The following is a 55,251-nucleotide window of genomic DNA, read 5'->3' as shown; positions in this document are numbered from 1 at the left end:
GTCTGATCTCGCCGGCTGAGTTCACTCTTGCCTGAGCTTCCCGAAGTCGAAGTCGTTCGCCGCGGCCTACAGTCTCATGCTGTAGGTGCGGCGATCGAGGCCGTCGAGGTCCTCCATCCCCGCGCGATCAGGCGCCACATTCTCGGTTCCGAGGACTTGATCGGCCAACTCACCGGGCAGACCATCGCTTCGGCAGAGCGTCGCGGCAAGTATCTGTGGCTGGTTCTCGAGCCTGCCGGTGTCGGACTGGTGGTTCATCTCGGGATGAGCGGACAGATGTTGGTCCAACCCCCGACAGTCGACTGGGAAAAGCACCTACGCATTCGGTTGGCCCTCGATTCCGGGGCTGATCTTCGATTCGTCGACCAGCGGACCTTCGGTGGCTGGTCGATTTCACCTCTCGTCGAGGTCGACGGAACGATGCTGCCCGAGTCGGTGGCGCACATCGCTCGCGATCCCATGGATGCTGCGTTCGATCTCGAATCCGTCGTGAAAGTCCTGCGGGGCAAGCACACCGAGATCAAGCGGGCGATTCTCGACCAGACAGTGGTCTCCGGAATCGGAAACATCTATGCCGACGAATCATTGTGGCGTGCAAAGATTCACGGCAACCGAATCGCCGAATCGCTCACCAGGCCCAAACTTCGAGAACTGTTGACCGCGGCGCACTCGGTGATGGGCGAGGCGCTCGATCAGGGCGGTACGTCCTTCGACGCGCTGTACGTGAACGTCAACGGGGAATCGGGCTACTTCGACCGGTCGCTGTCGGCGTACGGGCAGGAGAATCTTCCGTGCCCGCGATGCGGCGCGCCGATCAAGCGTGAGAAGTTCATGAATCGATCGTCGTTCAGTTGCCCGCGGTGTCAGCCGACCCCGAGGGCACGGCGAATCGCCTAGGTCTCCGCCCCTTCGGTTCGGCGGAGTGGCAAGATTGCGTCATGGCTGAACAGACTCCAGACAACACTGCAACCGCCCCAGCTCACACGGAGCTTTGGGTGGAACGCACAGGAACCCGCCTCTACACCGGCAAGAGTTCGCGTGGCGCAGAGGTTCTCATCGGCTCCGAATCGGTGCCAGGAGTCTTCACGCCCGGCGAACTCCTCAAAATTGCACTGGCTGCATGCACCGGGATGAGCTCAGACTTCCCGATCTCTCGCCGCCTCGGTGACAACTACGACGCGACGGTTCGAGTGTCCGGTGCCGCCGATCGTGAAAACGAGGTCTACCCGCAGCTCGACGAGGTTCTCGAACTCGACCTCAGTGAGTTGGATGCCGAAGCGCAGCAGCGCCTCATCACTCTCGTCGAGCGTTCCGTCGACAAGGTGTGCACGGTGGGGCGCACTCTCAAGGCCGGAACCAAGGTCACGCTGTCGTTCGACACGGAAGCCTGATGTCCCGCGCCGGCAGTGTTGTCGCTGCGATCGCACTGGGTTCCGTTGTGGCGGTGAGTGCTCCGGCACAGGCATCGGTCCCGGCCGACGGCTCGGACGGTGGTTGCGGCAAATGGACGTCGAGCGTCGTGACGACTGGTGCCGGAATGCTCGAGAATCTCGAATTCGACGGCAGCGGATCGATGGTGTTGTCGCAGTCGGCTCTGATCGGGCCGGGTGCACTGCTGAAAGTGGCGCCGGACGGAACACGGACAACTTTGGTCGGTGATGTCACCGGACCTGGAGGGCTGGTCGCGCGTGACGGTTCCGTGTACTTCACCACGGGCAACTCGACTGTCTCGGGTCTGTTCGGAATCGCCGACGGCAGCCTTCGTAAGGTCGACGTCGCAGACGGATCGGTGACAACGATTGCCGACGGTCTGGTGATGCCGAACGGGCTTGTGCCGCTGGACGGTAACCGTTTCCTCACAGCTCGCACCCTGACCCGGCCGGGGCTCACGGTCATCGACAGTGACGGAACCAGTTCGATCGTTCGTGAGGATCTCGGCACCGTCGACGGCCTCGCACGCTCCGGTTCGACGATCTACGTGACGACCACTTTCGACATGGTGACCGCGGTCCACGTCCTCGACGCACACGATCTGGGCGGGCCGGTGCGAACGATCACGCTCCCCGGGTTCGGTCCGGCAAACATGGCGGACGATCTGACCGTCGGACCGGACGGCGCGTTGTACGTCGCATTCAATGTCGGCGGCAAAGTTGTTCGCGTCGATCCGGATTCGGGATCTTCGTGTGAGATCGCCTCGGGTCTGCCGTTCACATCCGCGGTGAAGTTCGGTGCCGGCCCGGGCTGGGACCCCAACTCGCTCTACACCACCGGTTTCCTCGGCGACGTCCACCGTCTCGAACGTGTGGCGGGCTGAACGTCATGACTGAGACACCGCCTGTGCGGTTGACGGCGTGGGTTCACGGATATGTTCAGGGCGTCGGGTTCCGGTGGTGGACCAGGGCCCGCGCCCTCGAACTCGGGTTGATCGGATATGCGTCGAATCAGCGTGACGGTCGAGTGCTCGTCGTGGCGGAAGGCGAACGCACGCAGCTCGAGAAATTGTTGGAGTTGCTTCGCTCGGGAACAACACCGGGCACGGTGGATCTCGTGGTCGACAGCTGGGACCCCGCCAGGGGCGACCTGACAGGGTTCGTCGAACGCTGACCGGTTTGGCGGTAAAGTTTCCCCCCATGCACCTCAAGAGTCTGACACTCAAGGGATTCAAATCCTTTGCGTCGGCAACGACTCTTCGGTTCGAGCCGGGGATCACCTGTGTCGTCGGGCCGAACGGCTCGGGTAAATCCAACGTCGTCGATGCGTWGACCTGGGTGATGGGCGAGCAGGGCGCCAAGGCTCTGCGCGGCGGCAAGATGGAAGACGTCATCTTTGCCGGCACCTCCGGCCGCGCGCCGCTGGGCCGCGCCGAGGTGACCTTGACCATCGACAACGCCGACGGCGCGCTCCCGATCGAGTACTCCGAGGTGTCGATCACGCGCCGGATGTTCCGCGACGGCGCGGGGGAGTACGAGATCAACGGCTCGTCCTGCCGTCTGATGGACGTCCAGGAACTGCTCAGCGACTCCGGTATCGGCCGCGAAATGCATGTCATCGTCGGGCAGGGACGGCTCGCCGCGATCCTCGAATCCCGCCCCGAGGATCGACGCGCCTTCATCGAAGAAGCCGCGGGAGTCCTCAAACATCGCCGCCGCAAGGAAAAAGCGGTACGCAAGCTCGATTCCATGCAGGCCAATCTCGCTCGACTCAGTGACCTCACCGCGGAACTGCGTCGGCAACTCAAACCGCTGGGACGCCAGGCCGAGGTTGCTCGGCGAGCACAGACGGTCCAGGCTGACCTGCGTGATGCCAAGATGCGGCTGGCCGCTGACGACCTGGTGACCCGTCGAACCCAACTGAACGACCAGGCGCAGGACGAGAAAGCGGCCCGCGAACAGCACAACGAGGTGGCGTCCGCGCTCGACGAGGCCAACCTCGAACTCGGGCGCCAGGAGCAAGCTCTCGCTCGTCTGACTCCGGGATCGGAAGCGGCAGCGCAGAGTTGGTTCCAGCTCTCCGCGCTTGCCGAACGAGTCAACGCCACCGTGCGCATCGCCCGCGAGCGTGCACGACATCTCGACTCCGAACCCGTCGGCAACCGCGGCCAGGACCCGGACGAGATGGAAGCGCGCGCCGAACGTCTTGCGGCCGAGGAGGCCGAACTCCTCGAAGGCGTCGAAATCGCGCGAGCGGCGTCGGAAGCTGCTCGGGACCAGCTGGCAGCCACCGAAGATGCTGCAGCAGAAGCGGAACGGGCGCACATGGCGGAAGTTCGTGCCGTCGCCGACCGCCGTGAAGGTCTTGCTCGACTCTCCGGTCAGGTCGACACTTTGCGTACCCGCGTCGAATCCGTCGACGCGGAAGTTTCGCGACTGACCGAGGCCATCGACGAGGCTCGTCTGCGTGGGGATGCCGCACAAGCCGAGTTCGACACGGTGCAGGAAAGCATCGGGGACCTCGACGCCGGTGAAGTAGGCCTCGACACCAATCATGAACGCGCCGTCGAAGCTCTCGAGATGATCGACGCACGTGTCGAAGAACTTCGTGAGGAAGAAAAGACGAGCGGGCAACGCATAGCTTCGCTCCGTGCGCGCGTCGAGGCGCTGTCGATGGGCTTGCAGCGCAAGGACGGTGGCGGCTGGCTGCTCGAACATCGGCGCGACGACGGCATCACCTCGCTGGTCGGATTGATTCACGTCGAACCCGGCTACGAAGCTGCCATCGCTGCCGCGATGGGGCCGGCGGCGGACGCCGTCGTGGCGCAGTCGCTGGACTCTGCTCGCTCCGCTGTTGCAGCGCTGGCCGATCAGGACGGTGGGCGTGCGTCGCTGATCGTGAGCGGTGAACCGGTGATCAAACGCGAGGCCGAGATCGCACCGGGCAGTCGTCCTGCCGTCGACGTCATCGACTGCCCTGACGAGTTGCGTGCGGGGTTGACCGCAATACTCGATGGCGTTGTCCTGGTCGAGACCCTCGAGGACGCGATTCGAGTTGTTGCTGACCACAAGGGAATTCGTGCAGTGACCCGTTCCGGCGATCTGCACGGTTCGGGGTGGATGATCGGTGGCTCGGATCGGCAACCCAGCACGCTGGAGGTACAGGCGGCGATCGACGCGTCAGCAGCGGAACTGGCGGCAACGGAGAGCCGATCCGAGGAACTCGACGCGGCGCTGTCCGGCGCTCTGGCCGAACAGGCCGCTCGACGCGAGACCGCGGAGCAGACTTTGGCGGCGCTCAACGAGTCGGACGCCGCCATGTCCGCCATTTACGAGCAGTTGGGCAGATTGGGGCAGGCAGCACGAGTCGCCCACGCGGAATCCGAGGGGTTGACCGCCCAGCGAGTGCGTGCCGAGGAGGGCCGCGGTGAGTCGCTGACAAAGCTGGCGGACCTGGAAGAACGTCTGCGTGTGGCCGAAACCGACGGCAGTGCACCGGGACACGGTGCGGAATCGACCGCTGCCGATCGCGAAATGGCCGCAGCAGCGCTGGCCGAAGTGCGCATAGTCGAAATGGATGCTCGCCTTGCCGTGCGCACCGCCGAAGAACGTGCGGAATCCGTACGCGGAAAGGCTGATTCGCTTCGCCGCGCCGCTGCTGCCGAACGAGAGGCACGAATTCGCGCCGAGCGGGCTCTGCGCGCCAGAGCGCACGCTGCGGAGGTTGCAGCTGCCGTCGCCGAGTCGGGGCAGCGCGTGGCGGCCGAACTCGAGGCCGTCGTCGCTGCAGCTCTTGCTCATCGCGACGAGTTGGCTCGGGCCCGCTCCGAGTGCACGGCCAAGCTGGATCAGGTCCGCGAGATCGTCCGGGCACTGGCCGGACAGCTCGCTTCACTCACCGACGCTGTCCATCGCGACGAGGTTGCGAAGGCTCAGGCAGCGCTGCGCATCGAACAACTCGAGGAGTCGATCCTCGATCAGTACGGTATCGGCCTCGATGATCTGATCGCCGAGTACGGACCCGACGTCGAACTGCCGCCGACCGCTCTCGAAATCGAGGAGTACGAGCAGGCCAAGGAGCGCGGCGAGCAGGTAACCGCCCCCGCTCCGCTTCCGTACGATCGTGCGACTCAGGAACGGCGCGCGAAGCGGGCGGAGAAAGACCTCGCCACCCTCGGCAAGGTCAATCCGCTGGCGCTCGAGGAATTCGCAGCTCTCGAGGAGCGGTATACCTTCCTCTCCACTCAGCTCGAAGACGTCAAGACCGCACGCAAGGACCTTCTTGCTGTGGTCGCAGACGTGGACGCACGAATTCTGCAGGTGTTCACCGAGGCCTATGCCGACGTCGAGCGTGAGTTCGTGGGCGTGTTCGAGAAATTGTTCCCCGGGGGAGAAGGACGACTGGTTCTCACCGATCCGTCGGACATGCTGACCACAGGCATCGAAGTCGAGGCGCGTCCGCCCGGTAAGAAGGTCAAGCGGTTGTCGTTGCTGTCAGGCGGCGAGAAGTCCTTGACCGCGGTGGCCATGCTGGTCGCGATCTTCCGGRCACGCCCGTCCCCGTTCTACGTGATGGACGAGGTCGAGGCGGCGTTGGACGACACCAACCTGCGGCGGCTGATCGGACTCTTCGAACAATTGCGGGAGAAGTCGCAGTTGATCGTGATCACTCACCAGAAACCGACGATGGAAATCGCCGACGCGTTGTACGGAGTCAGCATGCGCGGCGACGGCATCACCACCGTGATTTCGCAGCGACTTCGCGGTCAAGACATGGCCTCGACGTAAGCCCTGCTCACTTTCCGGGTCGGAGCCTGAAACAATGGGCCGGTGACTACCCAGGCTTGGATCATCATCGCGGCTGTAGCGGCCGTACTACTCGTCGTTCTCGTTGCCGGATTCCTGCGCTACCGCAAGGGGCAGGTGTCGCTGAAGGCGCCCGAGACGAAGCCGGAGCTCGGCACCCCCGAGAAGGACAAGTCAGGCGGCTACAAGGCCGGCGGCGGGTTCAACTTCAGTCAAGGCTCGACGGCAACGGCGCCACCTCCGGTGGTTCCGACGCCGCCGGTCGCGGAGAAGCCGCCTGTCGTCGAAAAACCGGTCGTCGAAGAACCTGTTGCGGAGAAGCCGGCCGTCGTCGAGGAGCCGGTTGTCGATGAACCCGCTGTTGTCGAGGAACCGGTTGTCGAAGAGCCGGTAATCGAAAAGCCGGTCGTAGAAGAACCACCGGTAGCAGAACCTGTTGTCGAAGAACCTGTCGTTCCCGAACCTGTAGTCGTACCCGAGCCCGTCGTAGTTCCCGAACCTGTCGTAGTTCCCGAACCCGTCGAGCCTGCACCGCGCGTGCTGGACGAGATCGACCCGACCGAGGGTCGGTTGGACCGACTGCGCGGGCGCCTCTCCCGCTCGCAGTCAGCGGTCGGCAAGAGCTTGCTCGGTCTGCTCGGTGGCGGCGATCTGGACGAGGACTCGTGGGAAGAAGTCGAGGACACCCTTCTCATCGCAGACCTCGGCTCCGCGACCACGGAAAAGGTCGTCACGAAGCTTCGTGAGCAGATGGCGGCCCGCAGCGTCCGGACCGAGGCTGCCGCCCGCGCGCTCCTGCGTGAGGTGTTGATCGCCGAGCTGCGTCCCGAACTGGACCGCTCCATCCGCGCGTTGCCGCACGATGATCACCCGGCTGTTCTGCTCGTCGTCGGCGTCAACGGAACCGGCAAGACCACCACCACCGGCAAGCTGGCTCGCGTGCTCGTCGCCGACGGTCGTCGCGTCGTGCTCGGCGCCGCGGACACGTTCCGCGCGGCCGCTGCCGATCAGCTCCAGACGTGGGCCGAGCGTGTCGGCGCTGAAGTTGTTCGTGGCAAGGAGGGTGGCGATCCCGCTGCGATTGCCTTCGACGCGGTCTCTCGCGGCATCGCGGACGGCGTCGACGTGGTCCTCATCGACACCGCCGGCCGTTTGCACACCAAGACCGGTCTGATGGACGAGCTCGGCAAGGTCAAGCGGGTCATCGAGAAGAAGGCGTCGGTCGACGACGTTCTGCTGGTTCTCGATGCGACGGTCGGCCAGAACGGACTGGCGCAGGCTCGAGTGTTCGCGGAGGTCGTGGACATCACCGGCGTCGTACTGACCAAGCTGGACGGAACCGCCAAGGGCGGAATCGTCTTCCAGGTTCAGCATGAACTGGGTGTGCCGGTGAAGTTGGTCGGTCTCGGTGAAGGTGCCGACGACCTGGCGCCCTTCGAGCCGGGTGCGTTCGTCGACGCCCTGCTGGGCTGACGCCCCCGTGCGCCTTTTTGGTAGCGCGAACTACCGAAAAGGCGCACAGGGTCGGTAGAACCCCCTGGCGAAACCTGTTTGCAACAAAGTTGGGCAATTGGTTCACGTCTGCGAAACGCGACAGCGCCATGGACGAAACACCAGCCCAGCACTCTTCTCCTTAACGACGTGCTGCCCGGCACGTGCGACTAGGAGGTAGTAAGTGAGTACCGACGATTTGTTGGCGAACTCCGGTAACGCCGCATGGATGCTGATGGCTGCATCTCTGGTCTTGCTGATGACACCCGGCCTCGCTTTCTTCTACGGCGGGATGTCTCGGTCCAAGTCCGTCCTGAACATGATGATGATGTCCTTCGGGGCCATGGCCGTCATCGGCGTCATTTACGTTCTGTGGGGATGGTCGATGTCCTACGGCACCGAGAACATCGGGGGCATTTTTGCCAACCCGTTCGAGTTCTTCGGCCTCAAGAACAGCATCACCGATGCTGACGGCAACTTCATCGCCGGCGCGTGGGGCTACCCCAACGTCATCGACATCGCGTTCCAGGTGACATTCGCGATCATCACCACCGCCCTTATCAGTGGTGCCCTGGCCGAGCGGGTCAAGTTCGGCACCTGGCTCCTGTTCTCGGGTATCTGGGTCACCGTCGTCTACTTCCCCCTCGCACACATGGTGTGGGGCGGCGGACTCCTCTCGGGCTCCGAGGACGGCATCGCGGCAAAGCTCTTCGGCACCACGGTCAACGACGACGGAGTCACCGTCGCCAACGTCGCTCCGATCGACTTCGCCGGTGGCACAGTCGTTCACATCAACGCGGGTATGGCCGGTCTGGTCCTCGCCCTCATCGTCGGCAAGCGTCTCGGCTTCGGCAAGACCGCCTTCCGTCCGCACAACCTGCCCTTCGTGATGCTCGGCGCCGCACTTCTCTGGTTCGGTTGGTTCGGCTTCAACGCCGGTTCGGCATTCGCCGCCGACGGTAACGCCGGTCTCGCCTGGGTCAACACGACCACCGCGACGTGTGCCGCAGTCCTGGCCTGGCTCGCCACCGAGCGTATTCGTGACGGTCACGCCACCAGCCTCGGCGCAGCTTCCGGTGCGGTCGCCGGTCTGGTCGCCATCACCCCTGCTGCCGGTGCGCTCAACCCCGTCGGTTCCATCTTCCTCGGCGCCGTAGCCGGCATCCTGTCCGCTCTCGCAGTCGGCCTGAAGTTCCGCTTCGGCTTCGACGACTCGCTCGACGTCGTCGGTGTTCACCTTGTCTCCGGCCTGTGGGGCACGATCGGTATCGGATTCTTCGGCACCGCAACCGGCCTCTTCTACGGCGGCGACTACAAGCAACTGGTGGTTCAGATCGTGATCGCACTCGCAGCACTCGTCTTCACCGGCGTTCTGACGACGATCATCGGCTTCGCACTCAAGCCCCTGGGCTGGCGAATCTCGGCCGAGGACGAGGCACGCGGCATCGATGAGACCGAACACGCAGAGACCGCATACGACCTCGCGTGATCAGCACGTGATTAAAGTGAATTCAGGCACTTCAGAGTTTGGAAAGGGATGAGCACATGAAGCTGATCACAGCAATCGTCAAGCCGTTCACGCTCGAGGACGTCAAGACCGGACTCGAGCAGGCCGGAGTGCTGGGTATGACAGTCAGCGAAGTTCAGGGCTACGGCCGACAGAAGGGTCACACCGAGGTGTACCGAGGCGCGGAGTACTCCGTGGACTTCGTACCCAAGGTCCGGGTCGAGGTCGTCGTCGACGACGCGGCCGTGGACAAGGTGGTCGAGGTGATCGTCGAGGCCGCTCGCACCGGCAAGATCGGTGACGGCAAGGTGTGGGTCTCGCCAGTCGAGTCGGTCATCCGGGTTCGCACCGGGGAACGCGGTGGCGATGCACTCTGACCCGAAAGGGTCCGAGAACCTCGGCCCTGGTTCCGTCGCGAAAGCGACGGGGCCAGGGCCGGTCTCGTCAGGGGGATCCGACGAAGCTGCGGACCTGGCCCGCGCACGCAAGGCCCTACTCACCGGAGGCGTCAAGAACAGGAGGCTCGACGCCCCTTCTCTGCGACATGCACTGGTCGATCTGCACGAGTTCTGGTTGACCACCAAGGGGACCGAACTGGGCATCAAACCGGATTGTGGGTTTGCCATCGTCGCCGTGGGTGGTCTTGGCCGACGCGAACTGTTGCCGTATTCCGATCTCGATCTGATTCTGCTGCACGACGACATGGACCCAGCAGTCGTGGCCCAGGTTGCGGACAGCCTGTGGTACCCGCTGTGGGACGCGCACATCAAACTCGACCACAGCGTGCGGACGCTTCCGCAGGCGCTTCAGGTTGCGGCCACCGACATGACGGCGGCACTCGGAATGCTCGAAGCACGCCACATTGCCGGCGATGTGGAGCTGAGCAACCTGTTGATCAGTGGTGTCCGTCGACAGTGGCGCATGGACATCCGCAGCCGATTCGACGAATTGATCACCCAGACCCGTACGAGGTGGGAGCGCAGCGGCGAGATCGCCCATCGCGCCGAACCGGATCTCAAGAGCGGCCGTGGCGGGCTGCGTGACGTCCAACTGCTCAACGCCCTGTCCATCGCGCAATTGACCGACGGGATGCCAGGGCTGGGACCCAACTCGCCCGGCGGCGGTCTGGCACTCGCGCACAGGCGGTTGCTCGACGTGCGCACCGAACTTCACCGCGTTGCCGGTCGCGCCCGCGATCAACTGCGAGCGCAGGACGCCGACGAAATCGGTGCGGCGCTGCGGATCGGTGATCGATTCGATCTGGCCCGCCTTCTCAGTGAATCGGCGCGCACCATCAGCTATTCGGTGGACGTCGGTATCCGTACCGCCGGAAACTCCTTGCCCCGGCGTGGTTTGTCGCGGCTGCGTCGCGCGCCGGTGCGGCGACCACTGGACGAGGGTGTCGTCGAGCATGCCGGCGAAGTTGTCCTGGCGCGCGATGCGAGGCCGAAGAAGGATCCCGGTCTGGTGATGCGGGTCGCGGCAGCGGCGGCCACCAACGGCATGCCGATCTCCGCGTCGACGCTCAATCGACTGGCCGACAATGCCCCGGAACTGCGCGAGCCGTGGCCGAAAAATGCGGTCAACGATCTCTTGGTCGTGCTCGGTTCGGGATCGCGTGCCGTTCCGGTGATCGAGGCGATGGACCGGACCGGGCTCTGGGGTCGACTCCTGCCGGAGTGGGGGACCATTCGCGATCTTCCGCCGCGCGACGCCGTCCATACGTGGACGGTGGATCGCCACCTGGTCGAAACCGCCGCGTATGCAAGCGGATTCACCACTCGCGTCGCTCGGCCGGATCTGCTCATGCTCGGTGCGTTGATCCACGACATCGGGAAGGGGCGAGGGGGAGACCACAGCGTCGTCGGTGCCGAATTGGCCACCGCGATCGGAAATCGCTTGGGGCTCTGGCCTTCCGACGTCGCGACGTTGACGGCGATGGTGCGCTATCACTTGCTGCTGCCGGAAACGGCGACCCGTCGCGACCTCGACGATCCGGCAACGGTGCAGCGAGTGGTCGACGCACTCGAAGGGGACGGGACGCTTCTCGATCTCCTGCATTCGTTGGCGGAGGCGGATTCGCTGGCCACCGGGCCTGGCGTCTGGGGCGACTGGAAGTCGTCTCTGATCGGTGAGCTCGTGCGTCGTTGCCGTTTGCTGATGGCGGGGGAGGAACTCCCACAACCCGATCCACTCGCTCCCGAGCAGTTGGCCATTGCCGAGGATGGCGGGGTTCACGTCTCGCTCGTTCCGGCCGAGAATCCGCACACCTACGTCGTGACCGTCATCGCGCCCGACGCGCCCGGGTTGCTGTCTCGGGCTGCCGGAGTTCTGGCGCTGCAGTCGTTGCGGGTGCATTCCGCTTCGCTGGGGTCGCATGCGGGTTCGGCGGTCAATTCGTTTGTCGTCACACCGAGGTTCGGCACACCGCCGCAGGCGGTGCTGCTCAGGCAGGAATTGATCCGCGCTTCGGCCGGTGAACTGAATCTGCTCGAACTTCTCGACGCCAAGGACGAGGAGGCACGGGCAGAGCAGTGGGACGACCCGATCCAGACAAACAAGGATTCGGCGGTTCCGGTGCTCTATTCGCAGGCACCGCCGCGGGTCATCTGGTTCGACGCGCCCGGTGACGGTCACGCGATCCTCGAATTGCGTACCGAAGACCGCGTCGGCCTGCTTTGCCGACTGGCCGCAGCACTCGAACACAGTGGTGCCGACATCCGGTGGGCGAAGGTCGCCACGTTGGGTTCCTCGGTGGTCGACGCGTTCTGCCTCGACTTCGGTGAGGCCGATACCCGCGCGGCGCGAGAGCGCGTCGAGGAGGCGGTGCTGGCGGTGGTTCCGGTGCCACAACCCAAGAAGAAAGAGGATTGACGGACCGGTTTCGGCAGTTACGCCCGCATCGGCTGGGATCGGTGCGGGCGTAGCGGCTAGGCTGGTGCCCGAGAATATCCACGGCTAACTCGCACGACCTTCAGGAGCGCACTCGGTGTTCGAATCCCTTTCCGACAGATTGACCGGATCTCTCAAGGATCTGCGTGGCAAGGGTCGTCTGTCCGGCGCCGACATCGACGCTACGGCCCGCGAGATCCGCCTTGCCCTGCTCGAGGCCGACGTCGCGCTTCCCGTAGTGCGCAGCTTCATCGCCAAGATCAAGGAACGCGCCAAGGGCGCCGAGGTCTCGGGTGCACTGAACCCGGCTCAGCAGGTCGTCAAGATCGTCAACGAAGAGCTGGTCGAGGTTCTCGGCGGCGAAACTCGTCGACTCCAGTTCGCCAAGACTCCGCCGACGGTCATCATGTTGGCCGGTCTGCAGGGTTCCGGTAAGACCACGCTGGCCGGAAAGTTGGCCAAGTGGCTCAAGGACCAGGGGCACACGCCCCTCCTCGTTGCCTGCGACCTTCAGCGTCCCGGCGCCGTCACTCAGCTTCAGATCGTCGGTGAGCGTGCGGGCGCGGCAGTCTTCGCGCCGCACCCCGGTACCTCCATCGGCGGTGGCGAGAACGCCCTCGGCGTTTCCGCAGCCGACCCCGTCGAGGTCGCCCGCGCCGGAGTCGAGGAAGCCCGCAACAAGCACTACGACGTCGTGATCGTCGACACCGCCGGTCGCCTCGGTATCGACTCGGAGCTGATGGCGCAGGCCGCCGGTATCCGTGACGCCGTCAACCCGGACGAGACCATCTTCGTCCTCGACGCCATGATCGGTCAGGACGCGGTCAGTACCGCCGACGCGTTCCGTGAAGGAGTCGGCATCACCGGTGTCGTCCTCACCAAGCTCGACGGCGACGCCCGCGGTGGTGCCGCACTGAGCGTCCGCGAGGTCACCGGCCAGCCGATCCTCTTCGCGTCCACCGGCGAGAAGCTCGAAGACTTCGACGTCTTCCACCCCGATCGCATGGCCAGCCGGATCCTCGGTATGGGCGACGTCCTGAGCCTCATCGAGCAGGCCGAGCAGGTTTTCGACGCCGATCAGGCCGAAGCGACCGCAGCGAAGATCGGTTCCGGTCAGCTCACCCTCGAAGACTTCCTCGATCAGATGATGGCCGTCCGCAAGATGGGCCCGATCGGCAACCTCCTCGGCATGCTGCCGGGTGCCGGCGGCATGAAGGACGCGCTGGCCAACGTCGACGAGAAGCAACTCGATCGCATTCAGGCCATCATCCGCGGTATGACACCGGCCGAGCGCGACGATCCGAAGATCATCAACGCCTCACGCAGACTGCGCATCGCGAACGGTTCGGGCGTCAAGGTTTCCGACGTCAACCAGTTGGTGGATCGCTTCTTCGAAGCCCGCAAGATGATGGCTGCCATGGCCGGCCGTATGGGCATGCCCGGCGCGCGTAAGCAGGTTCGCAGCAAGAAGGGCAAGAAGGGCAAGAAGGGCGGCAAGGGCCCGACGCAGCCCAAGATGCGCGGAGGATTCCCCGGCATGGGCGGATTCCCGGGTATGCCCGGCGGAATGCCGGCCGGGATGCCCGACCTGTCGAACATGCCCAAGGGTCTCGATCAGTTGCCGCCCGGACTGGAAGGCATCGATCTTTCCCAGCTCAAGCTGCCCAAGAAGTAGTCGGTGGCTGCGCTTCATCTGCGGGGTATCGGTCTGCCCGATGCCGAGCCGATCGAATTGTGGATCGTCGACGGGCTGATTTCCTTCGAGCCGGTGTCCGGTGCGGAGACGATCGTCGAATCGGGTTGGATCACACCGGGTCTCGTGGATGCGCATTGTCACGTCGGTATCCGCTACGGCGGTGGCGGCGGCGAAACCGTCGACGGCTTGCTGGAGCAGGCGAAGACCGAACGTGACGCGGGCGTGCTGTTGCTCCGCGACGCCGGATCACCGGTCGACACCAGGTTCATCGACGAGCGCCTCGATTTGCCGCGGATCATTCGCGCAGGTCAGCACATCGCGGCACCCAAGCGGTACATCCCGGGCTTGCCGGTCGACCTGGACGACGAATCTCAGTTGCCGGCCGAGGTAGTGCGTCAGGCACGCGCTGGTGACGGCTGGGTCAAGCTCGTCGGCGACTGGATCGATCGTTCCGTCGGCGATCTGGCTCCCTTGTGGAGCGACGAGATCCTGGTCGAGGCCATCGCTGCCGCCCACGCCGAAGGCGCAAAGGTCACCGCTCACGTTTTTGCCGAAGACGCTTTGCCCGGCCTGATCAACGCCGGTATCGACTGCATCGAGCACGGCACCGGATTGACGGACGCGACCATCGAGTCGATGGTCGCGCACGGCACGGCCCTGGTTCCGACGCTGATCAACATCGCTACTTTCCCCGAGATCGCGGACTCCGCCACGCGATATCCGATCTACGCGGCGCACATGCGCGATTTGCACGCTCGTCGGCACCAGACAATCGGTGCCGCTCACGAGGCCGGGATTCCAATCTATGCCGGAACGGATGCCGGCGGATCGATCAGACACGGGCGGATCGCCGACGAGATCGCCGAACTCGAAGTTGCCGGATTGACAGCTCACCAGGCGTTGGGCGCAGCCAGCTGGGATGCGCGGAGTTGGTTGGGTGCCCAGGGCATCGAAGAGGGAGCGCCCGCCGACCTGGTGGTTTATTCCGAAGATCCGCGCGGAAACCCCGATGTGCTCGCGAAGCCGATGCGTGTGATCCTCCGCGGCACCCCCGTGAGTGGTTAGGGAGTCCCTGCACTCTCGAAGCGCGCACAGGGTGGTTTCCGAACGAGCCCACCCATCTGGCACAATGGACCATTGTTCGTCGCAACCGGTTACGTACCGCTGCGACGGTCACAGGATAGAGGCAAAACCGGGCTCACAAATCGTGTGGGTCGCTGAATTGCACGTGACATGCGCAGCACTGTTGTGCGCGCTGAAGGAGAACTGCAGCTGTGGCTGTCAAAATCAAGCTCACCCGCCTCGGCAAGATCCGCAACGCTCAGTACCGCGTTGTCATCGCCGACTCGCGCACCCGTCGTGACGGCCGTGCGATCGAGACCATCGGCAAGTACCACCCCAAGGAAGAGCCCTCGCTGATCGACATCGATTCCGAGCGCGCTCAGTACTGGCTGTCCGTGGGCGCACAGCCCACCGAGCCCGTCGAGGCACTCCTCAAGATCACCGGTGACTGGCAGAAGTTCAAGGGCCTGCCGGGCACCGAAGGCACCCTGCGCGTCAAGGAAGCCAAGCCCACCAAGCTCGAGCTCTTCCAGGCTGCACTCGCGCAGGCCGAGAACGAGCCGGTTGCAGAAGCAATCACCCCCAAGAAGAAGGCTGCAAAGGCTGACGAGGCCAAGGCAGAAGACACCGCGGCTGACGCCGAGGCTCCCGCTGCAGACGCCGAGGCTGCTGACAAGTGAGTGCCGTCGTCGCTGATGCGGTAGAGCATCTCGTGCGTGGCATCGTCGCCAATCCCGACGATGTGCGTGTCGAGCTGATCACCGGACGTCGGGGACGGACCGTCGAGGTGCACGTGCACCCCGACGATCTCGGCAAGGTCATCGGTCGGGGTGGTCGCACGGCGACCGCTCTGCGGACCTTGGTCTCCGGCATCGGTGGCCGCGGTATCCGTGTTGATGTCGTCGACACCGATCAGTAGACGGCAGTAAACAGGTGGAACTCGTAGTCGGTCGTGTCGCGAAGTCGCATGGCATCAAAGGTGAATTGGTAGTCGAGGTTCGTACAGACGAGCCCGAAGATCGTTTTGCCGTAGGTTCTGTGCTGCGTGGGCGCAAGCCGCGCGAGTCCACACTGAAGTCGTACACAGTGGAAGCCGCCCGGGATCATTCCGGGCGGCTTCTGCTGCGCCTCGAAGGCGTCAGTGACCGTGGCGACGCAGATGCGTTGCGCGGCACACTGTTTGTCATCGACAGTTCCGAACTCGAGCCTTCGGATGATCCGGACGAGTTCTACGACCACGAACTCGAAGGACTGAAGGTCGTCCTCACGGACGGTACCGAGGTCGGTTCGGTCATCGAGGTATTGCATTCCGCCGCAGGCGAATTGCTTTCGATTCGTCGTACCGGCGAGACGTCCGGTGAATTGCTGATCCCGTTTGTCGCCGCCATCGTCACCTCGGTGTCGATTGCCGACGGCGTCGTGATGATCGAGCCTCCCGAGGGACTGCTCGACCCGGATTTCGGCGACAAGTCGAACAGCGATAATTCGAACTCAGACAACGACTGATCGTTTGTCATGCGTCTCGACGTCGTCACCATCTTTCCCGAGTATCTCGAACCGCTTCGTGCTGCCTTGCTGGGCAAGGCAATCGAACGTGGCTTGATCTCGGTCGACGTCCACGATCTTCGGTCGTGGACCCATGACGTACACAAAGCCGTCGACGATTCCCCGTACGGCGGCGGACCCGGCATGGTCATGAAACCCACCGTCTGGGGCCCGGCGCTGGACGACGTGATCGGTCGCTCCGATTCTTCCGGCCCGGATGATGCCGAGACGATCTTGGTGGTGCCGACTCCCGCCGGCGTCCCGTTCACTCAGGCGACCGCACATCGCTGGGCCACCGCCAAGCACCTTGTCTTCGCCTGCGGCCGATACGAAGGTATCGATCAACGGGTTTTCGACGACGCCGCCAAGCGGGTTCGCGTTGAAGAAGTCAGTATCGGCGATTACGTTCTGATCGGCGGTGAAGCAGCCGTGCTGGTGATGGTCGAGGCTGTTGTGCGACTGATGCCCGGTGTTCTCGGCAATCAGCTGTCACACCAAGAGGATTCGTTCTCCGACGGGCTCCTCGAAGGGCCCAGTTACACTCGCCCCGCCGTGTGGCGTGATCTCGAGGTTCCGCCTGTTCTGCTTTCCGGAGATCACGCGAAGATCAAAGCCTGGCGCCATGAGCAGTCGCTGCAGCGCACGGCCGAGCGTCGACCGGATCTACTTMCTTAGGTATTTCTCTTCAACCAGGTGATGCTTGCGCCGTCGTCGAGCGATTCGGTTGCAGTCGGTGTGAACAGTGTCGGCTCGAAGTTACCTCTGATCAGCGGTATGCCCGCGCCGGCGACAACCGGATACCTTTTGACGATCAACTCGTCGATCTCCGGTAGTAGTTCGCCGGCGAGAGTTCCGCCGCCGCACAGCCAGATATCTTGTCCTTCTTCCTCTTTGAGGGATCTGACGACCGCACGTGGATCGGTGCGAACGATGGTGACCGCGGGATCCTCGGCGTCAGGGAGGGTGCTGGAGACGACGAACTGGCGCAGGTGCGCAAAAGGGCTGTTCACGCCGAGGCTCAGCCCGGGCTCGTAAGAGCCGCGGCCCATGACGACCGTGTCGAAGGTTCTGTTGGGTGCGTCCTCGATTCCGAGAGCGGGCCGCACATGCGTTGGCACGGTCTCGGGATATCGATCGCATATCCAGGCCGTGATCTGTTCGGAAACCGGGAAGAAATCGAATTCGCCGTCTGGTCCCGCGATGTAGCCGTCGAGGGAAGCTCCCACGTAGTACACAAGCTTTCGCATCAAACGCTCCGTTCGTAGTACTATGTTCGTAGTGGTTTAACTTAGGGTCGTGTCAGGAGTGATGTCAAGTGCGAAAGAACCCGGAACGACGGCTTGCCCTGATCGACGCGGCAATCGAGGTGTTGGCCCGAGAGGGTGCTCGAGGCTTGACTTTTCGAGCCGTCGACACCCAGGCAGCCGTGCCGAACGGGACAGCGTCGAACTACTTCTCCAATCGCGACGACCTACTCACGCAGGCCGGTGGCCGGATCTACGAGCGACTGATTCCGGACGACCTCGAGGGATTGATCGATCCCGTCAACGGCACCGATCGTGAGCGACTGGTGACGCTCATGCTCGACGTGGTCGAGCGGGTCACCTCGTTTGGAACGGGTTTCCTCGCGCTCATGGAGTTGCGGCTGGAGGCGATACGTCGTCCGGACCTGCGAGCGGTCCTGACCGTCCGCATCCGAGAAGACTTCGATCTGAACGTAGCCAATCATCTGGCGTCGGGCGTGCCGGGTGATGCGATGACCGTTCGCCTGCTCTATTTGTCGTTGAACTGGCTCGTACTGGATCGACTGACATTGCCGAACCTGTTCGGGGAGGAAGATATTCGTACGATCGTCGAGGCCGCGGTGGATCGAGCGCTACCCCGCGAATCGTAGAAGGGTCAGTGCCGCTCGGCAGGTTTGCGGCGGAACGAGAAGTATCGATGACCGAAGAAACTCACACCGGCAACGATCAACATGACAACCGCCTGGGCGGGAAGCGGCGGGGCATGCAGAATCGACACCGCGATTGTTCCGAGTATCAGATTCAGCACGAGGCCACCGGAATTGACGACGATGAACGCGCCCAGGTCGCGTGCCACATGTCCGCGGACGCGGAAAACCAACGTCCGATGCAGAACGAAAGCGATGAGCACGCTGATGGAGTACGCACCGATCACAGCCACTTGATACAGATCCTTGTTGTCGAGGATCAGTGACCAGATCACGAAGAGCCCGTATCCGATCGCCGTATTGGCCACTCCGACAATGGCAAACGCGATGGGTTGATGCTTGACCACCCGCAGCAGCGGGCCGGGGTTCTCGGGTGATGCGATGTCTTCGGTCATGAAGACTCGGTTTTCACGATGTTGATCCGGTCCTTGCGTCGTGTCCGCAGATACATCCACTCGAGCACACCGAGGCCGAGGATTCCGGCGACCATCGAAGCGCCGCCGACCTTCCATCCCGGGGGTCGCCACGTGAGGACAAGTTCAGCGTCCTTCGTCCCGGCTGGGATGTCCACGGTGACAAAGGACTTCGCGACGACGTCGATCGGGACAGGCTGACCGTCGAGGCTAGCTCGATACCCGGGCCAGCCGAGCCGTGCGAACACAACCTTGCCGCCGGTCTCCGAACTGACACGAAGGGTGCTCGACATGTTCGATTCCGCGGTCGAAACAGCTTCGACGCCACGGGTATCGGCGATGCGGCCGTTTCGTGTCGAGACGGGGCCGTCGACGCGTTCGAGCACGGAGATGTAGTTCTCGTGACCGGGGTAGTCCACCCATGTCCACCCGTCGGGGGCCGGGCTCTTACGTGCATCGGGGTAGAGGGCGTTCTGCAGTACGACGCGGTCCACCTTCATCAGGTCGACGATGGTGCGGCCGGTGGTGGGTTCGACGGTGAATGCCCGTCGGAAGGCGTCGGGGCAGACGCTCATGTCCCAGCGCATGCAGAGCAGATCGCCGAAGTAGAAGTGCCCGTTGGGGGTGTAGCCGCTGGTGTAGGTCAGTTCGAGGTCTTTGGGGTAGTTGCCGAAAGCCAGGGAACCGTACGCTCCGTCGAGGGTTTTGTCCCCGGGTGCGATGAGTGCACGGTCGCCCAGTTGCAGTGTCGTGCCTTCAAAGTCGGGGAAGGCCTCTTTCATCTCCGAGCGGGATTCGGGCAGGTCCCAGCTCATCGGGGTTGGTTGCGCGGCCCGAACCTGGGCGTAGGCGATGGGGGAGACCGCGGCGATTGCCAACAGGCATGCGAGCGCGGTGCCCTTGGTACGGCCCAGCCACACCATCGCAGCGCCGAGTGCGGCAACGACCAGGGCTGAGATCACATGCCATTTCGCGAGCCCGGGAGCTGCCGAGGCGGACCTGATCAAAAGCAGGCCCACGAGGATTCCCGCTGCAACGCAGCGTCCGCGCAACTTGTCGGTCGTGGCGTAACGCCCGAGCAGGATGCACACCAGAAGCAGGAGTCCGATGGCCACCATCGGAAGCACGCGCGCGGGCCACCGCAGTGGGCCGATCGTGCTCGGCCCGGCAGTCCACATGAGGACGGCGACCGTGAAGATCCCGACGGCGGTCAATTCACGTGCCGCGGCGCGTGCCTTGCCCCAGTCGATGAATGCCAGAGCCGGAATGAGGAACCACGCGACGTAGACCATGGGCATGGTCTGGATGTATCCCCACCACGAGGAGAACGCGGGCATCGTGCTCGGCAGGCTCGCGTTCAGCGATTCCGACCAGGGAACGGCGAGGAAAGCGTCGTTCTTGACTTCGGATGCACCGCGCCAGGTGACGTCGGCGGTGAGCAGGCTCGGTAGATACGTCGCGAGACCGGCGAGGGCGGCACACGCGGACACCGCCAATAGCCGCAGCGACGGTAGCCAACGCCGCTGATAGACAACTTCGCCGATCGCGACTGCGACGATCATCAAGCCGGATTCGACTGCGGGGAAAACATATTGGACCGACATCGCGAGATACAAGAACACGAAGGTCGGGATCGGACCGCTCTTACCGCGGGCGTAGCGGATTGCCGAGGCCCACGCCTGAACCATCCAGGCAGTGCCGGTGAAGGCTGTCATCCAACTGGCCGAGTCGAAGAAGAGGAGGAAACCGGTGAACGGAATCGAGACTCCGGCGACCGCAGCCCACGTGGGCTTCGAGCCGTACTCCAGGCAGATCCGATAGACGCCCAGCGCAAGGATGATCGCGAAGATCAACTTCACGATCGTCGCGTACAGCGCCAGGTTGTCGAAGGACGGTGCGATCAGGTCGATCAGAAGTTGTGGCGGATTCAGAAGGCCCGCTTCCTCGATCGCGTAGTTGCCCGCCATCCAGTTCTCGGGGACGAGTACCGGCAGGTGTCCTTCTCGCAGGCTACGGCCGAGCATGACCCACAGCGGCGCGTACTGGGACTCGGTGTCGTCGGTGTAGAAGTGACGAGCGTTCGCGAGCACCACGGCCAGGTAGCCGGCGATGACACCGACCGCCGTGACGGCGCCCCACTTGTACACGTCTGCCCGGGCGAGAGTGCGAGTTTCCACCACGAGTTCCAGACCTTAACAGGGCAGGTGGGGCGCGCGGAGACGCGAGCGCATCACGCGCCGTCGGCATCCGAAGTCCGGACATCTCTGCGTGTTAAAGTTCGCGACGGTGTGGGCCCGATCGTGCCTGTCTCTCGGCGCCAGTCGAGCCCCCTGAAGGGAGTGGAAGCGAGTGCACTCGATTTCCGTCGTAGTGCCCGTTTATCAGGGCGAAAAGACGATCACGGCGCTCGTCGAGGAGTTGGACGGCCTGTGCGCACCGAGTTCGACGCCCGGTGGAGCGCAGTTCACCGTCGACGAGATCGTGCTGGTTCACGACAACGGTCCGGACCGTTCCGACGTCGTGTTACTCGAATTGGAGCGCCGTTTCGATCAGGTGCGTGTCGTGTGGCTCAGTCGCAACTACGGCCAGGACGCGGCGACTATCGCCGGTATGGCCGTTGCACGTGGCCAGTGGATCGTGACGATGGACGAAGACGGCCAGCACGACCCGGTGCACATCGGGGCTTTCCTCGACACCGCGCTGACGGAGCGATCCGATCTCGTGTATTCCAAACCCACGAACACCCGCCCGCATGGATTCTTGCGGAACCTGACCTCGCGCGGTGCAAAGATCGTCTTGGCGACGGTATTCGCGTTCCCTGATTCGACGAGATTCGAAAGTTACCGCCTGATCCGAGGTGACATCGGCCGACAGTTGGCCGGCGTCGCCGCCAACGGTGTGTATCTGGACGTCGCGCTGACGTGGGTTGTCGGCAATACCGCCACGGCGCCGGTGACACTTCGAGCGGAAGGCCGCGAGGAATCGGGGTACAACTATCGCCGTTTGTTCTCGTTGTTCTGGAAGATGGTGTTGTGTAGCGGAACACGCGGTCTGCGACTGGTGAGTCTGCTCGGGGTCACCCTGGCGTCGGCCGGTGTGATCATGGCTGCGGTGATCTTCGTCCAAGCCATGACCGGTGACAACAACGACCCGGAAGGATGGGCGTCGATCATCATGGCGCTGCTGGTCTGTTCGGGTGCGATCCTGTTCTCGCTCGGTCTCATCGCCGAATACCTTGGCGTGGCACTGCACGTCCTTGTCGGAAAGCCTCTGTATCTGACTGTCGATTCACCGCGGCCCGGAACCTCGATCGATCGGCGCAGTCGTGAGCACTGATCGCATCATCTTCTCCCGCCCCTATCGGGCATCGAACGAATTGTCGAATCTGGCAACGGTTCTGGAGTCCGATCACATTCACGGTGACGGACGTTTCACCAAGTCCGCGACTGCAGCGCTCAAGGCGATCACCGGATCCACGCATGCTCTGCTGACGACCTCGTGCACGCACGCACTCGAATTGGGTGCGCTGCTACTCGAATTGGGCCCAGGTGACGAGGTGATCGTCCCGAGCTTCGCGTTCAGTTCGGCGGCAACCGCCGTCGCGTTGCGCGGTGCCACTGTTGTTTTCGTCGACATCGATCCGAGTACCGGCAATATCGATCCCGACTGCGTCGCAGCGGCGATCACGGAACGCACGAAAGCTGTACTGGTCATGCATTACGGCGGAGTCGCCGCCGACATGGAACCTCTCCTCGACCTCGCAGAACTCCACGGCGTCGCGTTGATCGAAGACAACGCTCACGGGCTCGGCGGAAAGTGGCGCGGGCGGGCGCTCGGCACCATCGGAACTATCGGTACGCAGAGTTTTCACGACACCAAGAACGTTCACTGCGGTGAGGGTGGCGCGCTGTTGCTCTCCGACGATCAGTTGATGACCCGCGCCGAAATCATCCGTGAGAAGGGGACCGACCGTGCGCGTTTCCTGCGCGGCCAGGTCGACAAGTATTCGTGGCAGGACATCGGGTCGAGTTATCTGCCCAGTGAACTCAATGCCGCTGTCCTCGACGCACAACTCTCGGAGTTCGACGCGATTCAGGCGGCCAGGCATCGCGTCTGGGATGCCTACAGCGTGAGTCTGGGCGAGTGGGCGTCCGAGAACGGTGTCGTTCCCATGGCGGTTCCCGATGATCGCGAGCACACCGCGCACCTGTTCTATCTCAAGATGCCTACCGAAGAGAGCCGCGACGGCTTGATTAGGCATCTTGCCGCCGACGGAATCGTGGCGCCGTTCCACTACATTCCGCTCGATACGAGTGCGGCCGGTGTGCGCTACGGACGAACACCGGAGCCGTGTGTGCGTAGCGCCGAGTTCTCCGCGTCGATCCTTCGACTGCCGCTGTGGCCCATGCTCACGTCCGAACAACAGGAACGGGTCATCGGTTCGGTCCTCGAGTACAAGTAGGCTTGAGGACGAACACGACCGCGTGGATCGAATCAGGGCCCGGAAGCTTCGGGCATCACCGAATCCGCGGTCGTGGATGCCGCCGCCCAGTCGTCGATGCTTCCGCTCGGGAAGAGAATCTGTGTGACGCCGGTGACCGTGTCACGTGCGTGCAGTGCGCTTTCGTCGTCGACGGCGTCGGTGAACGAGGTGTCGGGATAGAAGCTGTCCTCGTCCGTGTACTGGACGTCTTCTCGCGAACCGATTGCGATGATGTATCGGTTGTCGTCACCGACGATGCCGGTGGACAGATGGATCCACTTGTCCTCGACACAGCACATCCAGCCTTGCTTGACTCCGATGACCGACTCGCCGAACAAGGCCTCGGGCAATCCGAACCTCTGGTCGTAGCCGTCGGTTCCTTCGGGAGTGGATTGTCGCAGGTACTCGACGAATTGCTCGACCCGCTCAGGTCCGAGCTGGTCGGAGTCGTCGAGGACGCCGTTGTAGAAAGTGACCAGGTCGTGCGTCGTGGTCTCGGTGTTCCACCACATTCCGTCCCACGGCGGCGTCGTCGCGGTCAGTGCGTAACGCTCGGCAACCCGGGTGATCACCTCTTGTCCGCCGACCTCGTCCCACAGAAGGTTGGCTGCGGTGTCGTCGGAGGATTCGAGCATTGCCGCCATGAGGGTGCGATCGTCGTCCGTGATGGGCCGCTCGCCGCGAGCGTCCTGATGGAGGAGATCCTCGGCGATGAAAAGTTTTGCCACCGAGGCAGTTTCGATTTGCTGGTCGCCGGCGACATCGAGGTACTTGTCCGAGGATCGATCGAGGACGGCGATGGAGACGTCCGCACCACGCCCGAGCGCCGCCACCTGAGCTTGAGCCAGTCGGCCGTCGAGAGTCTCCGCGACCGGAACATTGGTGTCGGGGAAGGCGGGGGTCTGCATCGAATCATCCGGGTTCTGTCCACCGCTGCACGAAGCCGCAAAAGTAACTGCGGCCGCCATTGCGGCAATCCGGACGTACCGCGTACTCATCTGTTTCCCCCGGTAGCCCTGACACGGCACTGTTGCCGATCTTCTTGTCTCAGGATAGCGGTAGGGTCGGATCTCGTGATTCTCAAGACCGTGAACCAGCGCATTGCCGAGGAACTCGACGTCCGCGAAGGCCAGGTTGCAGCAGCAGTCGACCTTCTCGACGGCGGAGCCACGGTGCCCTTCATCGCCCGGTACCGCAAGGAAGTCACCGGCACGCTCGACGACGCCCAGTTGCGACTCCTGGACGAGCGGCTGCGGTATCTCCGCGAGCTCGACGACCGTCGTGACGCCGTGCTCACGGAGATCGACTCTCAGGGCAAACTCGACGATCAACTGCGCGGTCAGATCATGCTGGCCGAGACAAAAGCGCGGCTGGAGGACATCTACCTCCCCTTCAAGCCGAAGCGGCGCACCAAGGCGCAGATCGCCCGCGAGGCCGGCCACGAGCCCGTCGCGGACGCTCTCATCGGAGATCCCACCACCGATCCCGCGCAGTATTCGGACGAGCAACTCGACGGTGCCCGGTCGATCCTCGTGGAGCGCTTCGCCGAGGACGCCGATCTGGTCGGTGAATTGCGCGAGCTGATGTGGAGTCGCGGCCAGATCGTCTCATCGGTCCGCAAGGGCAAGGAAACCGATGGCTCGAAGTTTGCTGACTACTTCGAGTTCTCGGAACCGTTCTCCAAATTGCCCTCGCACCGCATCCTCGCCGTCTTGCGCGGAGAGAAGGAAGAGGTGCTGTCGCTCAACATGGCGGCCGACACCGAAGAACTCGCGCCGGGGGAGCGCACGGTCTACGAAGGCCGCATCGCGTCGCGGTTCGAGATCGCCGACCGTGGTCGGGCCGCCGACGGGTGGCTTCTCGACACCGTCAAGTGGGCGTGGAAGACGAAGTTCGCCGTCACGCTCGGTATCGACACTCGAATGCGTCTGCGGCAGTCGGCCGAAAAGGACGCCGTCGACGTCTTCGCCACCAACCTCAAGGATCTACTCCTCGCGGCTCCCGCCGGCGCCCGACCCACCATGGGACTCGACCCCGGATTCCGTACCGGAACTAAGGTTGCCATCGTCGACGGAACCGGCAAAGTTGTTGCATACGAGACGATTTACCCGCACCAGCCGCAGAACAAGTGGGATGCGGCTCTTGCGACGCTTGCCGGGCTGGTCGCCAAGCACGGCGTCGAACTGATCGCCATCGGCAACGGCACGGCCTCACGCGAGACCGACACGCTCGCTACCGAACTGATCAAGAAGACCGGCGCGCCCAACCTGACCAAGATCGTCGTCTCCGAGGCAGGCGCATCGGTGTACTCGGCTTCGGCCTACGCGTCGCAGGAACTTCCCGACCTCGACGTCTCGATTCGCGGTGCGGTGTCCATTGCGCGTCGCCTGCAGGATCCGTTGGCGGAGTTGGTCAAGATCGATCCCAAGTCCATCGGTGTCGGTCAGTACCAGCACGACATCACCGAATCGCTGCTCTCACGTTCCCTCGACGCCGTCGTCGAGGATGCCGTCAACTCGGTCGGCGTCGACGTCAACACCGCGTCCGTGCCGCTGCTCGCTCGGGTGTCCGGAATCGCAGGTTCCCTAGCGGAGAGCATCGTCGCCCATCGGGACCAGAACGGTCCGTTCAAGTCCCGCAAGGGACTCAAGGACGTCTCCCGACTGGGACCCAAGGCTTTCGAGCAGTGCGCAGGCTTCTTGCGGATCACCGACGGCGACGACCCGCTCGACGCGTCGAGCGTCCACCCGGAGGCATATCCGGTGGTTCGCAAGATCGTTGCCAGTGCCGGCGGGGACGTGCGCACCGTGATCGGAAACTCGCAGGCACTTCGATCGGTCACGGCGTCCGACTACGTCGACGAGCGATTCGGTCTACCGACCGTCACCGACATCATCTCCGAGTTGGAGAAGCCGGGACGAGATCCACGACCCGAATTCAAGACCGCGACCTTTGCCGCAGGCATCGAGAAAGTCGCGCATCTCAAGCCCGGTATGACTCTCGAAGGTGTGGTCACCAACGTCGCAGCCTTCGGTGCCTTCGTCGACATCGGAGTTCATCAGGACGGTCTGGTTCACGTCTCGGCGATGTCACACAACTTCGTCAAGGACCCACGCGAGGTCGTCAAGTCAGGTGACGTCGTCAAGGTGAAGGTCCTCGAAGTGGACGAGGCACGCCAACGCATCGGGCTGACGCTTCGTCTCGACGACGAGGTGGGCGCACCCCGCAAGTCCGAAGGCCCGCGAGGTGGGCAACCACAGCGTCAGGGCCAGCCACAGGGTCAGCGTCAGGGGCAGCAACGAGGTAGTGGCGGACGTCAGGGTGGACGCGAGTCGCGTCCGGACAACCGCGCGCCTGCTGCCGGGTCGATGGCTGAGGCTCTGCGCAAGGCGGGCTTCGGCAAGTAATTCCGTCCGCCGGGTTTTCGGAGTCCGTATCGTCTCATTCGAGTCGGTTGGCGGTATCAATCGGAAGAATGATCGGATCTGAAATTCGGTGAAGGGAGGACAGTGATGCGGGAGTGGCTCGAGCGCGAGATCATCGCCCATGGCCGATTGCCATTGCTGTTCTTCCTGCTCGGATTCCTCTCTGCCTTCCTCTTCATCCGTCTCAGCGTCCGGATGATCCGTGCGCAGGTGAAATGGTGGCCGGGCAACATCGCGCCCGGAGGTCAGCACGTGCATCACGTCGTGTTCGGTGTGATCGCCATGATGATCTCCGGTGGTGCGCTGATCGCGGTCTACGTCGATGGTTCGCAGACCACCGGTGCCGTCCTGGCGGCGATCTTCGGTATGGGTGCGGCGTTGGTGCTCGACGAGTTCGCACTGATCTTCTATCTGAAGGATGTGTACTGGTCCGAGCAAGGTCGGACCTCGGTGGATGCGGTCTTCGTCGCGATCGCCGTGACCGGTCTGGTGCTGTTGGGTTTCCGCCCGCTCGAACTTCTCGACGTCGCCGGGTTCCGTGAAGAACGGGATCCGTGGATCAAGTTGGTGTTCGTTTTTGTCGCGTTGATCAACTTCGCCTTGGCAGCCATCGTGATTCTCAAAGGGAAGATCTGGACGGGGCTCGTCGGCCTGTTCGTTTTCCCGTTGCTGGTAATCGGTGCGGTTCGCCTGAGCCGGCCGGGTGCGCCGTGGGCACGTTGGCGGTACACGCGTAAGCCGAAACGGATGAACCGCGCGCTCGAGCGTGAGCGGAAGTGGCGGCGACCGGTCATCAGGGCCAAGATCTACGTCCAGGATCTGATTGCCGGATCACCGAGCGTCGAGCATGCGATGACCGCGGCCGAGCAGGAATTGGACCACACCATCCACGCGGCCCCGCCACCACCGATTTCCCCGCTGGTGTCCGCGTCTGGCACAATGGACGGGTTGCCTGGACCAGGCAGCAGCACTTGATCTGGGCACGAACCAGACGAGCGCCGTTTCGGGAGACCGAAACGCGTGCCGCTCGGTTCCTCTGCTCCTGCGAAATACAAGGATGACATATGAACACCCTGGACTTCCTGGACAAAAAGTCGCTCCGCGACGACATCCCCGAGTTCCGTCCCGGCGACACGCTCAACGTGAACGTCAAGGTTATCGAAGGCTCCAAGGAGCGCGTGCAGGTCTTCAAGGGCGTCGTTATTCGTCGCCAGGGCGGCGGCGTTCGCGAGACCTTCACCGTCCGTAAGGTCTCCTTCGGCGTCGGCGTCGAGCGCACCTTCCCGGTTCACAGCCCCACGCTGGCCTCCATCGAGGTTCTGACCCGCGGTGACGTCCGTCGCGCCAAGCTGTACTACCTCCGTGAGCTTCGTGGCAAGAAGGCGAAGATCAAGGAAAAGCGCTGATCTTTCCGATGAGCCCGGCACCGCGTACGCGCGGTGTCGGGCTAATCTGGTTTCTGTGGCAGATTCTTCGAAGGAGCAGGCATTGTCGTCCGGACCCGAGAATCACGAGGGATCAAGCGGTTCCGCGGAACCGACCTCACATCGGCCGCAGAAGAAACAGCGATCGTTCCTGCGAGAACTCCCTGTTCTGATCGGCGTAGCGCTGGTACTCAGCATCGTCCTTCAGGCATTTGTCTTCAGAGTTTTTCTCATCCCATCCGAGTCGATGGAACCGACACTGCACGGCTGTGCAGGATGTACCGGTGACCGCATCGTGGTGGAGAAGATCGGATACCGCTTCGGCGATCCGGAACCCGGCGACGTCGTCGTCTTCAAGGGGCCCGATTCGTGGAACACGAAATATGTGTCCAATCGGTCCGACAACGTTGTCGTCCGCGGCATTCAAGAGGTCGGTTCGTGGGTCGGCCTCGTTCCGCCGGACGAGAACGACTTGGTCAAGCGAGTGATCGCCACCGGCGGCCAAACCGTCGAATGCTGCGACGATCAGGGCCGAGTCCTGGTCGACGGCAAACCACTCGACGAGCCGTACATCAAGATGGATTTCCCGTTCACTCCGGGAACGCAAACGTGTGACACCGAATTGAAGTCGGGCCGCTGCTTCGGACCGATCACCGTTCCCGAGGGCCACGTGTGGGTCATGGGTGACAACCGCAGCAATTCCGCCGACTCGCGCTACCACATCGACGACGAGTTCCAGGGAACCGTCCCGATCGACAACATCATCGGTCAAGCTCGATTCATCGTTCTTCCCCCGTCGCGAATGGGCGGCATCGATGCGCCTGATATTCAGGGCAATTGAGTTGTCGGACCGCACACATGGATTCGCGTAGTTCCGAGTAGGCAGAGACAGTGAGTAGTTGGCCCCCTCGCGTTGTCATTCGCAGATCGGCAGGTCTGCGGACGATGGAGTCTGCGTTGGCGCGAACCGGACTCGGTCCGGTCGCCGGCGTCGACGAAGCCGGGCGCGGAGCGTGCGCTGGTCCACTCGTCATTGCCGCGTGTGTCCTGGCGCCGAAACCGCAAGCGGCACTGGCGCGGCTCGACGATTCGAAGAAGTTGACCGAACGCGCGCGCGAGGAGCTTTTCCCGGCCATCAAGCGTTTGGCGTTGGCGTGGAGTGTTATTTCGGTACCCGCTGCGGAAGTCGATCAGATCGGTATCCACGTTGCCAACATCGAGGGGATGCGACGAGCAGTTGCGGGCCTCGATCTCGAACCGGGCTACGTCCTCACCGACGGGTTCCGGGTTCCGGGTCTGACGGCTCCGTCGCTACCAGTTATCGGCGGTGACGGCGCCGCTGCATGCATCGCCGCGGCGAGCGTTCTCGCGAAGGTGACCCGAGATCGTGTGATGACCGAGATGGACGACACTCATCCCGGATACGGCTTCGCGATTCACAAGGGATACAGCACGCCACTGCACATGGACGCTCTCGACGAGCTGGGGCCGTGCCCCGAGCATCGCATGACGTACGCAAACGTGGTGGCTGCGGGAGTCCGGTTGGAACAACGCGCGGGCCGTACGGGATGATGGACGTTCAGACGAACTGGGAGGACTGGCTAAACCGATGAGTGCCGAGGATCTCGAGAAGTACGAAACCGAGATGGAGCTGTCGCTCTACCGTGAATACCGGGACATCGTCGGACAGTTCTCCTACGTCGTGGAGACCGAACGACGTTTCTACCTGGCCAACACGGTCGAGTTGCTGCCCCACAATTCAGACGGGGAGATCTACTTCGAACTGCGGATGTCCGACGCCTGGGTGTGGGACATGTACCGCCCGGCGCGATTCGTGAAGTACGTGCGCGTCGTGACGTTCAAGGACGTCAACATCGAAGAGCTGGACAAGGGGGGGGCCACTTCGCATTTCGCGGAGTTGCGCGGGGTCAGTTGCCCTTGACATTCACGATCTGACGCAGCGTGTGTCGAATCTCGACCAAGTCCTTCGCGTCGTCCATCACGACGTCGATGTCCTTGTACGCGCCCGGGATCTCGTCGAGGAACGCCGCGGAACGCTTGTATTCGATGCCGACCATCGCCTTGTCGAGATCTTCGATCGTAAAGGTCTTGCGTGCCTGGTTACGTCCGTACACCCGACCCGCGCCGTGGGGGCTGGACTTGAACGACGGCACGTTTCCCTTCCCGACGACGACGTAACTCGCCGTCCCCATCGAACCGGGGATGAGCCCGGGCGTGCCCTCGTCTGCCTTGATCGCACCCTTACGGCTCAGCCACACACCCCGGCCCATATGGAACTCCTTCTGGGTGAAGTTGTGGTGGCAGTTGATCCGCTCGACCTCGTCGATGATCGCGGGCTTGCCGTCACCCATGAAGTGCGCGAAGTCCTTCACCACGCGGTCCATCATCTCTTCGCGGTTGAGCAGAGCGAAGTGCTGAGCCCAGTTGAGATCGGTGATGTACGAGTCGAATTCGGGCGTCCTCTCGACCAGGTAGGCAAGATCCGGATCGGGAAGGTTGATGTACCACCGCTCGCACAAGTCCTTGGCGATCTTGATGTGATGCTGTGCGAGCTTGTTTCCGATACCGCGGCTGCCCGAGTGCAGGAACAGCCAGACGCCGTCGCTCTCGTCGAGCGTCACCTCGATGAAGTGGTTGCCAGAACCCAGCGTTCCGAGCTGAAACCTCCAGTTGTTCTTGAACTTGTCGTAGAAGGCCAGGCGATCGCCCGCAATTGCCTCGAGTTCTGCGATGCGGATTTGCGCCGTGTCGCTCAGCGTCTTGTTGTAGACACCTGCCGAGAGCGGAACGGAGCGTTCGATGCTGTGGCGAAGAACGCTCAGGTCGCGGCCTTGAAGGTCGCGTGCACTGAACTGGGTTTTGACCGCGATCATTCCGCAGCCGATATCGACTCCGACGGCGGCGGGCATGATTGCGCCTTCCGTCGGAATGACCGAACCCACCGTCGCTCCCGCACCGAGGTGCGCATCCGGCATAAGTGCCAGATGTGGACGGACAAAAGGCATCTGGGACGTACGCAGCGCTTGCTCGCGAGTGTTCTCGTCGAGTATCGATGCCCAGTTCCACAGCCTCTTGGTGATCTTCTCCATCAGATTTCTCCCACATAGTTCACAGCCGAACCGATCGGTCCGGTGTGTCGTGCAGGAATGACCATGCGCTCCGTCAGTGGTTGTGTGCAACCTCTTTTCAGGTGCGCAGACCGTCTGCGAGTTCGTAGATTCGTCCGACGTACTTCTCCTGGAAGGCTTTTCGGGCAGCATCTGCCTGTTGCCGTGCGCCCATCCTGGCGTAGAGGTACTCGAGTTGAACCAAGCTTTCGCCGATGTCGACGCGTCGCTGGTCGAGAACCGTCAACTCGTCGACCAGCCGAGCCAGATCGAGTCGTGCAAGATCTAGCGCTGTCTCCGGTACCTCGTCCATGGTGATCCTCGATGTCCGTGAGTGCTTCCTGAGTTTGAGGCTAGCATCATTCGAACATATTTTCGATACCTGGAATTGTTGGTTACTTCGACAATGTGGCGGACAGTTGGTCTATGGCGTACGGAATGCTCAGGACGGTATTGCCGGACATCGCCGCGCCGACGGGTGGATCTGCGGTGTATCGCACGACTATCGCATTTCCGTTATTCACAGCGGGTAGCCGCTGGTAGAGAGTGTTGCCGGGGAGGGCCTTCTCTCCCTCCGGATCGGCCATCACGATCAAACGATCAACGGGTTCGAGGATGTCGTATCGCTCGTTCGGCAGCCAGTCGCCGAACTGGTCGCCGACGAATGCGTCGACCGTCGGGGGGAGGGTGAATCCGAGTGACGAGAGGAAGATGCCGCGTGGGTCGTGCGACGAGAACACGTATCCCTCGGGAGTGTCGAGGTTGACGATCGTTGCGGTTTGCCCGGAAAACTCCGGGTGTGCAGCGCGAGCGGTGGCAAACGCGTTTTCGGTATCCGTGATCAGTTGCTGAGCTTGTGGTTCTTTGCCGAGGGCGCGCCCGGCGGTGAGCGTCATGTCGGTCCACGGCGTTGTGTATGCGTCGTAGTCCTTGCTCTGCGCGACAGTCGGCGCAATCGAGGTCAGCTTCTCGTAGGTCTCCGTGTCGATGTCGGCGTACAGCGCTAGGATCAGATCTGGTGCGAGGGAGGCGATTTGCTCGAAGTTGAAGTCTCCGCCGCTGTTGATGTAGGTCGGAGTTTTCCCCTTCCAGTAATTCTTCGTCCACGGCCAGCTTTCATCCATGCCGGACCCCCACCATTCGGCCATGCCTACGGGTTCGACTCCCAAGGCGAGCAGTGGTTCGTGATCGGTGTATCCGAGTGTCACTACCCGCTGCGGTTCGGCATCGATGGTCGTCGAACCCTGTGCGTGCTCGATCGTCACGGGGAATGCGTCGTTGCTCTGGGTCGCTGATGCGGTGTCGACGCCTTGTGAGGTTCCACAGGCGGTCGAGAACCCGATGATCGCGGCCGCAGTGAGTAGGGCGGCGAGGATTCGGGTGCTACGTGAGGGCACGTGCATGCTCCTTCGAAGTGGTGGGCGAAGTGATCTGAGTTCCGCGTGAAGTGCTGAACTGGTCGCGTCAGCAATAAAGTGAGGCTAACCTTTGCAAGACCGTCGGTCCATCCTTCAGGATGGACTCGGATACGCCCAGAAAGACGCAAAATGTCCACTATCGAGTACTCGACTCGTCCAAAGTCCTTGCTAGCGCTACCCGATAGTCGCGGACGGACATTCAAAGATTTTCAGGTCTACACCAACGTCGTCGACGGAGTGACTGCGTACGGAGCTCATCGACACCCCGAGCATCAGATCGCCTGGATGAGTGAAGGGACGATGCAGATCGCTGCCGGAGGCAATGTGTGGCACCTGCACAGCGAGCACTTGGTCTGGTTGCCGGGCACCGTTCTCCACGACATGACACTTCTGACGGAGGGGTGCATGATTGCGGCCTATGCGCGTCCGGATCTACGCCCTGCCGGGCCGCGGTGGACTCAGCCACTTGTTCTCGAAGTCGATGCTCTGTCCGCTCAATTGCTGCGTCATCTCGTAGATCGGACCATCGACGACGCTCGGCGGTTGATGAGTCAGGAGTTGCTCTACGACATTCTTGCTGCCGCGCCCGAACGGCACGACGTCCTCGCGGTTCCTCGCAATGCTGCGGCGAGTTCGGTTTCTGCCCGCATCCTTGCCGATCCGGCAGACTCACGGACGCTGGGGGAGTGGGCGGGCGAACTCGGGGTCAGTTCCAAGACCTTGATGCGTGCCTTTGTCGCCGATACCGGGATTACCTTCGGGCAGTGGAGAACTCGAGCACGCATGTACGCATCACTCGAGATGCTCGCGCGGGGTGAGGGTGTCAATGACGTTGCCCCGCAGGTTGGTTACCGCACCAGCAGTGGGTTCATAGCCGCATTTCGGGAAACCTTCGGTACGACGCCGGCCCGGTATGGCGGAAAGCTGATGCGGTGATTTGCTGATGATTTCTTGAACTCGGTTGACGGCAAAGCTTTGTTCGGCAACGTAGAAATGGGCCGAGCTACCAGCATCTGCTGGTAGCTCGGCCGATTTACTAATCTGAACTGAGTCAGCTCATGTTGCCGAGCACATTGCCCAAGACACCGCTGATGACATTGGTCATCGACCCCTGCGGGTCGGTCAGGGAGCCGAATACCTGGCCTGATCCGGAGTTGAGTGAGCCGAAGCCCATGTCCTCGAGGCTTCCGGCGCCCGCCTCGACGGGGTTCGGCTGCCGGATGGTGACGCAGACGCCCATCGGATTGATGTTCCAGTCGCCCGCCGCCAGCACAATGTTGGTGCCGGCGCCGCTGTCGAGCTGCGTGCCTACAACTGCGTTATCGGGAACTTTGTAGGTGGTTTCCAAAGCGATGACGCCGCCGCCCGCAGTGGTCCATCCGCCGCCCTTTGCCACCACGGAGTTGTTGCCGACAACGACGGTCTTGGTGACGTCGTCCCACTTCTGGTCGCCGATAAGCCATTTGACGTTCAGGCGAGCCTTGACCAGCTGGAATCCTGCCGGGTGGAAATCGCGGATCTGATTGACGAGGGCTCCGGAACCGGAAACCTTGGTGATGTAGGTGACCGTCTGACCCGCGGCGACCTTGCCATCGCCGACAACCTCCTTGCTGACGGTGTACGGCGTCCCGAGGGAACCGGCCCAACTGTCGGTGACCGACTGGTTGAGCGCGCATGCCGGTGCTGCTTGCGCCACCGAGGCTCCAAGTCCAACAGTGACGCCGGCGGCGATGAGAACGAGGGATGTAGTGGTTGCTACTGCGTGGCGAAGTGAGCGGCGGGCCATGTAGAACTCCATTCAGCGGGGTGCGTGACGGTTTGAGCAAAACTGTAACTAGTTCTACTGGACTTTCGTCCAAATTGTGGGGATTTCAGAAAATTGTCACGGTTCGGGTCGCCGTTGGTGTGTTGCGCTGCCGAATTCCACAGGTTCTGAGTTGTCAACAGGTTGTTTTCGGATGGCTTGGTTTTGTGGTGGCGGGTCGAGGGTGGTGGTTGGGACGCGGTTCGTATAGGGCGGGCGCGGGGTCGTGTGAGTGGTGGGGGCTGCGATGGCGAGGAATATGGCGTTGGGTGCTCGGGGCGAGGATGTGGCTGTCGAGTTCCTGATCGATTCTGGTTTGGAGATTGTCGAGCGTAATTGGCGTTGTCGGTACGGCGAGTTGGATGTTGTTGCGACGTCCGGTGATCGGATTGTGTTCGTGGAGGTGAAGACTCGGTCGGGTGTCGGGTACGGGAGTCCGGCGGAGTCGGTGACGTTCGCGAAGCAGCGTCGGATTCGGGTGTTGGCGATGCAGTGGCTCACTGATTCGGGTCGGTCGTGGTCGAGGGTGCGTTTCGATGTGGTGGCGGTGTTGATCGGCCGCGACGGTGTGCCTTCGGTCGAGCATTTTGTGGATGCGTTCTGATGGCGTTGGGGCGGGCGCATTCTGTTGCGGTCAGTGGCGTGGACGGGCAGATCGTGGAGATCGAGGCGGATATCGGGCGCGGGTTGCCTGCGGTGCATTTGGTGGGGCTGCCTGATACGGCGTTGCACGAGTCGCGTGATCGGATTCGCGCCGCGGTGACCAATTCTGGTGAGGAGTGGCCGGACAGCAAGGTGATTTTGGCGTTGTCGCCGGCGACGTTGCCGAAGGTGGGCAGCGTTTACGATTTGGCTCTGTCGTTGTCGGTTCTCGATGCGGCGAAGAAGTTGCCGCGGAAGTTGTTGCGGGAGACTGTCTTTTTGGGGGAGTTGGCACTCGACGGTCGACTGCGGACGGTGCGTGGTGTGTTGCCTGCGGTGCTTGCGGCGAAGCGGGCGGGATGGGGGACTGTGGTGGTTCCAGCTCGGGCGTTGGCTGAGGCGGGCCTGGTGAAGGGGATCGAAGTGCTGGGCGCTGACGATCTGTCTGCGGTGATCGGGTGGTTGCGTGGTGAGTTGGCGCTGGCTGTTCCTGATGTTTTCGAGCGTGCGGATGTGGTGACGGTGCGGGATCTGAGTGAGGTTGTCGGGCAGACGGATGCTCGGTGGGCGATCGAGGTTGCTGCGGCGGGTGCGCATCATTTGATGTTGACGGGTCCGCCGGGGATCGGGAAAACGATGTTGGCGCAGAGGCTTCCGGGGATTCTTCCGCCGTTGACGGAGGGGGAGTCGTTGGAGGTGACGGCGATTCATTCGGTGGCGGGGGTGTTGCCGGAGGATCGGCCGTTGATCGATATGCCGCCTTTCATTGCGCCGCATCATAGTTCGTCGGTCAGTTCGCTGGTGGGTGGTGGTAGTGGGATGGCTCGTCCTGGTGCGGTCAGCCGCGCCCATCGCGGCGTGCTGTTTCTCGACGAATGTTGCATAGCTATGTACCCCACAGCTGAACCTGCAATACTGCCACACGAGAAACTGAGTGCAGCGAGCGACACGAAATCGCTACTGAGATTTGAGAAGTCGGGCAATCGCTTTGACTGCCGTGGCGTGACGGACGGTTAATGGAACCCCACTAGCCTGTGTGGATTTCGCGAGGTAGGTAGCGAGATCAAATCCGTCTTTCATGTACCTCTATTGTCTCACATTTCCCTATTTACTTAAAGGTTCAACTATGTCTAACTAGAAGTATCGCAATGGCAAAAGTCGTTGTGTCGCATCTAGTTTGAAAGTTGGTGAGAGCAATGGGTTTCAGAAGCGTTCGCGTATCTGACCTTACGGGTATCGAGCTCGATGATGACCAGGTGGTCAACGTCGTCGTCCGACATCCCGAGCACGAAGAGGCTCGTCAGTTCGACGCCTCGCAGGAAGAGCTGAAGGCGCTCAAGACAGTGGGAAACCTCGTGAGTCTCGAACTTCGGTTTGCAAATGGGACTTCGCAGGACGTGTTCGCCACTGCTGTCGAGTTCGCGAAGTTGGTTCCTGCGGAGAAGTTGACGACATTCGATCAGCTTCGTGGTCGGCGTAAGGGGTATCGCCCGAACGTGGACTGACTCCCTGTCTCATCTACACAACTAAATACGCTCCTCGTTTCACCTTGAGATTCGTCTCGGTGAAGCGAGGAGCTTTCAATTTCTGATATACCTGCCATAATGGAAAGATAACAATAAAACCCCGAAGTAGTAGTTCGGGGCCGTGTCTTCATTATAAAGCGTGGCCTCAATTTCGGGAAGGAGGTCTCTATGCCAGTTGCAACTAAATGTAGGGTTTGTGGACACGAGAAGATGCTTCCGCCGAGTCATGCGGCCAGCCGACAGACGTGCTCTCGGAAGTGTAAGGGGCTACTTCAGACTGCCACAATCCTCGCTGGTCGACCGAAAGTGAAGCAGCCCGATGACCATAGGATTATCGTTCTAGCTGGTGGGCAACATGCCATGGTATCTATCGAAGACTTCGAGGCGGCTTCGAGGATTGCATGGAGTTCGACTCCAGATGGGTATGTGAGGAATAGAGATAGCATGTTTCTTCATCAGCTAGTGCTACAAAGGATGGTAGGGGACTATCATCCGCTTCTTCCGGACCATGAAAACCGAAACCCTCTTGATAATCGACGCGAGAACCTTAGGGCGGTAACAAAAGCAAATAATGCAACCAACAAATCTCTTTACAGAAATTCAAAGTCTGGACTCAAAGGGGTGCGGGAGCTCCCGAATGGTAAATGGCAGGCTTATATAACCTGCTCTGGCACCCTTATTCGTTGTGGAAACTACGGATCAGCGCATGAGGCGGCCTATGTACGCGATCAATTTGCGATGCAGCTGCACCGTGAATTTGCTGTACTAAATTACGTTTACGAATGAGAAAAGCCCGTCGATATCGACGGGCTGATCCCACGATCTTAAGCGGCGACGATGCGCACCTCTTTGACGAGTTGGCACCGTGAAGCCAGCTCCAGAACGCCGTGCGAAGCATCCCAGTAGTTGTCGAAAACCAAGTTGTTTCCGCTCCATGAGTCTTCGTCGTTCAGTGTGGTGACTTCCGCTCGGTACTTCGCAGTGCTGAGCATCAGATCTACAAGCTCCTGTGGCACTGAGGTGGTCTCTCCGTCTTCATCGGACAAACCGGTGATGAACGCATTGCCTGCGACGAAGTCCTGGAAACGCCAACGACTATCGCTCGACCACAACTCCATCGTGGCACGCTGGTTCTTCGGGAGGTGCTCAATCTTGCCGCTCTCGTTGAACCACAGAGTTGCCTTCTGCTGTTCAAGATCGACGGCCTGGACGAGACCTCCTACGAGTCCCTGCATGGCTGATAAATCGCCCTCGAAAAACTCCAATGTATCGATCTCTACTTCGAGGTCTGCCGGGATCACTATGCAACGGATCTTCTTCATGACCTGCTCCGATCGTGGGGTGCTTCCGCAGTCGGCTGACTACGGAGGTGGCCCCGCGATCGGGCGCTACTTCTTGACCTTGGGCTTCTTGTAGGTCGAGCTGAATGCGCAGTGCTTGTCGAGACACTTGTTGCTGCCTGGGCTTGTTATGTGGCCGTTCCTGCAGGTCGAGACGCCAGTTGGTTGTTTGATCGCCACTGCCTTCTCGACGGCCTCGCCGACGCTTAGAACGGTCGGTGTGCGTAAGTCTGCGATCTCGGCGGTGAGGTCTCGGATCTGAACTGCGAGGTTAACCAGGTCATCGAACGGGATGCAGGCGAGTACATCATCATCTGCGTTGAACACGAGTGTGGGGATTCGACCAGGACTAGTGCCGGCCTTCGTCTGTCGCATCCACTCTTTGATCGCGATGGTCTTGTGGTTCTTAGCTTCGATGTCGAATGGGGTGTCTTGGAAGTAGTCGGTTAGATCCATCTTCTGATGTGAACCTGCACCACTTCGCTTGTCCCGCTGGACTCTTGCGCCTAACTTCTTGCGGAGGGTCTTGGCGATGTGTTCTTCGAGGGACTTGCCCTTCTCGCTCGACACGCTCATGACATGTCCTTCTCAACGAGTGCTTTCAGGTGTTCGTCACCAGACAGGTCAACGATCCTCTGAACGATCGCTGCAAGAACGCGAGGTTCAACGTATCCATGCTGGATCATCCCGTTCAGAGTCAACAGGTGCGGTCGTGGTTGGAGTCTGACCAGCGTCATTACTCGACCACCCGTACGCGCTTCTTACGTGATTTCGGCTCGATCTCGAAGGCTACGAGTACGTCAGTGATCTCGTACGCTGCATCAATGTTGCGCTGCGCTTCAAGTAGAAGGTTCGCTCTCAACTCGATCAGGGCGTCAGGTGACTGATCCTCGTAAAAGGCTTCGCGGGGGATGCCTAGTTGTTCTGCTGCTGTTTCTGCTGTGTGTAGTTCACTCATATCACTTCCTTCCTTATTGCGAAAATATCTGTGCAGCATAGTCTTTTGCTTCCCACGTTGAACGTGCCGCCGTTCGGCCAGATGTGTTCATACCGCACCCCGTTGAAGGTGATGATGGTGTAGAAGGCCTTGTCATACTCTCCTTCGTAGCGCATGAAGCCTGCTGGAACTAGGCGGTCTTTGCGTCTATTCGCCATCACCAACCTCCGGCTTGTACACCTCCACCATTGGCCGGTAGAAGTCCCCGCTCCAACGCCATGCGAGGCCACCAAGCTTCAGTCGTCGGTTGAGTTCGAACTCTTCATCGTCGTAGCCGAAGTCTTGGGCCTTCTCCATCTTGCGGATGAGTTGAGCGTTCGGGATACCTGCGAACTTGGCTGCGATATCGGTTTCTAGGCGGGATGGGTTTGGTTCTTGGTTCATATCACCTCGTTCGACCTCTGGTTATCTTTGCGGACCGCGAGCTTGGGAAACAACTCCTTGGCTCGTCTTAGTTGGCCTCTTTGGTACGATTCGACTTCATGGAGCGTGAAAATTTCCTTTTCATGTCGGTAGGCAATGTCAAGCAATTTATCTATGGTATGAAGCTTGCCTTCAACTTCGCGCTTCTTTCCATATTTCATAATTTTTTCGAACGCAGCCGCTTCGGCTAATTCTGGATCTGGTTTACGAACCGAATCACCTTGCGCAGTGTCGATTGCGATACGAATTATCTGACGCAGATCATCATCTGTCTTCGTGGCTTCAGAGTTACTGTTCACTTAACCTCCTCAACTACAGCCATGCCGATTTTTAGACCAGCTTCCTTGACGCGCTGGCTATCGTCGCTCGTTTGCCAATTGCCAACCATGATCAGAAGAGTGCCGTGGATGTATCCGTAGAGGTCATCTACTTTCGATGCGATCCTAAATTTTGATCGATCAAAGTGATGCCGGTCCGCATATGCAATCGCTTGTCGTTGTGTGCCGCCACATAAAATCGTCATGCCGCACCTCCCCGGTAAGCACCATGCAAGATGTGCGGAGCCAATGCCTCCATGCGGACAAGAGCTTCTTCCCGTGTAATCAGTCGCTCGTCTACCTCGTTGAACGTGTCCTCGAACGCGAGGATGAGTGCGAGCTTGGCGATGTCTGCTCGTAGATCCACCGTGTCGGCTAGATGGTCGATGCACGGTTGGTTTGGCAGTGATTCAGGTCCGTTGTGTGCCATGGATGATTCCTATTTCGCGTCCAGCACGAAGTTTTGTTTGATAGTTCCCGTTGGCACGTGAATCTCGACAACCTTTTCGAAGTTGATGCACGGGCTGATCCAGTTGTAGTCGCTCTTACAAGCAGTGGCTTCGCGGACATACGCTTTTTCGCCACCCTCGAATACCTTCACACCCTTAGCGGTCGTCGATTCCAGAAGTCGGGCGTCGCCGTCCTTGACGTAGTACGTGTAGCTGGGAACTTCCTTGATCGAGCCGTAGCCCATAAAGACTGATCCAGCCGCCGAGCCTGTCGTGGAAGATCCATCCTGTATCGCTACTAAGTCCTTGTTCGTGTAAACAGTTGTTCTTGGTAATGTATAACCAAAAATTATTACTAGCGATATGAATATTAGGGCTGCAGAGGTGGTGGCAATGAACAGCCCAAGTCCCAATTCCTCGAATTCATAGAACTTGTAGATTATGATTGACCCGATGATGATTGCAATTATGAGTGGTAACATGCTACTCCTTGTTCAGTTGTTATTTAATTGTGTGACAGTCGATCTGGTTGCGCCATTGAGTAATCAAGTGTCCTGTTGAGGGTGGGCTTCAACAGAACCTCGATGGAGCAACTAGATACCCGTCATGAGTCCACGTACTAGCCGAATGTGTGCGGATTACGTTCCACTGGTGGTACTTCAGAGAAGCTGGAGGGCAAACTTTGAAGCGGTACAGATGTGGGAACTCGTGACAGGTACGAAGTGCTGATCCAGGTGCGGAGATCAGCGACTTGGGGTCAGGGGGTGAGCTGGGCTGTAAGRAGAGTTACTCGAAAGCTTCACTTGCGCCTTATTAATCGGCGCGACCCTCTCACCTAAACCCTGACCAGTAGAGCGCACGAGCTGTGGGTTCATGCGCCCACTTCCCAGCACACGATGAATATGCCGGGAAGTGGAAGTGGTTCATGCGGTTAAATGGCTGCTAGTAATGCGCCGCATATCCTCTTACGAGTGCATTTGGTTGCTTCCCTAGGAGAAATTGTCTCTCCATCCACTACTAGCAGTTGTTCTATGTAAGGCGTATGGCGCTAGTAGCAAAGCAATTTAATATCTTTACTTTCCTAATAGTTCGTCTTGGTATAATCTCCCAAGTTTAGCAAATGCACTTGTGCTATGGGCATATCCTTTAGAGACTATTTCCCATTGAGTCTTGCCTTTCTCATCGAGACTGCCTTGAATTACAAAGTACAGTTCCCCAACTTTGTGCACTCTTCGCGGCGTTAGATAAGCGGTTGCTTTTGATCCTGTCATATACGACTCCAATCCGCCTTACTACCAGCACTACTACGTCTTACATGGTCCATGTTGTGCATACAAGGCAGGGATTTGACGAGTATTTTTGTTAGTTCCCTAAGGCCGCATCCGATGGGTTCCGCCACCGCTTTACTCGTATAGTCACCCTGCAAAGCTATCTAGTTTCAGTTTTTCCGACAGCCGTCATTGACTGACCCTGATGCGTCTACCTATTCCGCCACTTGTATGCCCATTAGAACGCACCAGGTAGTTGTAAAAAATCGCAATCTAATGCTCTAATTATTTTCTGATGCGCCCATTTAACTGCATGAACTGTATTGAGCGTATGGTGCTAGTAGCAATTACCCTCCGCCGTGCACGGTTATGGCTTCGCTAACTAGTATGTGTGCGATTTTGAACACTCCATATAGCGGTTCGTAGGCCGCCAGCTTTGCCTCTCCTGTTGTACCGTCTCCTAGAGTCGGTTGTTTTACTACCAGCACTACTACGCTCAATACTCTGATTCTGTAAAGGTGCATCTCGGCCGCCCTCGCTGTGCGGCTAAGTGTGGTGCTTGGTTGCCGTCCTGATCAGACACGGCCTTACCGTTCGAGACGGAGTTTTGCGGGCAACCTTGCTACCTTCTGGGTCTCACTATCGCAGTGAACGCTTTCGTGAGATGAAAGACTGTGAGCGCGATAATATCGTCTCCTTGTCTTTGCGAGCCTCCCGTGCCCGGCGCTTCGTCTTGTACTGGCCGATCAACCGTAGAAACGGTGTGTCATCGGCGTGCTCGTACTCAAGATTGATGTTCACGATTTCGCGTTCTGTATTCATTGCTTTGGTGTTCCCCTCTGCGAATAACTATGAGCCAAACCGTCTTCTTTTGCAATAGTGAAATGTCACGAAATGCGTTGTGGTTGTGGATAACTCGCTACTTGGTGAACAGGTACAGATGGCCGTCGTCGTCCGCAACAGAGTGGATGGTGTTCAGGGCGAAGTCGTGCGCGATACCTGCCTCATCCCACTTGACGTGCTGTCTCATGGCTTCGGGTAGGTACTGCCTCAACTGATCCAACTGAGTTTCGAGTCCGCTCTCGATCAAGTAGTCAGCCGCGTAGGCCTCGATGCTCTCGAAGTGACCCAGGTAGTGGTCCTCGAACATGTTGATCGCTGCTTCCAGCTCTTCGCCGTTCCTGAAGCCGACGTACTCAAGCCAGTGGGCGACTGCGATTCCCTTAGCTGTGACAGCCTGCTCGACCCGTTCAAGTAGCGAGGGATCTTCTTCACCGAGTGGGCAACCTACCGAGTGAGGGGCGGATATGTGAGCACGACAGGCAGGGCAGAAGTCATCCTGTTCAGTTGATTCGTCTGGGGGAGTGAGCCACTGCTTCGACCATCCTTCGACGGGATCATGTGACTCACGAGCCATGACGTACGCGCCGAGGGCTTCGAGGTGTTCGCGGTTGTAGTCGGTGTCGGCGTTTGCCCAAGACTCGTTGATCTCAGCGACTACCTGGGGTAGATCGATCGCTCCAGTACTGGTGAGGCTGTAGAGGGCGCACGCCTGACCGCCATGCCATTGCGAGGCGATCACGCGTGCGCCAGCGTCTCCAATTGAGCGTTCTTCTGATGTGGCGCTTGCTATTTCGTGGTCGATGAGTTGTTCATCTGACCAGTGTTCGGGGTTGGGTTGGTTGAGTTTTTCATTCATATCACCTCCTTAGGTTTTCGTTGGTTGAGCTATTTGCTATGAGTGGCGTCGTCTGACTGTGTAGGCAAGAAGTGATAGGAGATATTCAGCCCCTCCTTCCTGAGTCGGGCAACAAGGTCGTCCAGGATTCTTCTGTGCTTCCTGTTGTAGGTGTCGCTCATGCCCACTTCGTATGTGTCGATTCCATCGACCATCCCTAGCCACATCATCTGGGTGGGCTTGATCCCCGACTCATTGAGGACGCCGAGGATGTAAGAGTCCGCGTCCCCCTTGGTGCGCGGCCCAATAGCCCAGTCAGCCTTCGCGAATCGTGGACCGTTGACGGGTTTCGGCGGAATGTCTCGCTGAATCTCACGGACGATGGTCAGTACCTCGTCAAGCATCTCTTCGGATGTGCGGGTTGACGGCTTGGCTGGATTCAGGGCATTGACGATGCAGTCGTTGAATCGCTGTTCGTACTCGGGCGACCACGCTCGATTGAAGGTTCTTTCTTTAGTTGACCAGTCAGCATCGACTCCCTTCGCGATTGTCTTCAGGATCTTCATGACGCCCTCTTGGTTCAGCAGATTGCCTTGAAACTGCTTCAAGGGGCTAGTCACCTGTGACGGAGACGTGAAGTTGACCAGACTGGGCATCACGCGAGTGGTCGCGTCAGACAGGGCCTTTGAGAGCGCGCCTGCCTCGAAGTTGAGCCACGGAGCGTTCTGGTTTTCGGGAGTCACGACGATAATCCCGAAGGACGTTCCGTCTAGCTCGCGCTTGATGTCGTCAAGTGGACGTGCACCGGCCTCGATGTCGAGATCAGAGACCCACGGTGTGGCGCGGTCGAACATCTCAAGTAGCAGGTCATGCCATACGCGTGCGATGGACTTTGCTAGGTCGCCGGACCAGCTAATAAAGATCTTGAGATCGTCGTCTGCCATGCCGGAACAGTACCAATCCGACCAGTCCCTACGTGTGCCAGATCAGCACTGGAACGATGAACAGCGACAGGTAGAGGGTTCCAACGATGATCACGGCGGTTACCAGGAACATCGCGATCCATCGGCCGGCTAGCTTGAGTGCGGGGATCAAGTAGGGGAGAAGGTTCATTTCGACTCCCGTAGCTTCTTGGCTCGGTCGTACGCACGGGTTAGTGTCTCGAACTCTTGTTGCGATCCGCCTGCGTCGGGATGGACCTGTCTTGCCCGACGACGGTATGCCGTGTTGATTTCGTCGAGCGTCGCATCTTGATCGACCTCTAAAACGTCCTGCCATGGCCGTGCGGTGTACGGGGTGACGATGGCAGACGCTGGAAGCGCTTTGAACCCACGAAACGCCGCATTGACCATTTCCTTTGCGCCCCATCGTTCAAGCCCACGGAGCGCTTCGACAGTCTTCTCGATTGCTCGCATGTTCTCCGCGACAGTGCGCCATTTGTCGCAGGGAATGCACTGCTGCTCATCGTTCAAGGTGAAGTAGACGGCTACGGCTTGATCGTCGGGCGCGCGTCGTGATGCGTAAGGCATTCCATCTCGTCGGAGTTCGATGTTGGTCGACAGCACTACGTCTCGGGCACCAAGCAGTGATAACTCCCTGCGGATTCCGTTCTGTGCCTGACTTTGTGTGACTTTGAACTGTGACTGTCTTGGTCGATCTGTGCGCGGCCAGTCAGCAGGCCACTGTAGGGGATAGGCGTCAATCATGCCGCCACTCCGTCATCCTGGTGCCCGTCATAGATGTAGAACCACAGCGATCCCTTGTCGTGGACACTGCGGATCAGGTGACCTTCGTGCTTCAGATCGAGGACGCGAGCGGGGTAGCGCCACGCAACTTTGCGGAGTTCAAGGTTGCTGACCTTGCCCTTGGCCTTGAGCAGTTTGAGGATCTTGGCTGTGTGAGTTTCCTTGGTAGCCATTACGAATTGACCCGTCCATCTGGTGACACCCCGACGTACAGCCGCGACTCACCATCTACGTAACCGCCAACCCAACCCTCGGCATAACCTGGACACATTGCTGCATCTGGTGGGTAGACGTAGTAGTCGTCAGCTCGGTACTCCACGCCATAGCGATGACAGAGGTTGCGTAGTGCTTCCTCTTGAGCAGTGTTGATCTTGTAGCGTTCGGGTTCTTCGGGGGAGGGGAAGCGTTCCATCAGTTGCTCCCTCGCTGAGGTTTTCGTTCAACCCATGGGAGGCGATCGCCTTCATCGCCGTTTGCTTTGGCGACGGCCAGTGCATCTGACAGACCCCTCTTGATGCCACGCAGACGTCCACGTACTTCGTGAAGTGCCGCAACGTCTGGTGTGTGGGCGAGTGCGTTGGTTGCTTCGCCCAGCAGTAGTTCAATGTCAACGCGGCCCAACGCAATCCAGTACTGGCGCTTGCCGGATGGTGCGATTTGATCGTGTCTGAATCTCATAATGGTTCTCCTTATTAAGTTGTGTACTCGCTGACACAGCTGGACGACGAGCGGGTGTATAGCAACTAATAGTGCGTGGTGCGCTGAATAATAGTTACGCTCGACGGCCAGCAATGCCAGCGATTTGTCAAGAGAAAAGTTCTTCACTTGACGGCTTTGTATTTCAATGTGCTGCTACCTGTGGATAACTCGGCGTGCTGCGAACCTGTGCTGCAAACTTGACTGCGATAGCAGGATCATTGTCTAGTGACGAGCTTCGCCACGTTGCAGGCGGTGTGTCAATGAATTTCGGGGCTTGAAATCTTGCAACTATGTGGTGTGCTCGGCTTTTGAGTCAGTGACCTCTGTTAGACGGCGATTTCATGCGGCGCACAATCTACGTTCGAGGGCGCACACCATCGCGAACTGTGACACCCGAACCAATTTATGGCCGGTCATGAAATGGTTTTAAGCGGCAGGGCCTTCTTCGTGAGCCTGGACTGCGAAGTCTGCGTCCCGCATGCTGGTAGCGTGGTAGACAGCCTCGACTTCGTCGGTGATCTTAGTCATGAACCCGACCTCGCTCTCATGAACTTCGTGCGTCTTGTCTCTAAATAGAATTACTGTGATGATTTTAGTCATGGATGACTCCTTCGTTTATACTTAATCTTATATATGCCAAGACGTCACTACGATCTCGATGAAGTCCTTGCTCTAGCCGAAGCCGGCAAGTGCGCTGCTGAGATCGTGGAAGAACTTGGCCTGTCTGTGGGGGAGCGTGCGATCCAGAAGACGGTGAACAAGTTCCTCGGCCCTCGGCCTAAGCGCGCTCCTGCACTGTTGGGTGATCGGCTGCGTCGCCGTGTCGTCGCTTGGATGGTCGACAGTGGTCTGAACGAGCATGTCTGCTTCGAGTGCGAGAAGTTCTCGGCTGCGCCATGCTCGATCCGTGAACTGCGCCAGGACGACGATCTAGGAACTCTGGTCTTCGTCTGTCGCCATTGTGTCAGGGCTGGTGATTGCTAGTTCGGTCGCCAGGTTCTTGTCCTGAGCCGTCTCCGCTGTCGCAACGATGAACTTGTAACTTGTACCGCTGTGGTCCCTGATCCAGATGCAGCGGAAGCCCTTGTTGTAGTACTCGCCGCCATCTGCGATTACCATCTCTGTGGTGGCAGGGGTAGCCATAGCTAGTCCTTCTTCACCCGCAACGTGCCCGCTGTGAGGTCGAGCTTCTTCTCTAGCTCGGCTATGGAGAGTTCGGTGATCTCTTCGGTTGGGGTGTCTTGCTTGACTGTCCAGTGCCATGTCTTCGCCTCTGCGACGGTGTACCACGTCTCGGCCGAATCAAAGTTGTCCCAGTCGCTTTTTAGGAAGACATCTCCAAGCACCGCCAGCACCTTCGCTTCGTCGCCATCCGGATGAACGATGATGTCGCCAACTTCGAGGTTGTCGAGGCCCTTCTCAGCTAGGACGAGCTCCGAGGAATCAAATTTTTCAACACACCCATCACGTTCGACCGTGACAGTCTGTTTCGCGACGTTGCCTAGCTGATCGAGTGACATCTCGACGCTCGTGACGAGCCATTCTTTGTCGGCACTCGGCCTTGCGATCGCCCTTTCGATAAACCAAACGCCCTTCTTAAGCCGAACCTTCTGTCCTGGTTGAAATCTCCTTGCTGTCATACCACCTCCTTCGGTGTCTCTTGGTTGTCATTTACTGGTTGGTGTTCTGCTGTCACGCTGCGGCCTGACGCTTCCCGTGAGTGGCGCGCTTGAACTCGTCGTACTCATCGAGGATGTCTCCGAGATGAACTGTCACGTCTTCACCAGACTGTGTGGTGAAGTGGATATGCGGGACTGCGCTGGTCGCTGCTGGCTTGTATCCGTTGTTGATCGTGTACCACTGAATCGCCTTGAGGTCAGTTGCGCGGAGGTCTCCCGATTTGGTGCGCTTTGGCTGACGGTTGGACTGAGATTCACTCTCGATCTGTAGTCCGAGTTGAAGTTCCTGGGTCACTTGTTCGCCTTCTTGTGCTTCTCGATGAGCGAGTTGAGCTGGGCGATTTCGAGCCGACGGTCTTTCCCTCGGTACGTGAACTTCGGCAGACGCACGCCTAGTTTGCGCAGGTACACCGCCTTCATCGAGACCTGTTGCTTCGTCAGGTTCATGGCCTTCGCCACGTCCTCTGCGCTCTCGCTGTTGATGAAGGTGATCACGAACTCGCGATTGTTGATACGAGTCGGGACTCCCATTACGCGACCTTGGTTGCCTTCTTAGCTCGCGTGACAGGGGTCTTTCGTGGTCGTCCTGCAGGTTTCTTCATAGGGGCCTTGGCAGTGCGTTTGGCCGGCTTTTTCGTGCTGATCTTGAATGCCTCGAACTGATCCAGCTCGTCTTGCGTCATGTAGGCAGGTTCTACGGCGAATACCTCGACGAAGTAGTTCGGCTCGTCTTCTACCGCTTTGCGGGGGTAGGTGAGCGACTTTCGCCCGTCTTCTAGCGTGTACTTGATCTGCGAGTTGTCCAGCGCGATGTAGTCCTGCGTACCGTCGTCACATTTCTCTTGTACGAGTGCGCCTTTGGTGAGTTCTGGTAGTTCTTTGGTTAGTTTGAATGTTCGTCGTTTCACTTGATCACCTCCTTCGGTAATTGGTTCTAATTGCTCTATATCAACAGACCAGTTTCGGCTGGTCTGCCCATATCCTTTGAATCCGTGAGGCCATTCGACCTCAACTATTCTCCGATTGATCACTTCTGTAACTGTCCCGGGCAGTCCAGCAATCGATCGACCTTCGAACTCGCCGATTCCTCGAACACGTGTTCCTACGTCAAATTTACTCATTTGTTGGCTCCTTCTTTCCTCGTTTACTTATTCGTCCACCTTTCGCACCTGCAATTTTGGCTCGTTCTTTCCCAGATATACCGTCAGTTCCAATCTCATCTGATCCGAATCCTCCTGGGTTGCTGAACGACCGAATATAGTCGCTGGCCTCAATCTCTGAGTTAAACGAAGCACCCTTGTAACGTTCAGTCGCTTCGACTCGGTACTTGCCCCGAGCCTTGTCGTAATAAAAGAAGTTCCTCTTCTTTCCAAGCTTCAAGGTTGTTATGGGTTCCGGCGAAAAATCGTAGATGCGCCGTCGTATGGTCTTCTCTGATACTCCGTTGAGTCTTGACAAGTCTCTGACCACATAGCCATCCAAAACAGCGGCGAGCATCTGACCTCCAAGTTGATTCATCACTTTGCTAGTGTTGTCCACCAACGAGTTCTCTGCCGCATGAAGCGCGTTCTCGATGTTTGTTACCCACTCTAGGTTCTCGACCCTGTTGTCTGTCTTGTCGCCGTTGATGTGGTTTACCTGGGGTTTGGCATCGGGATTCGGGATGAAATGGCGTGCAACAACCCGATGTACTTTTTCTGTGCAGAATTTGTCCCGACTACCTAGGTGTGCTTGCCACCGTAAATAACCCTTCTTATCCTTCTGGGGCCGAGCGAACCCGCCATTCTTGAGGATGATACTGCCATCCGAAAGGATGGTGTAGGACTCGTCTTTGTCATACGGTCGTGACGAGATATCTTCAGGTTCTATGTTTCTTCCGTTGAGGCCGCCGATCCGGCCCAACCTCTTGTAAAAGTCTTCTCCGTAAAGTTCCTTGTTCCTCTGGGCAGCTTTCTTCCCACCCGCTGGTGTCCCGGAGATGCAACTACCCTCTCTTCCATTGCTTAAGTTTCTCAATGAGACGTCTTCGGGTCTGGGCTTTGGCGACAGTGCCTTGCACGTCCGCAGTCTGCAGTGCTCGAACTGCCTTTGGAAGCGGCATCACGATGTCTTCTAGCGCCTGCATTCGTCTGTTCAACTTGTCCATTGCTGTCTGACTGTCGTTATAAGCATCGAGGAGTAGTTGTGCGGATATTCCATCCTGCTGTACTGGCTGACCGTCATCTACGCGGGTTGGGGATGCATAGTGTATTCCCCTATCGTTTTCTCCTACGATAGTCACACCGGATTTGACGAGACCGCCTTTTGCTAGCCGACGGGTCGGCTTGGTAACATCGGCAGCTGTCTTTTCCTCAATCTTGGCCGCCGTCTTTGACTGCGTGATTCGGCTATCTTGGATCTTGACCACAGGTCGCTGCGCGGGGTTCATTGCCCTCTTGGCAGATACACGCTGCGCTTGTGCGTTTCGGCGTCTCTGGAACTCTTCCCAGGTCTTCGCCTGCCGGATGAACTTGACCGTGGACACCTTGTATCCGGTTTGCATTGCGATTTCTTCTGGAGTTGATTTCTTTGATCGTGCAACGATGCTGTCGAATTTATCCTTATTGATCTTGGTTGAGCCACTTGCTGGCATAGTTGGTTTCTCCCGAGGTCTCCACCTCTCTAATTGTTATTGCGCTGGTTCGTTTGAACTGCTTGGTGCTGCGAGCAGCGTTCCTATCGCTTGCAGCAACGACTTCTCGTGCTCTGACAGCAGTTTAGGGTTGTCCAGTTGAACGGCGGCTTCCATCTCGTATTGACGAACCTCCCGTGGATCGTTCCACCAGGCGAGACTCATTACGCAGTCTCTACCGGGGGAGTGATGCTGTCATCAGTCCACTCGGGTGGTAGGTCATACGTTCCCGCTTTGATTTCCTCAACTGCTTCAGCAATCGCAGTGATCTCTTCTGCCGTGCAGTTCTTGAGGAAAGGTTTGCTCGTCCCGAACTTGCTTCCAGTCACGTGACCTACCAGGTTGCGCCTGGCCTTGTCCGAAATAGGTAGATCCAACATGTGTCGTTGGAGGTTCAGGACTACATCGTCCTTGCCTGATGTCTTCACGATGATCTCGTTCGGTACAACTTGGTCGCGATCACCAGTGAATACAGGTGTGGCAGGCGTTTCGTCGCTCCTCAAGATTCGTGCTTTCTCGGACACAAGCTTGCGTAGATTCGCGATCGCTACAGTTGCGTGGTCCTCTGTTCGGAGGGACACGAGACGAGTATCGATCTGCTCCTTCGGGAACTTCAGATCTACGCACAGTTGCCGGATCTCGCTGATCTGTTCGTCGGTGGGTTTGGCCTGTCTGTTGGCGGCCTTGTTCCCGTCGTCGTCATCGTCCTCTGCAGATAGTCCGAGAATCGCCATCGTGGTCTGTCGCCGTTGATACGTGATTGCTGAACCGAGTCCTTGAGGATCGTTCTTGACCAGTAGAAGGTCAGTGTCGTGCATTACTCCGACACCTGATTCGTGTACCAAGTAGCTGCGGAGGAAGTGCTTGCCGTCCTTCGACATCACCCACTGCGTGAGTGCTAGTTTGTGCTTCGAGAGCAGTGGCAGAGCGGCATTTTGGACGTCTGCAAGTTCGGCGTAAGTATTGCCGTAGTGTGCGTTCTTCGCGCCTTTGATGACCGTCTTAACCTCGCCCTGAAGCTTTWCAAGAGCTGCTGCGATGGCTGGTGGCATTAGAAGGGGAAGCTCAGGCGTGGCCGGCATCTCTGCTGGCTTCTTAACCTCGCTTGGTTCTTCCTGATTTTCCTTTTCTGCCATCTGCAATCTCCTTATTAAGTTGTTTGGTTATCTTGGTCATCTTAGAATCTTGGAAGCCGCTTATTGCGTTTATTGCGGATTTTGTTAACCGCCGCTTCCTCTTCGATACGTTGTTCGATCTCTGCGATCTCTGGATGGTCGCGAACTAACTCGTTGAACACCATCGATCTGCTGACCGCAACCTCTGTCGTTGACTGTCCTTTTCGGTACTCATCGATAGCCTTTAGGCGGATCGGATGAACTGAAATTGATGTCGGTGTGAGTGCGTCGCCCCATTTTCGGGCTGGTTTAACCCATGTCTTCTTGCTCATATCTATAAATCTTTCTTCAAGTTATCCACAGCCCCCTGCTTATTGTCTGATGTAACGAATCGGTTAGTCTGTCCAGCTCACATTGTGCTGCGTTGATTCACTAATTACTATGAGCCAAACACGTAAATTATGCAATAGCGAAATGTGGCCTGTGGAAAACTCAGTTTGTGGCTCTTTATGGTTAAATGTAAGGGACATGGACTGTGTTTTAACTAGCTACGAACCGGGCGCTAACACGCAGGGTGACAACACGCCTACAGACGCGCTGAACAGGGGAGATGCTCTCCCGCCTGCTGCAGCTAAGTACCTGTATCTTGATGGTATGGAACTTCTTCTGCGTGACGCTGACATCATGCGTGCTGTGGCACGCTTCGGATCTCTTACAACCTCGCAGATTGAGGAGATGTTCTTTCTTGACCTAAAATCCCGGACGCCAGTAACTCGGACACTCAAACGACTTACCGATCAAGGAATGCTTGCTCGCGTGTCAGTGCGACTACCAAGCAACCGGACAGGCGGTAGTCCGATGGGCTGCTTCCAAATCGGCCGGACTTCTTGGAGTTCCTTTAACACTGGACGCTATCGACCTGTGCGGGATCAGATGAAATTGATGCACACGCTGTCAGTAGCCGATACATACATTGCGATCAAACAGGCTGAGCGAGAGAGGTGGCTCGACGTCCTGAAGGTCGGGATCGATCAGCATGACGCGTGGGTAATGGTGGCGGGTGCAGACCTTCGTCCTGACTTGTACGTCGAGCTTGGACTTCGGGAGAAGCGCGAGCGAGTGGTGCTGTGGCTTGAAGTGGATATGGGCAGTGAACGACAGAAGCAGATCCTCGAAAAAGTCGATCGTTACAAGTACGCGCTCGAACATTCGGCAGAGTACCCGCTAGATGTGTTCCCTAGCGTGCTTTTCCTGGCCTGTGACGAGGCGCGGGCAGATGAGTTGAGAACTATCCTCCGTCGTGCGCCGCAGACTCCTGAGGGCTTTATATCGGTTGCGCTGCTGTCGAGTTTTCCACAGCTCTTGAGGTAGATAGCACAACGCTTTGACTATTGGTTATTTGCGGGGGTGGTGAGACAATAGGTACAGAGGTGGTGACACCTGAATAACAACTCAAAAGCTGGAGACAATTCAATATGGACCAAATCAACATAGTAGAGCTACGAAAGCAGGGCTGTAACTTCTTTCCGATCGATCGTGAGACGGGTTCTCGAATCGGGTTAGAGCTGGGGCATCAAGATTTAGCATTAGCCAGTGGGCGCGGTTCCACCAAAGTTCTAGGTACCGTGACCGATCAACGCAGTCAAAAGAGATATGAAATTCGTGGATTAGGGTGTGGCCTCCCGCGTTGCGTTTGCGACGCATTGGCGACGGTGATTGATCATGTCGAGGATTGAAACCAGGTATGGTCTTACAGAATCAACAACAGGTGAGATCCTTGAACTTGCACCGCTGAGTAGGAAACCGCGAGTACGTGCGAAGAGACGTACAGCCGGCATCCCGCGAGGAAATAAGCATCTGTCAGATTCGGTATGGTTCGTCGGCCTGCTCGGCATGTTGATCGGCGCAATTGGCCTGACCAGCTAAAAGCAAAGAACCCCGCTACTTGGCGGGGTTCATCTTGTCTGAGGCACCCTTGCGGGCGGGGCTAGGCCTCCTATACATATTACGACGATCGTAGTTCATCATGAAAGTTTTGTGGCGTTTCAGGTTCTCTGCGAGATCAGCTTGTCTTGCTGCGTCTGTGGTGGGTGACGGCGTTTGAGGGATGACGATGCGTCTGTTGGTAAGAGGGAGTTGTTTTTCGTTATCCACCATGCTGTCTTCAGTATGGCATGAGGCGGGGGATTGTGGAATATGGAAAACGTCAAGTATGTGAAAATTTGCCTGACTGTGCTTAAATGGAAACAACCGAAACGCTAACCTAGACAGCTAGCGGAGTAGGGGGTATAAGAAAATCAAAAACAGCCGCTTCATTTGCGACTGCTGTGTTTATTTTGGTTTAAACGCTAACCTAGACACTCTCATTATATCAATGTCGATTACTTATGCAAATACCTTTACGAGAAGTCAGTTCGCAGTCTGATCAAAGCAAAACTGTTGGAGTGCTATCGAAGTTTCATAGAATTGCCCGCTCTGTCTTACCTGACAACGGGCGACCTGCTGAGATTTTGATAGTGAACGTCTAAACAACGTAACGAGTGGTGATACTAATGCCGGGCACCGTAATCAATCGAGCCGAGCAAGCATGGGGCCTACGTTTGAAGCGATCTTGTAAGGGAGGGACTCCGAGTTTCTAGCTGGTGCATTGCAGGGGTATAGAGGACGGCATTGCCTTTTGTAATTTTATATCTCTTCATCGTCAGAACTTAGAAGTGGAATGTTTGTTATGTTACTACGGGCAATGCCCATCATTCGGATTAGTTTGCTATTCAGTTCTTTTTGGCACTCAGAGGCTGAATTGTAGTCGCTCTGATGGATGCTATGAGTCTTGGTGAGCGATTCGTGTAAGATTTTTATCTTTGCAAGAATCTGTCCTGAGTGTTTCTGAATGCCCCGCAGAGATTTCCTGGTTTCCGAGTCTGTGACTAGTAAGTTTGCGTCCGATAGTGCGTTGTCGAGGTCTCTCTCAGCATCGATCACGGCCGTATTCAGGGTCTCGACACGCGTCCTTTTCTCATGCGCATGATTATTGATTCCACTTGCAGCAAACAAAGCAGCTATAAGATCTTCGCAAACCTGATCGAATTTGGATGAAGACTTCCAAATTTGCGCGACAAGTACCGCCTGGTTATGGCGTGATTGTGCGTCCAGTTGCAGTGTGAGTCGGTCGTCTGCTGCTGCCAAATTGGCTGAGTGAAGTGTCTGCTCCCGCGCTATTTGTTCAGCAGCCTTTCGGCGAGCCTCATCAGCATCGGCACGCGCAAGTTTGGTCTGGTAAAGAGACACGCTAACCGCAGTAAAGGTGAGTACTCCACCGAACCAGGCTGCCAGTGAGCCCCACTGGTCGGCACCCCACTTTCGCTCGTGCGACCAGTGTAGTAACAAACCGAAACCGACACCTACGAGGAGGAGTCTCCAGTACGAGAAGCGAATTGCCGTCGAAGGGATGGTAATCGGGTAGAACCAGGTATCGCGCACATAGTTACYGATCAATTCGAGACGTGTCGGAGGTGGCGGCAATGGTGGCGGGACCAAGCAGTTGGAAATCGATTCATCAAGGTCTGTCGTGGCGTGAAGTACGAAATACTCCGCCGCGTTCACTGCGTACGTGCGAGGGTATCGCTGGTCCTGGGACGTCACTTCATCGGTCACCCGCTGATCTAAGCAGATCCGACCGACCGTCCTTCACTGTCTGACCACTATGCGAACATCCTCGCTATGAACCTGATCCCCACCACTGACGCCGCCGTGGATGAAAGCGGCCTTTACCTGGCAGCGTCTCCACACACTCGCGCTCAGGTTCTGACGAGTCCGTGCCCCGTGCCGGCCACTCCAGGTGTTTACGGCTGGTGGTTCCGAGAGTTGCCCGCTGAGATCAACACGTCAGGGTGTGCGAAGAAGGACGGGCTGACCTTGCTGTACACGGGGATCAGTCCATCAGCGCCTCCCACTAATGGAAAAGCACCGAGCAAGCAGACTCTTCGGACTCGGATCAAGACTCACTACAGGGGCAATGCCGCAGGTTCGACGTTGCGGCTGACTCTTGGGTGCCTGTTGTCCGATCAGCTGGGGATCGAGCTACGTCTGGTTGGTTCGGGCAAACGGCTGACGTTTGTTGCAGGTGAGAAGGTGCTGTCCGAGTGGATGGCTGAGAACGCATTGGTCTCGTGGGTTCTGAACCCCGAACCTTGGGTGTTGGAGCATCAGCTCATCTCAAGCCTGGAC

Annotated in this window: 64 protein-coding genes and 1 pseudogene (1 of these 65 only partly in view); 33 read left to right on the top strand and 32 right to left on the bottom strand. The window is 59.2% G+C overall.

What is annotated here, in order from left to right:
• The 16 genes from rnc to trmD form a co-directional block, all read left to right on the top strand.
• Window positions 1-19, top strand: the 3' end of a protein-coding gene (rnc, locus tag AC1DWA_RS14355; protein ID WP_019747952.1) for a ribonuclease III. Its footprint begins 755 nt before the window's first position; only the last 19 of its 774 coding nucleotides appear in the window; its start codon lies beyond the left edge, outside the window; its stop codon occupies window positions 17-19.
• An 8-nt stretch (window positions 20-27) separates the two neighbouring features.
• Complete coding sequence (mutM, locus tag AC1DWA_RS14350) at window positions 28-897, top strand: bifunctional DNA-formamidopyrimidine glycosylase/DNA-(apurinic or apyrimidinic site) lyase (protein ID WP_019747953.1); 870 nt, start codon at window positions 28-30, stop codon at window positions 895-897.
• 41 nt (window positions 898-938) lie between these two features.
• Window positions 939-1,391, top strand: coding sequence for an OsmC family protein (locus AC1DWA_RS14345; RefSeq protein WP_020907278.1), 453 nt, complete (start codon window positions 939-941; stop codon window positions 1,389-1,391).
• On the top strand, window positions 1,391-2,314 hold the full coding sequence (locus tag AC1DWA_RS14340) for an SMP-30/gluconolactonase/LRE family protein (RefSeq protein ID WP_092763631.1): 924 nt from the start codon (window positions 1,391-1,393) through the stop codon (window positions 2,312-2,314). The genes AC1DWA_RS14345 and AC1DWA_RS14340 overlap by 1 nt, the downstream gene beginning before the upstream one ends.
• Before the next feature lie 5 nt (window positions 2,315-2,319).
• Window positions 2,320-2,604 carry an acylphosphatase gene (locus tag AC1DWA_RS14335; protein ID WP_020907281.1) on the top strand — a complete coding sequence of 95 codons (285 nt, stop codon included), beginning with the start codon at window positions 2,320-2,322 and terminating at the stop codon, window positions 2,602-2,604.
• A 26-nt stretch (window positions 2,605-2,630) separates the two neighbouring features.
• Window positions 2,631-6,218 carry a chromosome segregation protein SMC gene (gene smc / locus AC1DWA_RS14330; RefSeq protein ID WP_477916749.1) on the top strand — a complete coding sequence of 1,196 codons (3,588 nt, stop codon included), beginning with the start codon at window positions 2,631-2,633 and terminating at the stop codon, window positions 6,216-6,218.
• Window positions 6,219-6,260: 42 nt separating this feature from the next.
• Window positions 6,261-7,709 (top strand): signal recognition particle-docking protein FtsY, encoded by a 1,449-nt coding sequence (ftsY, locus tag AC1DWA_RS14325; protein WP_195791162.1) that lies wholly within the window; start codon window positions 6,261-6,263, stop codon window positions 7,707-7,709.
• A gap of 247 nt (window positions 7,710-7,956) precedes the next feature.
• Window positions 7,957-9,216 (top strand): ammonium transporter, encoded by a 1,260-nt coding sequence (locus AC1DWA_RS14320; protein ID WP_042450902.1) that lies wholly within the window; start codon window positions 7,957-7,959, stop codon window positions 9,214-9,216.
• A 56-nt stretch (window positions 9,217-9,272) separates the two neighbouring features.
• On the top strand, window positions 9,273-9,611 hold the full coding sequence (locus AC1DWA_RS14315) for a P-II family nitrogen regulator (protein WP_003942772.1): 339 nt from the start codon (window positions 9,273-9,275) through the stop codon (window positions 9,609-9,611).
• Complete coding sequence (locus AC1DWA_RS14310; RefSeq protein ID WP_020907284.1) at window positions 9,601-12,108, top strand: [protein-PII] uridylyltransferase; 2,508 nt, start codon at window positions 9,601-9,603, stop codon at window positions 12,106-12,108. The genes AC1DWA_RS14315 and AC1DWA_RS14310 overlap by 11 nt, the downstream gene beginning before the upstream one ends.
• Window positions 12,109-12,223: 115 nt before the next feature.
• Window positions 12,224-13,801 (top strand): signal recognition particle protein, encoded by a 1,578-nt coding sequence (gene ffh, locus AC1DWA_RS14305; protein ID WP_003942713.1) that lies wholly within the window; start codon window positions 12,224-12,226, stop codon window positions 13,799-13,801.
• 3 nt (window positions 13,802-13,804) lie between these two features.
• The gene (locus tag AC1DWA_RS14300) at window positions 13,805-14,887 is read left to right on the top strand and encodes an amidohydrolase family protein (RefSeq protein WP_060938667.1); all 1,083 of its coding nucleotides are present in this window, start codon (window positions 13,805-13,807) and stop codon (window positions 14,885-14,887) included.
• 209 nt (window positions 14,888-15,096) lie between these two features.
• Window positions 15,097-15,564 (top strand): 30S ribosomal protein S16, encoded by a 468-nt coding sequence (rpsP, locus tag AC1DWA_RS14295; protein WP_477845822.1) that lies wholly within the window; start codon window positions 15,097-15,099, stop codon window positions 15,562-15,564.
• A complete protein-coding gene (locus AC1DWA_RS14290; protein ID WP_003939023.1) occupies window positions 15,561-15,803 on the top strand; it encodes an RNA-binding protein in 243 nt (80 codons plus the stop codon). The genes rpsP and AC1DWA_RS14290 overlap by 4 nt, the downstream gene beginning before the upstream one ends.
• Window positions 15,804-15,817: 14 nt before the next feature.
• Window positions 15,818-16,390, top strand: a complete 573-nt coding sequence (rimM, locus tag AC1DWA_RS14285) for a ribosome maturation factor RimM (protein ID WP_020907286.1) — start codon at window positions 15,818-15,820, stop codon at window positions 16,388-16,390.
• A gap of 9 nt (window positions 16,391-16,399) precedes the next feature.
• Window positions 16,400-17,104 carry a tRNA (guanosine(37)-N1)-methyltransferase TrmD gene (gene trmD, locus AC1DWA_RS14280; RefSeq protein WP_477916746.1) on the top strand — a complete coding sequence of 235 codons (705 nt, stop codon included), beginning with the start codon at window positions 16,400-16,402 and terminating at the stop codon, window positions 17,102-17,104.
• On the opposite strand, the gene AC1DWA_RS14275 is transcribed toward trmD, so the two are convergent.
• A complete protein-coding gene (locus AC1DWA_RS14275) occupies window positions 17,101-17,676 on the bottom strand; it encodes a dihydrofolate reductase family protein (protein ID WP_408989200.1) in 576 nt (191 codons plus the stop codon). The two genes, trmD and AC1DWA_RS14275, sit on opposite strands and share 4 nt — an antisense overlap.
• Window positions 17,677-17,744: 68 nt before the next feature.
• Between AC1DWA_RS14275 and AC1DWA_RS14270 the strand changes: the two genes are divergently transcribed.
• Window positions 17,745-18,323: a TetR/AcrR family transcriptional regulator gene (locus tag AC1DWA_RS14270; protein ID WP_020969331.1), complete on the top strand. Its 579-nt coding sequence runs from the start codon at window positions 17,745-17,747 to the stop codon at window positions 18,321-18,323.
• 5 nt (window positions 18,324-18,328) lie between these two features.
• On the opposite strand, the gene AC1DWA_RS14265 is transcribed toward AC1DWA_RS14270, so the two are convergent.
• Entirely contained in the window at window positions 18,329-18,775 is a 447-nt protein-coding gene (locus tag AC1DWA_RS14265) for a GtrA family protein (RefSeq protein WP_020969332.1), read from the bottom strand.
• On the bottom strand, window positions 18,772-20,970 hold the full coding sequence (locus AC1DWA_RS14260) for a hypothetical protein (protein ID WP_477845823.1): 2,199 nt from the start codon (window positions 20,968-20,970) through the stop codon (window positions 18,772-18,774). Before AC1DWA_RS14260 ends, AC1DWA_RS14265 begins: the two co-directional genes overlap by 4 nt.
• 172 nt (window positions 20,971-21,142) lie before the next feature.
• On the opposite strand from AC1DWA_RS14260, the gene AC1DWA_RS14255 reads away from it, so the two are divergent.
• Window positions 21,143-22,129, top strand: a complete 987-nt coding sequence (locus tag AC1DWA_RS14255) for a glycosyltransferase (RefSeq protein WP_019747967.1) — start codon at window positions 21,143-21,145, stop codon at window positions 22,127-22,129.
• On the top strand, window positions 22,119-23,255 hold the full coding sequence (gene rffA, locus AC1DWA_RS14250) for a dTDP-4-amino-4,6-dideoxygalactose transaminase (RefSeq protein ID WP_477845824.1): 1,137 nt from the start codon (window positions 22,119-22,121) through the stop codon (window positions 23,253-23,255). The genes AC1DWA_RS14255 and rffA overlap by 11 nt, the downstream gene beginning before the upstream one ends.
• 32 nt (window positions 23,256-23,287) lie before the next feature.
• On the opposite strand, the gene AC1DWA_RS14245 is transcribed toward rffA, so the two are convergent.
• Complete coding sequence (locus AC1DWA_RS14245) at window positions 23,288-24,274, bottom strand: serine hydrolase (RefSeq protein WP_029255127.1); 987 nt, start codon at window positions 24,272-24,274, stop codon at window positions 23,288-23,290.
• A 75-nt stretch (window positions 24,275-24,349) separates the two neighbouring features.
• On the opposite strand from AC1DWA_RS14245, the gene AC1DWA_RS14240 reads away from it, so the two are divergent.
• From AC1DWA_RS14240 to AC1DWA_RS14215, 6 genes are all read left to right on the top strand, one after another.
• Entirely contained in the window at window positions 24,350-26,683 is a 2,334-nt protein-coding gene (locus AC1DWA_RS14240; protein ID WP_477845825.1) for a Tex family protein, read from the top strand.
• 105 nt (window positions 26,684-26,788) lie between these two features.
• Complete coding sequence (locus AC1DWA_RS14235) at window positions 26,789-27,676, top strand: hypothetical protein (RefSeq protein WP_003942742.1); 888 nt, start codon at window positions 26,789-26,791, stop codon at window positions 27,674-27,676.
• A gap of 89 nt (window positions 27,677-27,765) precedes the next feature.
• Window positions 27,766-28,107, top strand: a complete 342-nt coding sequence (gene rplS / locus AC1DWA_RS14230) for a 50S ribosomal protein L19 (RefSeq protein WP_003942791.1) — start codon at window positions 27,766-27,768, stop codon at window positions 28,105-28,107.
• A gap of 55 nt (window positions 28,108-28,162) precedes the next feature.
• Entirely contained in the window at window positions 28,163-28,966 is an 804-nt protein-coding gene (gene lepB / locus AC1DWA_RS14225; protein WP_477845826.1) for a signal peptidase I, read from the top strand.
• A gap of 50 nt (window positions 28,967-29,016) precedes the next feature.
• A complete protein-coding gene (locus AC1DWA_RS14220; RefSeq protein ID WP_024487346.1) occupies window positions 29,017-29,697 on the top strand; it encodes a ribonuclease HII in 681 nt (226 codons plus the stop codon).
• Window positions 29,698-29,734: 37 nt separating this feature from the next.
• The gene (locus AC1DWA_RS14215; RefSeq protein ID WP_477916744.1) at window positions 29,735-30,067 is read left to right on the top strand and encodes a DUF2469 domain-containing protein; all 333 of its coding nucleotides are present in this window, start codon (window positions 29,735-29,737) and stop codon (window positions 30,065-30,067) included.
• Here the strand turns inward: AC1DWA_RS14215 and AC1DWA_RS14210 are convergent.
• From AC1DWA_RS14210 to AC1DWA_RS14200, 3 genes are all read right to left on the bottom strand, one after another.
• The gene (locus AC1DWA_RS14210) at window positions 30,054-31,235 is read right to left on the bottom strand and encodes an RtcB family protein (protein ID WP_477916742.1); all 1,182 of its coding nucleotides are present in this window, start codon (window positions 31,233-31,235) and stop codon (window positions 30,054-30,056) included. The genes AC1DWA_RS14215 and AC1DWA_RS14210 overlap by 14 nt on opposite strands.
• Window positions 31,236-31,332: 97 nt before the next feature.
• Window positions 31,333-31,566 (bottom strand): hypothetical protein, encoded by a 234-nt coding sequence (locus AC1DWA_RS14205; protein ID WP_019747974.1) that lies wholly within the window; start codon window positions 31,564-31,566, stop codon window positions 31,333-31,335.
• 82 nt (window positions 31,567-31,648) lie between these two features.
• Window positions 31,649-32,656 carry an iron-siderophore ABC transporter substrate-binding protein gene (locus AC1DWA_RS14200; RefSeq protein ID WP_477845827.1) on the bottom strand — a complete coding sequence of 336 codons (1,008 nt, stop codon included), beginning with the start codon at window positions 32,654-32,656 and terminating at the stop codon, window positions 31,649-31,651.
• Between the two features lie 144 nt (window positions 32,657-32,800).
• Here AC1DWA_RS14200 and AC1DWA_RS14195 point away from each other — a divergent pair, with 144 nt between their 5' ends.
• Window positions 32,801-33,607 (top strand): helix-turn-helix transcriptional regulator, encoded by an 807-nt coding sequence (locus AC1DWA_RS14195; protein WP_477845828.1) that lies wholly within the window; start codon window positions 32,801-32,803, stop codon window positions 33,605-33,607.
• A 115-nt stretch (window positions 33,608-33,722) separates the two neighbouring features.
• Here AC1DWA_RS14195 and AC1DWA_RS14190 read toward each other — a convergent pair whose 3' ends face one another.
• Window positions 33,723-34,457 carry a hypothetical protein gene (locus AC1DWA_RS14190; protein WP_003942731.1) on the bottom strand — a complete coding sequence of 245 codons (735 nt, stop codon included), beginning with the start codon at window positions 34,455-34,457 and terminating at the stop codon, window positions 33,723-33,725.
• 265 nt (window positions 34,458-34,722) lie between these two features.
• Between AC1DWA_RS14190 and AC1DWA_RS14185 the strand changes: the two genes are divergently transcribed.
• The 4 genes and pseudogenes from AC1DWA_RS14185 (at window position 34,723) to AC1DWA_RS14170 (ending at window position 37,429) form a co-directional block, all read left to right on the top strand.
• Window positions 34,723-35,079: a YraN family protein gene (locus AC1DWA_RS14185; RefSeq protein ID WP_029255132.1), complete on the top strand. Its 357-nt coding sequence runs from the start codon at window positions 34,723-34,725 to the stop codon at window positions 35,077-35,079.
• Window positions 35,079-35,996: pseudogene (locus AC1DWA_RS14180) on the top strand (YifB family Mg chelatase-like AAA ATPase); the annotation flags it as partial. The gene AC1DWA_RS14185 and the pseudogene AC1DWA_RS14180, both read left to right, overlap by 1 nt.
• Window positions 35,997-36,313: 317 nt before the next feature.
• Entirely contained in the window at window positions 36,314-36,622 is a 309-nt protein-coding gene (locus tag AC1DWA_RS14175) for a hypothetical protein (RefSeq protein ID WP_064444397.1), read from the top strand.
• Window positions 36,623-36,811: 189 nt separating this feature from the next.
• Window positions 36,812-37,429 (top strand): HNH endonuclease, encoded by a 618-nt coding sequence (locus AC1DWA_RS14170; protein ID WP_477916740.1) that lies wholly within the window; start codon window positions 36,812-36,814, stop codon window positions 37,427-37,429.
• Window positions 37,430-37,467: 38 nt separating this feature from the next.
• Here AC1DWA_RS14170 and AC1DWA_RS14165 read toward each other — a convergent pair whose 3' ends face one another.
• From AC1DWA_RS14165 to AC1DWA_RS14095, 15 genes are all read right to left on the bottom strand, one after another.
• Complete coding sequence (locus AC1DWA_RS14165; RefSeq protein WP_477845830.1) at window positions 37,468-37,965, bottom strand: DUF3846 domain-containing protein; 498 nt, start codon at window positions 37,963-37,965, stop codon at window positions 37,468-37,470.
• A 66-nt stretch (window positions 37,966-38,031) separates the two neighbouring features.
• Window positions 38,032-38,559, bottom strand: coding sequence for a putative PDDEXK endonuclease (locus AC1DWA_RS14160; RefSeq protein WP_477845831.1), 528 nt, complete (start codon window positions 38,557-38,559; stop codon window positions 38,032-38,034).
• Between the two features lie 160 nt (window positions 38,560-38,719).
• The gene (locus AC1DWA_RS14155; protein WP_073513754.1) at window positions 38,720-38,941 is read right to left on the bottom strand and encodes a hypothetical protein; all 222 of its coding nucleotides are present in this window, start codon (window positions 38,939-38,941) and stop codon (window positions 38,720-38,722) included.
• Window positions 38,942-39,127: 186 nt separating this feature from the next.
• Window positions 39,128-39,364 carry a hypothetical protein gene (locus tag AC1DWA_RS14150; RefSeq protein ID WP_477845832.1) on the bottom strand — a complete coding sequence of 79 codons (237 nt, stop codon included), beginning with the start codon at window positions 39,362-39,364 and terminating at the stop codon, window positions 39,128-39,130.
• Window positions 39,361-39,702, bottom strand: a complete 342-nt coding sequence (locus AC1DWA_RS14145; protein ID WP_477845833.1) for a hypothetical protein — start codon at window positions 39,700-39,702, stop codon at window positions 39,361-39,363. Before AC1DWA_RS14145 ends, AC1DWA_RS14150 begins: the two co-directional genes overlap by 4 nt.
• Window positions 39,699-39,926: a hypothetical protein gene (locus tag AC1DWA_RS14140; protein ID WP_477845834.1), complete on the bottom strand. Its 228-nt coding sequence runs from the start codon at window positions 39,924-39,926 to the stop codon at window positions 39,699-39,701. The genes AC1DWA_RS14145 and AC1DWA_RS14140 overlap by 4 nt, the downstream gene beginning before the upstream one ends.
• Entirely contained in the window at window positions 39,923-40,150 is a 228-nt protein-coding gene (locus tag AC1DWA_RS14135; protein ID WP_073513809.1) for a hypothetical protein, read from the bottom strand. The genes AC1DWA_RS14140 and AC1DWA_RS14135 overlap by 4 nt, the downstream gene beginning before the upstream one ends.
• A 9-nt stretch (window positions 40,151-40,159) precedes the next feature.
• Window positions 40,160-40,651 carry a hypothetical protein gene (locus tag AC1DWA_RS14130; RefSeq protein WP_477845835.1) on the bottom strand — a complete coding sequence of 164 codons (492 nt, stop codon included), beginning with the start codon at window positions 40,649-40,651 and terminating at the stop codon, window positions 40,160-40,162.
• A 1,705-nt stretch (window positions 40,652-42,356) separates the two neighbouring features.
• Window positions 42,357-43,136, bottom strand: a complete 780-nt coding sequence (locus AC1DWA_RS14125; RefSeq protein ID WP_477845836.1) for a hypothetical protein — start codon at window positions 43,134-43,136, stop codon at window positions 42,357-42,359.
• Window positions 43,137-43,165: 29 nt separating this feature from the next.
• The gene (locus AC1DWA_RS14120; protein WP_218748413.1) at window positions 43,166-44,059 is read right to left on the bottom strand and encodes a toll/interleukin-1 receptor domain-containing protein; all 894 of its coding nucleotides are present in this window, start codon (window positions 44,057-44,059) and stop codon (window positions 43,166-43,168) included.
• A 28-nt stretch (window positions 44,060-44,087) separates the two neighbouring features.
• Complete coding sequence (locus AC1DWA_RS14115) at window positions 44,088-44,228, bottom strand: hypothetical protein (protein ID WP_477845837.1); 141 nt, start codon at window positions 44,226-44,228, stop codon at window positions 44,088-44,090.
• The gene (locus AC1DWA_RS14110; RefSeq protein ID WP_477845838.1) at window positions 44,225-44,644 is read right to left on the bottom strand and encodes a DnaJ domain-containing protein; all 420 of its coding nucleotides are present in this window, start codon (window positions 44,642-44,644) and stop codon (window positions 44,225-44,227) included. The genes AC1DWA_RS14115 and AC1DWA_RS14110 overlap by 4 nt, the downstream gene beginning before the upstream one ends.
• 173 nt (window positions 44,645-44,817) lie before the next feature.
• A complete protein-coding gene (locus AC1DWA_RS14105) occupies window positions 44,818-45,033 on the bottom strand; it encodes a helix-turn-helix domain-containing protein (protein ID WP_477845839.1) in 216 nt (71 codons plus the stop codon).
• Window positions 45,033-45,272, bottom strand: a complete 240-nt coding sequence (locus tag AC1DWA_RS14100; protein ID WP_030537810.1) for a hypothetical protein — start codon at window positions 45,270-45,272, stop codon at window positions 45,033-45,035. The genes AC1DWA_RS14105 and AC1DWA_RS14100 overlap by 1 nt, the downstream gene beginning before the upstream one ends.
• Window positions 45,272-45,538 carry a hypothetical protein gene (locus AC1DWA_RS14095; protein WP_030537811.1) on the bottom strand — a complete coding sequence of 89 codons (267 nt, stop codon included), beginning with the start codon at window positions 45,536-45,538 and terminating at the stop codon, window positions 45,272-45,274. Before AC1DWA_RS14095 ends, AC1DWA_RS14100 begins: the two co-directional genes overlap by 1 nt.
• Before the next feature lie 654 nt (window positions 45,539-46,192).
• Here AC1DWA_RS14095 and AC1DWA_RS14090 point away from each other — a divergent pair.
• Window positions 46,193-46,543 carry a hypothetical protein gene (locus AC1DWA_RS14090; RefSeq protein ID WP_477916737.1) on the top strand — a complete coding sequence of 117 codons (351 nt, stop codon included), beginning with the start codon at window positions 46,193-46,195 and terminating at the stop codon, window positions 46,541-46,543.
• A 161-nt stretch (window positions 46,544-46,704) separates the two neighbouring features.
• On the opposite strand, the gene AC1DWA_RS14085 is transcribed toward AC1DWA_RS14090, so the two are convergent.
• The 8 genes from AC1DWA_RS14085 to AC1DWA_RS14050 form a co-directional block, all read right to left on the bottom strand.
• Window positions 46,705-47,199 carry a hypothetical protein gene (locus tag AC1DWA_RS14085; protein ID WP_477845841.1) on the bottom strand — a complete coding sequence of 165 codons (495 nt, stop codon included), beginning with the start codon at window positions 47,197-47,199 and terminating at the stop codon, window positions 46,705-46,707.
• 52 nt (window positions 47,200-47,251) lie between these two features.
• Complete coding sequence (locus AC1DWA_RS14080; RefSeq protein ID WP_477845842.1) at window positions 47,252-47,533, bottom strand: hypothetical protein; 282 nt, start codon at window positions 47,531-47,533, stop codon at window positions 47,252-47,254.
• A complete protein-coding gene (locus AC1DWA_RS14075) occupies window positions 47,530-47,769 on the bottom strand; it encodes a hypothetical protein (RefSeq protein ID WP_477845843.1) in 240 nt (79 codons plus the stop codon). The genes AC1DWA_RS14080 and AC1DWA_RS14075 overlap by 4 nt, the downstream gene beginning before the upstream one ends.
• On the bottom strand, window positions 47,769-48,359 hold the full coding sequence (locus tag AC1DWA_RS14070; protein WP_477845844.1) for a hypothetical protein: 591 nt from the start codon (window positions 48,357-48,359) through the stop codon (window positions 47,769-47,771). The genes AC1DWA_RS14075 and AC1DWA_RS14070 overlap by 1 nt, the downstream gene beginning before the upstream one ends.
• A complete protein-coding gene (locus AC1DWA_RS14065; protein ID WP_446696064.1) occupies window positions 48,352-49,254 on the bottom strand; it encodes an HNH endonuclease signature motif containing protein in 903 nt (300 codons plus the stop codon). Before AC1DWA_RS14065 ends, AC1DWA_RS14070 begins: the two co-directional genes overlap by 8 nt.
• Window positions 49,223-49,870: a hypothetical protein gene (locus AC1DWA_RS14060; RefSeq protein ID WP_477845845.1), complete on the bottom strand. Its 648-nt coding sequence runs from the start codon at window positions 49,868-49,870 to the stop codon at window positions 49,223-49,225. The genes AC1DWA_RS14065 and AC1DWA_RS14060 overlap by 32 nt, the downstream gene beginning before the upstream one ends.
• Before the next feature lie 203 nt (window positions 49,871-50,073).
• On the bottom strand, window positions 50,074-51,045 hold the full coding sequence (locus AC1DWA_RS14055) for an ERF family protein (RefSeq protein ID WP_477916735.1): 972 nt from the start codon (window positions 51,043-51,045) through the stop codon (window positions 50,074-50,076).
• Between the two features lie 41 nt (window positions 51,046-51,086).
• A complete protein-coding gene (locus AC1DWA_RS14050) occupies window positions 51,087-51,356 on the bottom strand; it encodes a hypothetical protein (RefSeq protein ID WP_148209195.1) in 270 nt (89 codons plus the stop codon).
• Between the two features lie 322 nt (window positions 51,357-51,678).
• Between AC1DWA_RS14050 and AC1DWA_RS14045 the strand changes: the two genes are divergently transcribed.
• Window positions 51,679-52,395 (top strand): replication-relaxation family protein, encoded by a 717-nt coding sequence (locus AC1DWA_RS14045; protein ID WP_477845847.1) that lies wholly within the window; start codon window positions 51,679-51,681, stop codon window positions 52,393-52,395.
• A 1,314-nt stretch (window positions 52,396-53,709) separates the two neighbouring features.
• Here AC1DWA_RS14045 and AC1DWA_RS14040 read toward each other — a convergent pair.
• On the bottom strand, window positions 53,710-54,312 hold the full coding sequence (locus AC1DWA_RS14040; RefSeq protein ID WP_477916733.1) for a hypothetical protein: 603 nt from the start codon (window positions 54,310-54,312) through the stop codon (window positions 53,710-53,712).
• A gap of 432 nt (window positions 54,313-54,744) precedes the next feature.
• Here AC1DWA_RS14040 and AC1DWA_RS14035 point away from each other — a divergent pair.
• The coding region (locus AC1DWA_RS14035; RefSeq protein WP_477916731.1) for a GIY-YIG nuclease family protein at window positions 54,745-55,251 on the top strand (507 nt) is incomplete at its 3' end.

Source organism: Rhodococcus sp. P4_F3_2, assembly GCF_056401335.1.
The sequence above is the reverse complement of the archived record's forward strand: the minus strand, read 5'-3'. Positions and strand labels throughout refer to the sequence as shown.

Bases quoted from the DNA above. Each gene is read 5' to 3' on its own strand.
- AC1DWA_RS14345 (WP_020907278.1), top strand. From the start codon at position 939: ATGGCTGAACAGACTCCAGACAACACTGCAACCGCCCCAGCTCACACG.
- AC1DWA_RS14340 (WP_092763631.1), top strand. From the start codon at position 1,391: ATGTCCCGCGCCGGCAGTGTTGTCGCTGCGATCGCACTGGGTTCCGTT.
- AC1DWA_RS14335 (WP_020907281.1), top strand. From the start codon at position 2,320: ATGACTGAGACACCGCCTGTGCGGTTGACGGCGTGGGTTCACGGATAT.
- AC1DWA_RS14320 (WP_042450902.1), top strand. From the start codon at position 7,957: ATGCTGATGGCTGCATCTCTGGTCTTGCTGATGACACCCGGCCTCGCT.
- AC1DWA_RS14315 (WP_003942772.1), top strand. From the start codon at position 9,273: ATGAAGCTGATCACAGCAATCGTCAAGCCGTTCACGCTCGAGGACGTC.
- AC1DWA_RS14310 (WP_020907284.1), top strand. From the start codon at position 9,601: ATGCACTCTGACCCGAAAGGGTCCGAGAACCTCGGCCCTGGTTCCGTC.
- AC1DWA_RS14275 (WP_408989200.1), bottom strand. From the start codon at position 17,676: ATGCGAAAGCTTGTGTACTACGTGGGAGCTTCCCTCGACGGCTACATC.
- AC1DWA_RS14265 (WP_020969332.1), bottom strand. From the start codon at position 18,775: ATGACCGAAGACATCGCATCACCCGAGAACCCCGGCCCGCTGCTGCGG.
- AC1DWA_RS14245 (WP_029255127.1), bottom strand. From the start codon at position 24,274: ATGAGTACGCGGTACGTCCGGATTGCCGCAATGGCGGCCGCAGTTACT.
- AC1DWA_RS14235 (WP_003942742.1), top strand. From the start codon at position 26,789: ATGCGGGAGTGGCTCGAGCGCGAGATCATCGCCCATGGCCGATTGCCA.
- rplS (WP_003942791.1), top strand. From the start codon at position 27,766: ATGAACACCCTGGACTTCCTGGACAAAAAGTCGCTCCGCGACGACATC.
- AC1DWA_RS14215 (WP_477916744.1), top strand. From the start codon at position 29,735: ATGAGTGCCGAGGATCTCGAGAAGTACGAAACCGAGATGGAGCTGTCG.
- AC1DWA_RS14210 (WP_477916742.1), bottom strand. From the start codon at position 31,235: ATGGAGAAGATCACCAAGAGGCTGTGGAACTGGGCATCGATACTCGAC.
- AC1DWA_RS14205 (WP_019747974.1), bottom strand. From the start codon at position 31,566: ATGGACGAGGTACCGGAGACAGCGCTAGATCTTGCACGACTCGATCTG.
- AC1DWA_RS14200 (WP_477845827.1), bottom strand. From the start codon at position 32,656: ATGCACGTGCCCTCACGTAGCACCCGAATCCTCGCCGCCCTACTCACT.
- AC1DWA_RS14195 (WP_477845828.1), top strand. From the start codon at position 32,801: ATGTCCACTATCGAGTACTCGACTCGTCCAAAGTCCTTGCTAGCGCTA.
- AC1DWA_RS14190 (WP_003942731.1), bottom strand. From the start codon at position 34,457: ATGGCCCGCCGCTCACTTCGCCACGCAGTAGCAACCACTACATCCCTC.
- AC1DWA_RS14185 (WP_029255132.1), top strand. From the start codon at position 34,723: ATGGCGAGGAATATGGCGTTGGGTGCTCGGGGCGAGGATGTGGCTGTC.
- AC1DWA_RS14175 (WP_064444397.1), top strand. From the start codon at position 36,314: ATGGGTTTCAGAAGCGTTCGCGTATCTGACCTTACGGGTATCGAGCTC.
- AC1DWA_RS14170 (WP_477916740.1), top strand. From the start codon at position 36,812: ATGCCAGTTGCAACTAAATGTAGGGTTTGTGGACACGAGAAGATGCTT.
- AC1DWA_RS14165 (WP_477845830.1), bottom strand. From the start codon at position 37,965: ATGAAGAAGATCCGTTGCATAGTGATCCCGGCAGACCTCGAAGTAGAG.
- AC1DWA_RS14160 (WP_477845831.1), bottom strand. From the start codon at position 38,559: ATGAGCGTGTCGAGCGAGAAGGGCAAGTCCCTCGAAGAACACATCGCC.
- AC1DWA_RS14155 (WP_073513754.1), bottom strand. From the start codon at position 38,941: ATGAGTGAACTACACACAGCAGAAACAGCAGCAGAACAACTAGGCATC.
- AC1DWA_RS14150 (WP_477845832.1), bottom strand. From the start codon at position 39,364: ATGAACCAAGAACCAAACCCATCCCGCCTAGAAACCGATATCGCAGCC.
- AC1DWA_RS14140 (WP_477845834.1), bottom strand. From the start codon at position 39,926: ATGACGATTTTATGTGGCGGCACACAACGACAAGCGATTGCATATGCG.
- AC1DWA_RS14135 (WP_073513809.1), bottom strand. From the start codon at position 40,150: ATGGCACACAACGGACCTGAATCACTGCCAAACCAACCGTGCATCGAC.
- AC1DWA_RS14130 (WP_477845835.1), bottom strand. From the start codon at position 40,651: ATGTTACCACTCATAATTGCAATCATCATCGGGTCAATCATAATCTAC.
- AC1DWA_RS14125 (WP_477845836.1), bottom strand. From the start codon at position 43,136: ATGAATGAAAAACTCAACCAACCCAACCCCGAACACTGGTCAGATGAA.
- AC1DWA_RS14120 (WP_218748413.1), bottom strand. From the start codon at position 44,059: ATGGCAGACGACGATCTCAAGATCTTTATTAGCTGGTCCGGCGACCTA.
- AC1DWA_RS14115 (WP_477845837.1), bottom strand. From the start codon at position 44,228: ATGAACCTTCTCCCCTACTTGATCCCCGCACTCAAGCTAGCCGGCCGA.
- AC1DWA_RS14110 (WP_477845838.1), bottom strand. From the start codon at position 44,644: ATGCCTTACGCATCACGACGCGCGCCCGACGATCAAGCCGTAGCCGTC.
- AC1DWA_RS14105 (WP_477845839.1), bottom strand. From the start codon at position 45,033: ATGGCTACCAAGGAAACTCACACAGCCAAGATCCTCAAACTGCTCAAG.
- AC1DWA_RS14100 (WP_030537810.1), bottom strand. From the start codon at position 45,272: ATGGAACGCTTCCCCTCCCCCGAAGAACCCGAACGCTACAAGATCAAC.
- AC1DWA_RS14095 (WP_030537811.1), bottom strand. From the start codon at position 45,538: ATGAGATTCAGACACGATCAAATCGCACCATCCGGCAAGCGCCAGTAC.
- AC1DWA_RS14090 (WP_477916737.1), top strand. From the start codon at position 46,193: ATGCCAAGACGTCACTACGATCTCGATGAAGTCCTTGCTCTAGCCGAA.
- AC1DWA_RS14085 (WP_477845841.1), bottom strand. From the start codon at position 47,199: ATGACAGCAAGGAGATTTCAACCAGGACAGAAGGTTCGGCTTAAGAAG.
- AC1DWA_RS14075 (WP_477845843.1), bottom strand. From the start codon at position 47,769: ATGGGAGTCCCGACTCGTATCAACAATCGCGAGTTCGTGATCACCTTC.
- AC1DWA_RS14070 (WP_477845844.1), bottom strand. From the start codon at position 48,359: ATGAGTAAATTTGACGTAGGAACACGTGTTCGAGGAATCGGCGAGTTC.
- AC1DWA_RS14060 (WP_477845845.1), bottom strand. From the start codon at position 49,870: ATGCCAGCAAGTGGCTCAACCAAGATCAATAAGGATAAATTCGACAGC.
- AC1DWA_RS14050 (WP_148209195.1), bottom strand. From the start codon at position 51,356: ATGAGCAAGAAGACATGGGTTAAACCAGCCCGAAAATGGGGCGACGCA.
- AC1DWA_RS14045 (WP_477845847.1), top strand. From the start codon at position 51,679: ATGGAACTTCTTCTGCGTGACGCTGACATCATGCGTGCTGTGGCACGC.